Annotated in this window: 55 protein-coding genes (2 of these 55 running past the window's edge); 15 read left to right on the forward strand and 40 right to left on the reverse strand. The window is 74.6% G+C overall.

Annotated elements, in window-relative coordinates; all coding sequences use genetic code 11:
• From GD880_RS00500 to GD880_RS00560, 13 genes are all read right to left on the reverse strand, one after another.
• A protein-coding gene (locus GD880_RS00500; protein ID WP_319593238.1) for a ribonuclease HII crosses the window boundary here: on the reverse strand, window positions 1-66 show its start. 915 nt of this gene lie to the left of the window's left edge; 66 of the gene's 981 nt are visible here — the first part of the coding sequence; its start codon is at window positions 64-66; its stop codon lies beyond the left edge, outside the window.
• Window positions 63-983: a signal peptidase I gene (lepB, locus tag GD880_RS00505; RefSeq protein WP_226909269.1), complete on the reverse strand. Its 921-nt coding sequence runs from the start codon at window positions 981-983 to the stop codon at window positions 63-65. The genes GD880_RS00500 and lepB overlap by 4 nt, the downstream gene beginning before the upstream one ends.
• A 139-nt stretch (window positions 984-1,122) precedes the next feature.
• Window positions 1,123-1,473, reverse strand: a complete 351-nt coding sequence (rplS, locus tag GD880_RS00510; RefSeq protein ID WP_152230120.1) for a 50S ribosomal protein L19 — start codon at window positions 1,471-1,473, stop codon at window positions 1,123-1,125.
• A gap of 190 nt (window positions 1,474-1,663) precedes the next feature.
• The gene (gene trmD / locus GD880_RS21235; RefSeq protein WP_152229682.1) at window positions 1,664-3,157 is read right to left on the reverse strand and encodes a tRNA (guanosine(37)-N1)-methyltransferase TrmD; all 1,494 of its coding nucleotides are present in this window, start codon (window positions 3,155-3,157) and stop codon (window positions 1,664-1,666) included.
• A 1-nt stretch (window position 3,158) separates the two neighbouring features.
• Window positions 3,159-3,779, reverse strand: coding sequence for a ribosome maturation factor RimM (gene rimM / locus GD880_RS00520; RefSeq protein WP_152229683.1), 621 nt, complete (start codon window positions 3,777-3,779; stop codon window positions 3,159-3,161).
• 92 nt (window positions 3,780-3,871) lie between these two features.
• Window positions 3,872-4,111 (reverse strand): RNA-binding protein, encoded by a 240-nt coding sequence (locus GD880_RS00525; protein WP_152229684.1) that lies wholly within the window; start codon window positions 4,109-4,111, stop codon window positions 3,872-3,874.
• Between the two features lie 5 nt (window positions 4,112-4,116).
• On the reverse strand, window positions 4,117-4,566 hold the full coding sequence (gene rpsP / locus GD880_RS00530) for a 30S ribosomal protein S16 (RefSeq protein ID WP_152229685.1): 450 nt from the start codon (window positions 4,564-4,566) through the stop codon (window positions 4,117-4,119).
• Window positions 4,567-4,757: 191 nt separating this feature from the next.
• On the reverse strand, window positions 4,758-6,605 hold the full coding sequence (gene nhaA / locus GD880_RS00535) for a Na+/H+ antiporter NhaA (RefSeq protein WP_152229686.1): 1,848 nt from the start codon (window positions 6,603-6,605) through the stop codon (window positions 4,758-4,760).
• Window positions 6,606-6,720: 115 nt separating this feature from the next.
• Window positions 6,721-7,521, reverse strand: a complete 801-nt coding sequence (locus GD880_RS00540; RefSeq protein ID WP_152229687.1) for an ABC transporter permease — start codon at window positions 7,519-7,521, stop codon at window positions 6,721-6,723.
• Window positions 7,518-8,453, reverse strand: a complete 936-nt coding sequence (locus GD880_RS00545) for an ABC transporter ATP-binding protein (protein ID WP_152229688.1) — start codon at window positions 8,451-8,453, stop codon at window positions 7,518-7,520. Before GD880_RS00545 ends, GD880_RS00540 begins: the two co-directional genes overlap by 4 nt.
• A gap of 1 nt (window position 8,454) precedes the next feature.
• Complete coding sequence (locus GD880_RS00550; protein ID WP_152229689.1) at window positions 8,455-9,198, reverse strand: hypothetical protein; 744 nt, start codon at window positions 9,196-9,198, stop codon at window positions 8,455-8,457.
• Window positions 9,195-10,088: an ATP-binding cassette domain-containing protein gene (locus GD880_RS00555; RefSeq protein WP_152229690.1), complete on the reverse strand. Its 894-nt coding sequence runs from the start codon at window positions 10,086-10,088 to the stop codon at window positions 9,195-9,197. The genes GD880_RS00550 and GD880_RS00555 overlap by 4 nt, the downstream gene beginning before the upstream one ends.
• Window positions 10,085-10,456 carry a GntR family transcriptional regulator gene (locus tag GD880_RS00560; protein ID WP_152229691.1) on the reverse strand — a complete coding sequence of 124 codons (372 nt, stop codon included), beginning with the start codon at window positions 10,454-10,456 and terminating at the stop codon, window positions 10,085-10,087. The genes GD880_RS00555 and GD880_RS00560 overlap by 4 nt, the downstream gene beginning before the upstream one ends.
• Before the next feature lie 113 nt (window positions 10,457-10,569).
• Between GD880_RS00560 and GD880_RS00565 the strand changes: the two genes are divergently transcribed.
• Window positions 10,570-11,250, forward strand: a complete 681-nt coding sequence (locus tag GD880_RS00565) for a GOLPH3/VPS74 family protein (RefSeq protein WP_152229692.1) — start codon at window positions 10,570-10,572, stop codon at window positions 11,248-11,250.
• A gap of 40 nt (window positions 11,251-11,290) precedes the next feature.
• Here GD880_RS00565 and GD880_RS00570 read toward each other — a convergent pair whose 3' ends face one another.
• Both GD880_RS00570 and GD880_RS00575 read right to left on the reverse strand, forming a co-directional pair.
• Complete coding sequence (locus GD880_RS00570; RefSeq protein WP_152229693.1) at window positions 11,291-12,385, reverse strand: amidohydrolase family protein; 1,095 nt, start codon at window positions 12,383-12,385, stop codon at window positions 11,291-11,293.
• 105 nt (window positions 12,386-12,490) lie between these two features.
• On the reverse strand, window positions 12,491-12,703 hold the full coding sequence (locus GD880_RS00575) for a hypothetical protein (protein ID WP_152229694.1): 213 nt from the start codon (window positions 12,701-12,703) through the stop codon (window positions 12,491-12,493).
• A 150-nt stretch (window positions 12,704-12,853) separates the two neighbouring features.
• Here GD880_RS00575 and GD880_RS00580 point away from each other — a divergent pair, with 150 nt between their 5' ends.
• The gene (locus GD880_RS00580; protein WP_152229695.1) at window positions 12,854-13,498 is read left to right on the forward strand and encodes a GAP family protein; all 645 of its coding nucleotides are present in this window, start codon (window positions 12,854-12,856) and stop codon (window positions 13,496-13,498) included.
• Window positions 13,499-13,520: 22 nt separating this feature from the next.
• Here the strand turns inward: GD880_RS00580 and ffh are convergent, their stop codons facing one another.
• The 5 genes from ffh to ftsY all read right to left on the reverse strand — a co-directional run bounded on the left by ffh (window position 13,521) and on the right by ftsY (window position 19,992).
• Window positions 13,521-15,071 carry a signal recognition particle protein gene (gene ffh / locus GD880_RS00585; RefSeq protein WP_152229696.1) on the reverse strand — a complete coding sequence of 517 codons (1,551 nt, stop codon included), beginning with the start codon at window positions 15,069-15,071 and terminating at the stop codon, window positions 13,521-13,523.
• Window positions 15,072-15,109: 38 nt separating this feature from the next.
• Entirely contained in the window at window positions 15,110-16,909 is a 1,800-nt protein-coding gene (locus GD880_RS00590) for a [protein-PII] uridylyltransferase family protein (protein ID WP_152229697.1), read from the reverse strand.
• 37 nt (window positions 16,910-16,946) lie between these two features.
• Window positions 16,947-17,285: a P-II family nitrogen regulator gene (locus tag GD880_RS00595; RefSeq protein ID WP_152229698.1), complete on the reverse strand. Its 339-nt coding sequence runs from the start codon at window positions 17,283-17,285 to the stop codon at window positions 16,947-16,949.
• The gene (locus GD880_RS00600) at window positions 17,282-18,607 is read right to left on the reverse strand and encodes an ammonium transporter (RefSeq protein ID WP_226909270.1); all 1,326 of its coding nucleotides are present in this window, start codon (window positions 18,605-18,607) and stop codon (window positions 17,282-17,284) included. Before GD880_RS00600 ends, GD880_RS00595 begins: the two co-directional genes overlap by 4 nt.
• A gap of 215 nt (window positions 18,608-18,822) precedes the next feature.
• Window positions 18,823-19,992 (reverse strand): signal recognition particle-docking protein FtsY, encoded by a 1,170-nt coding sequence (ftsY, locus tag GD880_RS00605; RefSeq protein WP_152229699.1) that lies wholly within the window; start codon window positions 19,990-19,992, stop codon window positions 18,823-18,825.
• 169 nt (window positions 19,993-20,161) lie between these two features.
• Between ftsY and GD880_RS00610 the strand changes: the two genes are divergently transcribed.
• On the forward strand, window positions 20,162-20,449 hold the full coding sequence (locus tag GD880_RS00610; RefSeq protein WP_152229700.1) for a hypothetical protein: 288 nt from the start codon (window positions 20,162-20,164) through the stop codon (window positions 20,447-20,449).
• 147 nt (window positions 20,450-20,596) lie between these two features.
• Here the strand turns inward: GD880_RS00610 and GD880_RS00615 are convergent, their stop codons facing one another.
• Both GD880_RS00615 and smc read right to left on the reverse strand, forming a co-directional pair.
• The gene (locus GD880_RS00615) at window positions 20,597-20,902 is read right to left on the reverse strand and encodes a hypothetical protein (protein ID WP_152229701.1); all 306 of its coding nucleotides are present in this window, start codon (window positions 20,900-20,902) and stop codon (window positions 20,597-20,599) included.
• A 103-nt stretch (window positions 20,903-21,005) separates the two neighbouring features.
• Window positions 21,006-24,569, reverse strand: coding sequence for a chromosome segregation protein SMC (gene smc, locus GD880_RS00620; RefSeq protein ID WP_152229702.1), 3,564 nt, complete (start codon window positions 24,567-24,569; stop codon window positions 21,006-21,008).
• A gap of 146 nt (window positions 24,570-24,715) precedes the next feature.
• On the opposite strand from smc, the gene GD880_RS00625 reads away from it, so the two are divergent.
• A complete protein-coding gene (locus GD880_RS00625) occupies window positions 24,716-25,126 on the forward strand; it encodes a VOC family protein (RefSeq protein ID WP_319593240.1) in 411 nt (136 codons plus the stop codon).
• Between the two features lie 18 nt (window positions 25,127-25,144).
• Here the strand turns inward: GD880_RS00625 and GD880_RS00630 are convergent, their stop codons facing one another.
• From GD880_RS00630 to GD880_RS00675, 10 genes are all read right to left on the reverse strand, one after another.
• Window positions 25,145-26,119: an MsnO8 family LLM class oxidoreductase gene (locus tag GD880_RS00630; protein WP_226909271.1), complete on the reverse strand. Its 975-nt coding sequence runs from the start codon at window positions 26,117-26,119 to the stop codon at window positions 25,145-25,147.
• A gap of 197 nt (window positions 26,120-26,316) precedes the next feature.
• The gene (gene ndk, locus GD880_RS00635; protein WP_152229705.1) at window positions 26,317-26,748 is read right to left on the reverse strand and encodes a nucleoside-diphosphate kinase; all 432 of its coding nucleotides are present in this window, start codon (window positions 26,746-26,748) and stop codon (window positions 26,317-26,319) included.
• A 60-nt stretch (window positions 26,749-26,808) separates the two neighbouring features.
• A complete protein-coding gene (locus GD880_RS00640; RefSeq protein ID WP_226909272.1) occupies window positions 26,809-27,234 on the reverse strand; it encodes a DUF4233 domain-containing protein in 426 nt (141 codons plus the stop codon).
• Between the two features lie 92 nt (window positions 27,235-27,326).
• The gene (gene dhaM, locus GD880_RS00645; RefSeq protein ID WP_226909273.1) at window positions 27,327-28,091 is read right to left on the reverse strand and encodes a dihydroxyacetone kinase phosphoryl donor subunit DhaM; all 765 of its coding nucleotides are present in this window, start codon (window positions 28,089-28,091) and stop codon (window positions 27,327-27,329) included.
• Window positions 28,088-28,726: a dihydroxyacetone kinase subunit DhaL gene (gene dhaL, locus GD880_RS00650; protein WP_152229706.1), complete on the reverse strand. Its 639-nt coding sequence runs from the start codon at window positions 28,724-28,726 to the stop codon at window positions 28,088-28,090. Before dhaL ends, dhaM begins: the two co-directional genes overlap by 4 nt.
• Window positions 28,727-28,825: 99 nt before the next feature.
• Entirely contained in the window at window positions 28,826-29,827 is a 1,002-nt protein-coding gene (gene dhaK, locus GD880_RS00655; RefSeq protein ID WP_152229707.1) for a dihydroxyacetone kinase subunit DhaK, read from the reverse strand.
• A gap of 351 nt (window positions 29,828-30,178) precedes the next feature.
• A complete protein-coding gene (locus GD880_RS00660) occupies window positions 30,179-31,855 on the reverse strand; it encodes a bifunctional folylpolyglutamate synthase/dihydrofolate synthase (protein ID WP_152229708.1) in 1,677 nt (558 codons plus the stop codon).
• Window positions 31,855-35,115 carry an isoleucine--tRNA ligase gene (gene ileS / locus GD880_RS00665; RefSeq protein ID WP_152229709.1) on the reverse strand — a complete coding sequence of 1,087 codons (3,261 nt, stop codon included), beginning with the start codon at window positions 35,113-35,115 and terminating at the stop codon, window positions 31,855-31,857. The genes GD880_RS00660 and ileS overlap by 1 nt, the downstream gene beginning before the upstream one ends.
• Window positions 35,116-35,415: 300 nt before the next feature.
• On the reverse strand, window positions 35,416-36,930 hold the full coding sequence (locus tag GD880_RS00670; protein WP_152229710.1) for a N,N-dimethylformamidase beta subunit family domain-containing protein: 1,515 nt from the start codon (window positions 36,928-36,930) through the stop codon (window positions 35,416-35,418).
• 136 nt (window positions 36,931-37,066) lie between these two features.
• Complete coding sequence (locus GD880_RS00675) at window positions 37,067-37,834, reverse strand: SDR family oxidoreductase (protein ID WP_226909274.1); 768 nt, start codon at window positions 37,832-37,834, stop codon at window positions 37,067-37,069.
• Between the two features lie 79 nt (window positions 37,835-37,913).
• Here GD880_RS00675 and proC point away from each other — a divergent pair, with 79 nt between their 5' ends.
• Together proC and GD880_RS00685 are read left to right on the forward strand one after the other, a co-directional pair.
• Window positions 37,914-38,735 carry a pyrroline-5-carboxylate reductase gene (gene proC, locus GD880_RS00680; RefSeq protein ID WP_152229711.1) on the forward strand — a complete coding sequence of 274 codons (822 nt, stop codon included), beginning with the start codon at window positions 37,914-37,916 and terminating at the stop codon, window positions 38,733-38,735.
• Between the two features lie 67 nt (window positions 38,736-38,802).
• Window positions 38,803-40,056 carry an endonuclease/exonuclease/phosphatase family protein gene (locus tag GD880_RS00685; RefSeq protein WP_226909275.1) on the forward strand — a complete coding sequence of 418 codons (1,254 nt, stop codon included), beginning with the start codon at window positions 38,803-38,805 and terminating at the stop codon, window positions 40,054-40,056.
• Window positions 40,057-40,149: 93 nt separating this feature from the next.
• On the opposite strand, the gene GD880_RS00690 is transcribed toward GD880_RS00685, so the two are convergent.
• The 8 genes from GD880_RS00690 to GD880_RS00725 all read right to left on the reverse strand — a co-directional run bounded on the left by GD880_RS00690 (window position 40,150) and on the right by GD880_RS00725 (window position 48,433).
• A complete protein-coding gene (locus tag GD880_RS00690; RefSeq protein WP_152229712.1) occupies window positions 40,150-41,289 on the reverse strand; it encodes an ABC transporter substrate-binding protein in 1,140 nt (379 codons plus the stop codon).
• A 70-nt stretch (window positions 41,290-41,359) separates the two neighbouring features.
• Window positions 41,360-42,136, reverse strand: a complete 777-nt coding sequence (locus GD880_RS00695; protein WP_152229713.1) for an ABC transporter permease — start codon at window positions 42,134-42,136, stop codon at window positions 41,360-41,362.
• Entirely contained in the window at window positions 42,133-42,954 is an 822-nt protein-coding gene (locus GD880_RS00700) for an ABC transporter ATP-binding protein (protein ID WP_152229714.1), read from the reverse strand. The genes GD880_RS00695 and GD880_RS00700 overlap by 4 nt, the downstream gene beginning before the upstream one ends.
• Complete coding sequence (locus GD880_RS00705; RefSeq protein WP_152229715.1) at window positions 42,951-43,925, reverse strand: ABC transporter permease; 975 nt, start codon at window positions 43,923-43,925, stop codon at window positions 42,951-42,953. The genes GD880_RS00700 and GD880_RS00705 overlap by 4 nt, the downstream gene beginning before the upstream one ends.
• Complete coding sequence (locus GD880_RS00710) at window positions 43,922-44,953, reverse strand: TIGR03842 family LLM class F420-dependent oxidoreductase (protein WP_152229716.1); 1,032 nt, start codon at window positions 44,951-44,953, stop codon at window positions 43,922-43,924. The genes GD880_RS00705 and GD880_RS00710 overlap by 4 nt, the downstream gene beginning before the upstream one ends.
• A 16-nt stretch (window positions 44,954-44,969) precedes the next feature.
• Entirely contained in the window at window positions 44,970-46,388 is a 1,419-nt protein-coding gene (gene hydA, locus GD880_RS00715) for a dihydropyrimidinase (protein WP_152229717.1), read from the reverse strand.
• A gap of 14 nt (window positions 46,389-46,402) precedes the next feature.
• Window positions 46,403-47,251, reverse strand: coding sequence for a nitrilase-related carbon-nitrogen hydrolase (locus tag GD880_RS00720; protein WP_152229718.1), 849 nt, complete (start codon window positions 47,249-47,251; stop codon window positions 46,403-46,405).
• A gap of 117 nt (window positions 47,252-47,368) precedes the next feature.
• Window positions 47,369-48,433, reverse strand: coding sequence for a HoxN/HupN/NixA family nickel/cobalt transporter (locus tag GD880_RS00725; protein WP_152230125.1), 1,065 nt, complete (start codon window positions 48,431-48,433; stop codon window positions 47,369-47,371).
• Window positions 48,434-48,707: 274 nt separating this feature from the next.
• On the opposite strand from GD880_RS00725, the gene GD880_RS00730 reads away from it, so the two are divergent.
• The 9 genes in view from GD880_RS00730 to GD880_RS00770 are tightly spaced (at most 47 nt apart) and all read left to right on the forward strand, a layout consistent with a single transcriptional unit that may run on beyond the window.
• Window positions 48,708-49,037: a hydrogenase maturation nickel metallochaperone HypA/HybF gene (locus GD880_RS00730; RefSeq protein ID WP_152229719.1), complete on the forward strand. Its 330-nt coding sequence runs from the start codon at window positions 48,708-48,710 to the stop codon at window positions 49,035-49,037.
• Between the two features lie 3 nt (window positions 49,038-49,040).
• Window positions 49,041-49,901: a hydrogenase nickel incorporation protein HypB gene (hypB, locus tag GD880_RS00735; RefSeq protein WP_152229720.1), complete on the forward strand. Its 861-nt coding sequence runs from the start codon at window positions 49,041-49,043 to the stop codon at window positions 49,899-49,901.
• A 47-nt stretch (window positions 49,902-49,948) separates the two neighbouring features.
• Window positions 49,949-51,445 carry a hypothetical protein gene (locus GD880_RS00740; protein WP_226909277.1) on the forward strand — a complete coding sequence of 499 codons (1,497 nt, stop codon included), beginning with the start codon at window positions 49,949-49,951 and terminating at the stop codon, window positions 51,443-51,445.
• Window positions 51,442-51,960 carry a hydrogenase maturation protease gene (locus GD880_RS00745; RefSeq protein ID WP_152229721.1) on the forward strand — a complete coding sequence of 173 codons (519 nt, stop codon included), beginning with the start codon at window positions 51,442-51,444 and terminating at the stop codon, window positions 51,958-51,960. The genes GD880_RS00740 and GD880_RS00745 overlap by 4 nt, the downstream gene beginning before the upstream one ends.
• Window positions 51,961-51,971: 11 nt before the next feature.
• Window positions 51,972-53,069, forward strand: a complete 1,098-nt coding sequence (locus tag GD880_RS00750) for an NADH-quinone oxidoreductase subunit B family protein (protein ID WP_152229722.1) — start codon at window positions 51,972-51,974, stop codon at window positions 53,067-53,069.
• On the forward strand, window positions 53,066-54,865 hold the full coding sequence (locus GD880_RS00755; RefSeq protein ID WP_152229723.1) for a nickel-dependent hydrogenase large subunit: 1,800 nt from the start codon (window positions 53,066-53,068) through the stop codon (window positions 54,863-54,865). Before GD880_RS00750 ends, GD880_RS00755 begins: the two co-directional genes overlap by 4 nt.
• Window positions 54,858-55,400, forward strand: a complete 543-nt coding sequence (locus GD880_RS00760; protein ID WP_152229724.1) for a NifU family protein — start codon at window positions 54,858-54,860, stop codon at window positions 55,398-55,400. The genes GD880_RS00755 and GD880_RS00760 overlap by 8 nt, the downstream gene beginning before the upstream one ends.
• On the forward strand, window positions 55,397-55,996 hold the full coding sequence (locus tag GD880_RS00765) for a DUF5947 family protein (protein WP_152229725.1): 600 nt from the start codon (window positions 55,397-55,399) through the stop codon (window positions 55,994-55,996). The genes GD880_RS00760 and GD880_RS00765 overlap by 4 nt, the downstream gene beginning before the upstream one ends.
• A protein-coding gene (locus GD880_RS00770) for a hypothetical protein (RefSeq protein ID WP_152229726.1) crosses the window boundary here: on the forward strand, window positions 55,993-56,083 show its 5' end (the start). Its footprint extends 113 nt past the window's final position; the window shows 91 of its 204 coding nt (coding positions 1-91); its start codon is at window positions 55,993-55,995; its stop codon lies off the right edge, out of view. Before GD880_RS00765 ends, GD880_RS00770 begins: the two co-directional genes overlap by 4 nt.

Consider the following 56,083-nt stretch of genomic DNA (forward strand, 5'->3'; position numbering starts at 1 on the left):
CTCGAGCTTGCGGGTGGGCCGCCGCCGGGAGGGCGTGCGCCCGCGCGTGGTGGCGGCCGGGCTCACGACGTCGGCTCCGGCACCTTGGCGAAGGTCTGCTCGGGGTTGTTGAGCAGCGTGAACCGGTCCGCCGGCCACAGGACCACGAAGGCGCGGCCGACGATGTTGTCCATCGGCACCATGCCGCCGCCGGGCTCGCCCAGGTGGGCACGGGAGTCCTCGGAGTTGGAGCGGTTGTCGCCCATGACCCACACGCTGTCGGGCGCGACGACGACGTCGAAGGGCACGTCGCTGGGGTCGGTGCCGGGCTTGAGGTAGGGCTCCTTGATCGGCTCGCCGTTGACGGTCAGCTGCCCCTTGTCGGTGCAGCAGGCGACCCGGTCGCCGGGCAGCCCGATGAGCCGCTTGATGAGGTGGTGGCCGGCGTCCTGCGGGAGCAGCCCGACGAAGGTGAGGACCTCGGTCATGGTCTGCTGCCACTGCGGGCGGGTGTCCGGGGGCAGGTCGCCCAGCCAGTCGCCCGGGTCGACGAAGACGACGACGTCGCCGCGGTGCAGGTCGAACGGCCCGGGCGCGAGCTTGTTGACCATGACCCGGTCGCCGATCAGGAGGGTGTTCTCCATCGACCCGGAGGGGATGTAGAACGCCTGCGCCAGGAACGTCTTGATGAGGATCGACAGCACGAGCGCGAACACCATGACGGTGACGCTCTCGCGGAACCAGCCGCCCTTGGCCGGTTTCGCCGGGCGCTGGGCCGGCACCGGCTCGACCGGCGCGGGCACCTCCGGCCGGGCGGGCATGGCCCGGGTGGTCTCCGGCGGGAAGCTCGGCGGGACCCCGTCCCCGCCTTCCTGGGCGTCGATGCGGCCGGCGGCGGTACCGGCGTCAGGACCCTCGGCCGCCGCGGGGTCTTCCCGCAGATGGCGACGGTGCCTGGGGAGCGGGCTGGCGGGATCTGGCGTCCCGGCGCTGTTGCTGCTCACGCCTGGTCGGCTCCCCTCGTTCGGTCGATGCTGGTCGGGCCAGCACCGGTGCACAGGCCCCTTCGTGCAGAGTAACCGCCCCGGAGGCACCGCTGCCCGGCACACTGGCGTGTGCCGGGCAGGTGTGGGGGGCGCAGGGTCAGCGCGTCTCGCGCTTCTCCTTGATCTTGGCCTTCTTGCCGCGCAGCTCGCGCAGGTAGTACAGCTTCGCGCGGCGGACGTCACCGCGGGTGACGACCTCGATGGAGTCGATGGACGGGGAGTGCACCGGGAAGGTGCGCTCGACGCCGACGCCGAAGCTGACCTTGCGGATCTTGAAGGTCTCGCGCACGCCGGAGCCGGAGCGGGCGATCACGACGCCCTGGAAGGCCTGGATGCGGGAGCGGTTACCCTCGACGACCTTGACGTTCACCTTGAGGGTGTCGCCCGGGCGGAAGGCGGGGATGTCGTCGCGCAGCGATGCCTTGTCGACGAGGTCCAGGGTCTGCATGGTGATCTCTTCCCGCTCGTGCCACAGGTCACGCGCGCTGGTCGGGGCGGCCAGGGCCGCCACGTGGGCTGAGGGTGCTCGGCGTCCGCGGGCCCCGTAGACCCCCTGTGGCAGGTCCGACGGGCATCGTGGCGCGGCGCACGGCCGTCCTAGTCTGCCACACGGCGGGCCGCAGGCCCAACGCCGGCGGTCAGCGCGACGGTGTGGTCTCCCCCACGGGGGCGCCCGACGCCCCGTCCGCACCCGGCGCGGGGCGCAGGTCGCGCACCATGACCACGTCCTCCTCCAGGCTCTCCCCCACCCGGAACCGCCGCATGCCCGCGACGACGAAGCCGTGGCGGGAGTAGCTGCGCTGGGCGCGGCGGTTGGCCTTGTTGGTGCCGAGCCACAGCGCCGCCACCGGCCGGTCCTCGACGGCGCGGCCGGCAACCTCCGCCACGGTGGCGTCCAGCAGCGCGCCGGCCACCCCCGACCCCTGGAAGGCGGGCCGGACGTAGACCTTGCTCAGCTCCGCGGCGGGCCGGGCGGCGACGACGGCCGCGACATCGGCGGCGTAGGGCTCCTCATCGGCCGCCAGCGGCAGCACGGTCAGGGTGTACCCCACCAGGCCGGCCGGTCCCGCGTCGGCGGCGAGCACCAGGTAGCGGGCGTCGTCGGCGAGGTAGGCCGCGAAGTGCGCGGCCGTGAGGTGGGCCTCGATGAAGGCCTGGACGTCCGCCTCGGCCATGTGCGGCGGGCAGGCCAGCGGGAACGTGGCGCCGGCGAGCTCGGCCAGCGCCGCGGCGTCGGCGGCGGTGCCGCGGCGCACGCGCACGCGCGTCGGGGCCGGCGCGGCGTCGGCGGAGGGGGCGTGGACGAACCAGCCGTGCCGGGCGAGCACCGCCCGGTCGGCCCGGTCCAGGGCCTCCGGGTCGAGCCGGGCGACCATGTCCGGGCGGCGCTCGGCGGTCCGCGCCAGCGCCTGGTCGCGGCGCCAGCGGGCGACCTTGCCGTGGTCGCCCGAGGTGAGGACCTCGGGCACGGCGAGGCCGGACCACACCGGGGGCTTGGTGTACACCGGGTACTCGAGCAGCCCCGCGGCCCCGTGGGACTCCTCCACGAGCGAGGCGGGGTTGCCGATCACGCCCGGCAGCAGGCGGGCCACCGCCTCGACGACGACGAGGGCGGCCACCTCCCCGCCGTTGAGGACGTAGTCGCCCAGGGAGATCTCGTGCACCTCGAGGGCGCCGCGGTAGTGCTCGGCGACCCGGGCGTCGATGCCTTCGTAGCGCCCGCAGGCGAGCACGAGCTGGTCGGCGCCGGCGAGGTCCTCGGCCATGGCCTGGGTGAAGCGCTCCCCGGAGGGCGTGGGCACGAGCAGGACCCGCCGCGGCGACGCCGCGGCGGGCGCGGGCGGGGCGGCGTCGGAGCCGTCGGGCGCGGGCGCGGGCGGGACGGCCGGAGTCGCGGCCGTCCCGGCCGCAAGCACGTCGTCGAGGGCCTTGCCCCACACGTCGGGGCGCATGACCATGCCGGCGCCGCCACCGAACGGGGTGTCGTCGACGGTGCGGTGGCGGTCGGTGGTCCAGTCGCGCAGGTCGTGCACCCGCAGGTCGAGCAGGCCGTCGCGGCGGGCCTTGCCCACCAGGGAGAGGTCGAGGGCGTCGAGGTAGGCGGGGAAGATCGTCAGGACGTCGATCCGCACGTCAGGCGCGCCCCTCGCCGTCGGCCCCCGCGTCCGCCTCCCCCGCGCCGCCGGCGTCGCCCGGCTGGTCCTCCCTCGCGGCCCCTCCGTCGTCCGGCGCGTCCGGCACGGCCGGGTCGGCGGCGAACAGCCCGCGCGGCGGGTCGAGGGTGATGGTGCCGGCGTCGGTGTCCACCTCGGGGACGAGCTCGGCGACGAACGGCACCCGGGCCTCCGCGCCGTCGGGCTCGGTCACGACGAGGACGTCCTGGGCGGGCAGGTGCTCCAGATCGGCGACGATGCCCAGCTCGCGGCCGTCGACGTGGACCACGCGCAGGCCCACCAGCTGGTGGGGGTACCAGCCCTCGTCGTCGTCGCCCTCGTCCTCGTCGCTCTCGACGACGAGGCGCACCCCGCGCAGGGACTCCGCCCCGGTGCGGTCGTGCGCCTCCTCGAAGAGGGCGTAGGTGGCGTCCTTGGACTCCCGCGTCCGCACGACGGTGAGGGGACCGGCGTCGGCCGGGTCGGTCTCGAGGACGTTGCCGACGGCGAGGCGGCGCGCGGGGTCGTCGGTGCGCAGGTCCAGGCGCACCTCCCCCTTGAGTCCGTGGGGCGCTCCGATGATGGCGACGGTCAGCAGCACGCCGGCTCCTTCTGATGGTCGGGGGGCGCGCAGCGCCCCGGGTGCGCGCAGACCCGGCCCGCGGGTGCGGGCCGGGTCTGCGGGTGCTGTGCTCAGCGGCGGTCGGTGTCCACCACGTCGACCCGCACGGGGCCGGAGGTGGACAGCGCACCGACGACGGTGCGCAGGGCCCGGGCGGTGCGCCCGGACCGGCCGATGACACGGCCCAGGTCCTCCGGGTGCACGCGCACCTCCAGCAGCTCCCCGCGGCGCAGGGACCGGCTGGAGACGCGCACGTCGTCCGGGTGGTCGACGATGCCGCGCACGAGGTGCTCGAGAGCGTCGGCCAGCACGGGGATCAGGCGTCCTCGGAGGGCGCCTCGGCCTCCGCTGCCTCGCCCTCACCGGTGGCGCCGGCGGCCTTGGCCTCGGCGGCGCGGGCCTTGCGCTTCTCGGCGTCGTCCTCGGCGGCCTTGACGGCCGCGGCGCGCGCCTCGGCCAGGGCCTCCGCGGAGGCGTCCTTGGTGCGCAGGGTGCCCTCGGCGCCCGGCAGGCCCTTGAACTTCTGCCAGTCACCGGTGACCTTGAGCAGGGCGGCGACCTGCTCCGTGGGCTGGGCGCCCACGGAGAGCCAGTACTGCGCCCGCTCGGAGTCGATGTGGATGAGCGAGGGCTCCTCGATCGGGTGGTACTTCCCGATCTCCTCGATCGCCCGGCCGTCGCGCTTGGTGCGCGAGTCCATGACGACGACGCGGTAGTACGGCGCGCGGATCTTGCCCATGCGCTTGAGACGGATCTTGACTGCCACTAGGTGGTCACTCCTGGTTTCGTGAAGGGGTGGACCGCGCAGGACCCCGGTGGGTGTCGGCGTCTCGGTTGGTCGCAGGACGCGGCGTCGGGCGGTGAGAGGGGCCGACCGGGCCGAGTACAGCGGGTCATTCTGCCAGATCCCCGGGCGCGACCGAAACCCGTGCGGACGGGTGTGACGGGTGGGGCGCGTCACGCCCCGGGGGCGGCCCCGGCCCGCTGCTCGAGGTCCCACCGCAGCTCGGTGACCACCCGGTAGGAGTTCACCGGTCCGCGCAGACGCCGCCCGTCCAGGAAGACCACCGGGCGCGGCGGGAGCTGGGCGGCGTCGGCGTCGAGGTTGTCGTCCTCCACACGGCCGAGATGGGCGGCGGTGCGCACGTCCCGGACGAACCGGTCCACGTCCAGCCCCACCTCCGCGGCCACGCCGCGCAGCGCGTGGGCGTCGGGCCGGCCGGCGCGGGCGACCACGGCGTCGTGCATCTGCCAGAACCGCCCCTGCGCCCCGGCGGCCTCCAGCGCGAGGGCCGTGACGACGTCGGCGTCCGCAGTGGCGTGGTGGCGGAACACCACCCGCACCTGGGACCCCAGTCGCTCGCGCGTCTCGCGCAGGACCTCCGCGGTGCGGGTGCGATAGGCGGCGTCCAGCGCCGCGTAGACGACGACGGTGGTGGGGGCGTCCGCCGGCCCGCGCACGTGGTCGCGCGCGACGTCGACCGGCCGGGGCAGGACCGTCCCGGCGGGGATGGGCAGCGGGCGCAGCCGGTCGCCCAGGGCGAAGATCGCCCAGGCGACGAGCAGCGCCAGGGCCGAGGCCAGGAGCACCCCCACCCGGGCCTCGTCCTGCAGGCGGGGGTCGGTGAGGGCCAGGTCGATGACGAGCAGGGAGATGGTGAAGCCCATCCCCGACAGCGCGCCCACCCCGGCCAGGCGGGGCAGGTCGAGGCCGGCGGTGCGACTGGCGGGCACGAGCCGCTGCACGATGCCGGTGGTCCCCGCGATCCCGACGAGCTTGCCGAGGACCAGCCCGGCGACGATGCCCCACGTCAGCGCCGACGTCAGCGCGGCCGAGAGCATCTCCCCGGAGAGCTTCACCCCGGCGTTGGACAGGGCGAAGACCGGCACGACGCCGTAGTTGACGTAGGGCGCGAGCAGGTCGGAGAGGCGCTGGTTCATTGGTACGGACCGGTCGATGCTGCGCCGGGCGAGGCGGGCGGCGCGGGCGACCGGCGCCTGCCGGAAGAGGTGCACGATGTGCGAGGCGGCGTCGACGTCCTGCAGCCGGGTGGGGAAGACGGGCATGAGCAGGGCGATGAGGACGCCGGCCAGGGTGGCGTGCACGCCGGAGAAGTACACCGCCAGCCAGGTGGCCACGCCCACGAGCAGGTACGGCGTCACCCGCCACAGCCGTAGGTGCTGGAGCAGCCAGATGAGCCCGAGCCCGACGGCGGCCGCGGCCAGGGCGAGGAAGTCGAGGTCGTGGGTGTAGAAGACGGCGATGACCGTCAGCGCGCCGATGTCGTCGACGACGGCGAGGGCGAGGAGGAACACCCGCAGGCGCGGCGCGTTCGCGGGTCCCACGAGCGCGAGCATGCCCAGGGCGAAGGCGGTGTCGGTGGAGATCACCGCCCCCCAGGCGGCGCCGGCCGGGCTGCCGTGGTTGAACGCCAGGAAGATCACCGCGGGCAGGACGAGCCCGCCCACGGCCGCCAGGACCGGCAGCAGCGCGCGCGAGGAGTCGCGCAGCTCGCCGAGGGTGAACTCGCGGCGCACGTCCAGGCCGACCACGAAGAAGAACAGGGCCATGAGCCCGTCGTTGACCCACGTGGCCAGGGACAGGGACAGCCCCCAGCCGCCGAGGTGCACACCCAGCTCGGTCGACCAGAAGGCGTCGTAGGAGCCGCCGACGTTCGCCCAGACGAGGGCGACGGCCGTGGCCGCCGCGAGCACCACGGCGGCCCAGGAGTCGTTGCCCCCGCCGCTGCGCCCGCGCCGCCGAGGGCGGCGTGCCTGTCGCGCGCGGACCTGATCGCTGGACAAACCCGCTCCCGGTGGGTGATGGGGATGCACCGGGCGGCACCCGGCGGCCGGCGCGCTGTCCCGCCAGGCTAGGCCCGGGGTGGAACCGCCCGCAGGTCGGGACCGCCGGCCGTGATCAGGACCACCGGAACAGGCGGGCGGCCAGCGGGTACAGGACGGCGACGTAGCCGGCCATGACGAGCAGCTGCATCGCCGGGACCCCGCCCTCGAACCAGGCGGCGGTGAGTGCCTGGCTCGCCGCCCCGAGCGGGGTCCAGGCGGCCACCTTCGCCACCGCGTCCGGCATGATCGGGCCCGGCGTCCACATGCCGGCGAAGAAGAGCATCGGGAAGTAGACGAGCATTCCCAGGCTCCCCGCCGTGCTGGCCTTGCCCGCCCGCGCGGCGATGAGCAGGCCCACCCCGAACATCGCCGCCGCCCCGAGGACGAAGGCGAGCAGCGCGGTGGCCGGCTGGCGCGGCGCCGGGGCGTCGAAGACCAGGGCCGCGGCGGCCAGCGCGACGACCGAGGCGAGCACCAGGGCCACGACCCCGATGACCACCTGGGAGACGAGCACGCCCTGCGGGCGCATCGGGGTGGTGCACAGCCGGCGGAGCACGCCCTGCTCGCGGTAGCCGGCGAGGGCCACCGGCATCGTGCTGAGCGCGGGCGTGGCGATGGCGGTGGCCAGGGCGACGGGGGCGAAGACGTCGACGGCGCGCAGGCCGGCCCAGGGTTCGGGCTGGTCGGTGATCACGTCCCGCATGCCGGGGATGGCGAAGCCGACGCCGATCAGGAGGATGGCCGGGAAGGCGAGGGCGAAGAAGGCGCTGCCGGGGTCGCGCAGGAACAGCCGCGCCTCGGCCAGGGTCAGGGCGCGCAGGGCGCGAGCGCCGGGCGGTCGGGTGCGGATGACGGTCTGGGCGGGCGCGCTCATGGCAGGACCTCCGTGGTGTCGGGGCGGGCCCCGGTGACGTCGACGAAGACGTCCTCCAGGGAGCGGGACAGGGTGCGGATCTCGTCGGGGACGACGTCGCCCTCGGCCAGGGCGAGGATGGTGGCGGGCAGGACCCGCGCGCCGCCGGTCACCTCCAGCTCCTCGCCGACACCGACGACGGTGTCGACGTCGGGGAGCCTGGTCAGGCCGGCCGCCACGTCCGCCGGCGTCCCGGCCGGCAGGCGCATGCGGAAGGTGCGCCGCCGCTCGGTGCCGCTGACCAGCGCGGCGGGGCTGCCCTCGGCCACCACCCGGCCGCGGTCGATGATCGCGACCCGGTCGGCGAGGCGCTCCGCCTCGTCCATGAAGTGGGTGACCAGGACGATGGTGACGCCGCTGTCACGCACCCGCTCGATGAGCTCCCACGTGTCGCGGCGAGCCTGGGGGTCGAGCCCGGTCGTCAGCTCGTCGAGCACGGCCACCTCGGGGTTGCCGACCAGCGCCAGGGCGATGGACAGCCGCTGCTGCTGGCCGCCCGAGAGGTCCTTGAAGGCCGTGTCCTGCTTCTCGGTGAGGCCGAGCATCCGCACCAGCTCCATCGGGTCGGCGGGGTCGGCGTAGAAGGAGGCGTACAGCTCCAGCGCCTCACGCACCCGCAGCCGCGGGGGCAGCCGCGCCTCCTGGAGCTGGATGCCGAGCCGGGGGCGCACCGCGCCGGGGTCGTGCTGGGGGTCCACCCCCAGCACCCGCAGGGCGCCGCCGTCGGCCTGGCGCAGCCCGGCGAGGCACTCGACCACGGTGGACTTGCCGGCCCCGTTCGGACCGAGGATGCCGAAGATCTCGCCGCGCTCGACGGCGAAGGAGACATCGGTGACGGCGACGTTCGCGCCGTAGGACTTGCGCAGGTTCGTGACCTCGATGACGGGACTCATCTCAGGACGCCACCTTCCGGATCGGGACATCGCGGGCGAGCAGGTAGTAGGCGAGCGCGGCCAGCGCCAGGACGATCACGGAGACGAGGGCGGTGACCGGGGCGGACGGATCCAGCGCCGCGAGGAGCTGAAACTGCCCGGTGGTCAGGTCCGGGGACCCGACGAGGTAGATGGGCCCGAGCGTCAGCGGCAGGACGACGGTGCCCCACCAGCCGCCGAGCCGGTAGTAGGCCATCCCCACGAGCAGGCCGCTGAGCTGGCCGGCCACGAAGGACAGCACCAGCCCGGGGACGACGCCGAGGCCCGCGTCGGGGGCGAAGCCGTTCTGGTCGCCCACGCCGCCACCCGAGCCGACGTGGCTCCACCCGTTCGCGGCGTAGACCATCCCCTCCACTTCCAGGCCCAGGCCCACGAGGACGGCGTAGGCGACCCCGACGACGACGCCGACAGTGACGGTGGCCCGCACGAACGCGGCGCGGGTGAGGCCGTTGCCGACATGGGCGGCGATGCCCGCGACGCAGAAGATGATCGCCATGGCGAAGCCGGTCCACAGGGCGCCGTGCCGGCTGAACTGGAAGATCGAGACCTCGACCTCGGCGAAGCGGTCGAGGAGGGTGATCACCACCGTGCCGACGACGGCCATGGTGGCCCACAGCCATACCCCGATGACGGCCTGGCCGCGCATCAGCCATCGGGCGGCGCGCACCCACGGCGCGCGGACCGGTCTGGTGTTGGTGAGCATCATCGGGACTCCCCCGCGGTCAGGTGGATGAAGAGGTCCTGCAGGGGAACGCCGCCGAGCCGGAGGCCGGCCGCGGCGGCCCGGTCCAGGGCGCCGTCGTCGAGGTCGTCGAAGACGGTGACCTGTCGGGTGGGGCCCAGGTCGCGGGTGCCGACGACCCCGAGGCCGGCGACGGCGGCGTCGACCCGGTCGGCGGGCCCGGTGATGGTGACGCCCTTGGCGCGCAGGGCGTCGGTCTCCTCGCACAGCAGCACCCGCCCGCCGTCGAGGATCACCACCCTCTCGAGCAGGTGCTCGACCTCGCCGATGAGGTGGCTGGAGAGGATCACCGTGCGGGGGTGGGCCACGACGTCGGTCAGCAGCACGTCGTAGAAGCGCTGCCGCGACGGGGCGTCCATGCCGAGGTGGACCTCGTCGAAGATGGTCAGGGGCGCGCGGGTGGCGAGGCCGATGACGGCGCCGAGCGCCGACCGCTGCCCGCGGGACAGATGGTCCGGGGTCTTGCGGCGGTCGAGGGCGAAGGCGTCGACCAGCTCCTCCGCCCAGGCGGCGTCAAAGCCGGGGCGCATGGCGGCGGCGTACCGGAGGTTGGTGGCGACCTTCTCGTAGGCCAGCACGTCGCCGCCCTCGCGGACGAGGCCGGTGCCGGCCATGACGCGGGCGTTCTCGAACGGGTCCTCCCCGTCCACGCGCACCTCGCCCGATGCGCCGCGGCGCATCGCGGCGAGCACGGACAGCAGCGTGGTCTTGCCGGAGCCGTTGCGGCCCAGCAGCCCGTAGATGCCGCCGGCGGGCAGGTCGAAGGTGACACCGCCGAGTGCCGTGGTGCGGCCGTAGCGCACGGTCAGGTCGCGCACGGCGACACCGAACCCGGCCTCGTGCTGAGCGGTCATCGCTCGGTCCTCCTGGGGTGGGTGCGGGTGATGTGCCCGACGAGCTCGTCGACGCCGATGCCGAGCAGGTCGGCCTGGGCCAGGGCGGGGTCGAGCACCTCGGCGAAGAAGGTCTGCCGGTGCTGGTCCAGCAGGCGCTCGCGGGCGCCGGACGCGACGAACATGCCCACGCCCCGGCGCTTGTAGAGCAGCCCCTCGTCGACCAGCTCGGCGAAGGCCTTGGCCGCGGTGGCGGGGTTGATGCGGTACGTCGTGGCGTACTGGGTGGTCGACATGACCTGTCCCTCCTCGGGAAGGGTGCCGGCGAGGATCTCGGCGCGGATCTGCTGGGCGATCTGGACGTAGATGGGCTCACGTCCCTCGAACATGACCCACCTCCACGGCGCTTTGGTTCATTACTCGACTAATGAACCACAGAACCTGGACTTGGGCAAGGAGTTTCCTCCCGGGTCCGCCGCGGCCCCCTCGCTAGGGTGGCGTCATGCTGCTCGCCGAGGACCTGCTGCTTCTGCTCACCGACGACGCCAGCGGTCGCCCGACGCTCGACGGCACACGCCTCGACCTGGTCCTGGCCGGCGCGGTGGTGCTCGACCTGGCGGTGGCCGGCCGCGTCGACGTCAGCGGGCCCGGCGAGCCGGTGCGCCCCGGGCGGCTCGTGGTCCGGGCCCCCTCCCCCACCGGCGACGCCGTCCTCGACGAGGCGCTGCGCCGCGTCGCCGCGCGCCGCCCGGCCAAGCCGGAAGCGGTGCTGCCCGGGCTCGCCAAGCAGCTGCGCCCCACCCTGCTCACCCGGCTGACCGAGCGCGGCATCCTGCGCGCCGCGGAGGGCCGGGTGCTGGGCATCTTCCCCACGCGGGCCTGGCCGGCGGCGGACTCCTCCCACGAGGACGGCGTGCGCCGGGGGCTGCACGAGGTGCTCGTGGTCGGGCGGTCACCGGCGCCTCGCGAGGCCGCCCTGATCTCCCTGCTCGACGCCGCCGGTCAGGTGCCCAAGGTCCTGGCGGGCAGCGGCCTGGACCGGCGCGAGCTGCGCCGTCGCGCCCGGGACATCGCCGCCGGGGAGTTCGCCGGCGCCGCCGTGCGCCGGGCGATCGAGGCGGTCACGGCCGCCACCATGGCCGCCATCAGCGCCGGCGCCGTGGCGGCGAGCGGCGGGAGCTGAGGACGCTCGGGCACGACGGCTCCCCGGGCGGGCCCGGCGCTCAGAGCGGGCGCCCGCGCAAGATGACGGCCGTGGGCCGGGAGGTGACGGCGACGTCCTGGCGGGGGTCGGCGTCGTAGACCACGACGTCGGCGCTGGCCCCCTCGGCGATGCCGGGGACGCCGAGGTAGCGGCGCGCCCGCCAGCTGGCCGCGGCGACGACCTCGACGGCCGGCACGCCGGCGCGCGCCACCTCGGCCAGCTCGGCCGGCAGGGACCCGTGGCCGATGGTGCCGCCCGCGTCCGAGCCCATGAGGAGCGGGACCCCGGCCTCGTGCAGGGCGCGGACCTGGGCGTAGCGGCGGTCGTGCATCCGCCGCATGCGGGCGGCGTAGCGGGGGTACTTGGCCCCGGCCTGGTCGGCGATGTCGGCGAAGCGCCCGACCTGCAGGAGCGTGGGCGTGACCGGGATGCGGCGGTGGGCGGCCTCGGCGATCTGGTCGGCGTCCATGCCGGTGCCGTGCTCGATGCCGTCGATGCCGGCGTCCAGCAGCGGGTCGACCGCCTCGCGGGAGAAGGTGTGGGCGGTGACGCGGGCGCCGTTGTCGTGGGCGGCGGCGATGGCGTCGTGCAGGACGTCGGCGGGCCACAGCGGGCGCAGGTCCGCCTCGGCCCCCTCGGACCGGTCGATCCAGTCGGCGACGATCTTCACCCAGCCGTCGCCGGCCCGGGCCTGCTCGGCGACGGCGGCGGGGAGCCGGGCGACGTCGTCGAGCTCGAGACCGAAGTGGCGCAGGTACCGCTTGGGCCGGGCCAGGTGGCGGCCGGCGCGGACGAGGCGGGGCAGGTCCGCGCGGGCCTGGACCCAGCGGGTGTCCATGGGCGAGCCGGCGTCGCGGATCAGGAGCGTGCCGGCGTCGCGGTCGGCCTTGGCCTGGGTGAGGGCCTCCTCCTCGTCCACCTCCCCGCCCGGGCCGAGGCCGATGTGGCAGTGCACGTCGACCAGGCCGGGCAGCACCCAGCCGGTGAGCTGCCGGGCGCCCGCGGCCCCGGGCGGCGGGGTGCGGGTGAGGCGGCCGTCGGCCACCCAGACCTCCTCGAGCTCGGTGGCGTCGTCGACGAGCACGGTGCCGCGCAGGTGCAGGAGGTCGCTCATGGCCAGAGGCTCTCACGCCGCGCGCCGCGGGCCGTGCCGCCCCACCGGGCGAGACGTCAGCTGCGGGGGGGCGCCGGCCGCGGGAAGCGCCGGCCGCGGGAGGCGTCAGCCGCCGCGCCGGGCCAGCTCGAGCGCCCAGGCGCGCGCCGCCTCGTGGCCGGGCAGCGGCGGGCGCACCGGCCGCCCCGCGACGCCCCCGGAGCCTGTCGCTGCGTCCGGAAACCCGGTGGCGCCGGCGTCGCGCTCGTCGCGGTAGGCGTCCGCCGCCCGCCTGGCGCGCGCCGCGGCGGCGATCGCCTCGGGAGTCAGGAAGGCCATGGCGGGTCTCCAGGCCGCACCGTCGTGGCGTCGCCCGAGCGGCGCGGGTCATCCACGACGGAGGACGCCGCGGCGCGCTCGGGGCACCACGATGGCCACCGCGACGCGGCGACGGCGCGCGGGCCACGCGCCGGGATGCGCGAGGTGGTCATGACCCTGGACCTGCTCCTCATCGGACTGGCGATCACGCTCGAACCCCTTCCCATGAGCGCCTACATCCTCATCCTCTCCGGCGAGTGGGGCGCCCGCACGGGCCTGGGCTTCGTCCTGGGATGGGTGCTCACCCTCGTCGGCCTGGTGGTGCTGACGCTGGTCGTCACCGGCGGCAAGCCGCTCGCGACGGGGTCGGCGCCGTCGACGGCGTCGCTGGTCGTCAAGATCCTGCTCGGGCTGTGCCTGCTGGTCCTCGCCTGGCGCACCCGGGCGCGACGCGGACGTCCGCCCGCCCCGCCCGCCTGGATGGCGCGGCTCGACACGATGAACCTCGCGGCGGCGATGGGGCTCGGCTTCCTGCTCCAGCCGTGGTTCCTGGTCGCGGCCGGGGTCGCCACGGTCACCGCGGCGGACCTGTCGAACGGGGCGACGGTCCTGACGCTGGTGGGCTTCTGCGTGCTGGCCTCGGCCAGCTACCTGGTGATGGAGGCGTACGTCGTGCTGTCGCCCGCGGCCGCCCGGGAGAGGCTGGACCGGCTGCGCAGCTGGATCACCGTGCACCAGGACCAGATCGTCGTCGTGGTGTCCGTCGCGCTCGGGTTGTGGCTGATCGGGAAGAGCAGCTACCTGCTGGTGACGTGAGGCGGGTGGCCCCCGCGTCGCCTCACCGCAGGTACTTCTGCAGCTCCTCGAGGTCGGGCATCTCCTGGTCCTGCCGCGGCGCGCCGAGGCCGAACGCGGAGCCGGCCGGCTGCTGCGGCACGCGCGTGGCGGCCTCGCGCTCCTGCTGGGCCCGCTTCGCCGGGTTTCCCGACTTGCCCTTCTTGCCCTTCTTCGGCGGGGCCTGCATGCGGCCCTTGGCCTTCTTCCCGCCGCCGGGCAGCATGCCCATGCCGGGCACGCCGCGACCGGCGCCGCGGGCCATCTGCCGCATCATCGTCTTGGCCTGGTCGAAGCGCTCCATGAGCGCGTTGACCTCGGTCACCGTGGTGCCGGACCCGCGGGCGATGCGCTGGCGGCGCGAGCCGTTGAGGATCCTGGGGTTGGTGCGCTCGGCCGGCGTCATGGAGTTGACGATGGCCTCGACGCGGTCGACCTCGCGCTCGTCGAAGTTCTCCAGCTGCTCGCGCATCTGGCCCATGCCCGGCAGCATGCCGAGCATCTTCTTCATCGAGCCCATCTTCTTGAGCTGGTTGAGCTGGACGAGGAAGTCCTGGAGGGTGAAGTCGCCGTCGCCGGCGATCTTCGCGGCCATCTCCTCGGCCTGCTGGGCGTCGAACGCCTTCTCGGCCTGCTCGATGAGGGTGAGGATGTCGCCCATGTCGAGGATGCGGGAGGCCATCCGGTCGGCGTGGAAGCGCTCGAAGTCGGAGAGCTTCTCGCCGGTGGAGGCGAACAGCACCGGCTTGCCGGTCACCCCGCGCACCGACAGCGCCGCGCCGCCGCGGGCGTCGCCGTCGAGCTTGGTGAGCACGACGCCGCTGAAGCCCACGCCCTCGGCGAAGGCGTTGGCGGTGGTCACGGCGTCCTGACCGATCATCGCGTCGAGGACGAAGAGGGTCTCGTCGGGGTCGACGGCGTCGCGGATGTCCGCGGCCTGCTGCATCATCTCGGCGTCGATGCCCAGCCGGCCGGCGGTGTCGACGATCACCACGGAGTACTGCTTGTCGCGGGCCTGCTGGACGCCGGAGCGGGCGACGGCGACCGGGTCGCCCACGCCGTTGCCGGGCTCGGGCGCCCACACCGGCACCCCGGCCTGCTCGCCGACCACCTGCAGCTGGGTGACCGCGTTGGGTCGCTGCAGGTCGGCGGCGACGAGCATCGGGGTGTGCCCCTGCTCGCGCAGCCACCGGCCGAGCTTGGCCGCCAGCGTGGTCTTGCCGGCGCCCTGGAGGCCGGCGAGCATGATCACCGTCGGCGGGTGCTTGGCGAAGTGCAGGTCGCGGGCCTCGCCGCCGAGGATCTCGACGAGCTCGGCGTTGACGATCTTGATGACCTGCTGGGCCGGGTTGAGCGCCTGGGAGACCTCGGCGGACTTGGCCCGCTCGCGCACGCTGGCGGCGAACGCACGCACGACCGGCAGCGCGACGTCGGCGTCGAGCAGGGCGCGCCGGATCTCGGAGACCGTGGCGTCGATGTCGGCCTCGGAGAGGCGGCCCTTGCCGCGCAGCTGCTTGAAGGAGGCGGTGAGCCGGTCGGACAGGTTGGCGAACAAGGCACTACCTCAGGTCGGAAGATGACGGGAACTGAGGATCAGGGTAGTGCCAGTTCGGCCGCAACCCGAGTGAAGAGCGTCTCGACCAGGCCCGCCCGCCAGGTCGTCCACGCCTGCGGACCGGCCGCGCGGGCGTCCGCCTCGGTCAGCCGGCGCAGCAGCGCCAGGACGTCCGGGCGGCGCTCGACCGCGTCCGCGACCTCGGCGAGGACGGCCGGGTCGGCCAGGTTCCGCCGGGTGGCCACGGCCGGCAGCAGCAGGTGCCGGCGCACCAGGAGCACGACCGTGTCGCGGTCCGCCGGCTCCAGGCCCAGGCGCTCGAGCAGCGGGCGGACGACCCGGGCGCCGGTGGCGCTGTGGTCGTGCCCGCCGGGCACCTTGCCCAGGTCGTGGAAGAACGCGGCGAGCAGCAGGAGGTCCTCGCGCGGCGCCGGCCCGCCGGTGGCGGGGGCGCGGGCGGCGGTCTCGACGAGGTGGCGGTCGACGGTGTAGCGGTGCAGCGGGTTGCGCTGGGGGCGGTTGCGCACCGCCGCCCACTCCGGGAACCACCGGGTCACCACCCCGGCGAGGTCGAGGGCCTCCCACACCGGCACCTGCGCCGGGCCCGCGCCGAGCACCTCGAGCAGCAACGCCCGCGCCTGCGCCGGCCAGGGCTCGGGCACCGGGGCCGCCTGGGCCAGGCTGGTGAGGGTCACCGGCGACAGCGGCAGCCCGGTGCGGGCCGCCGTCGCCGCCGCGCGCAGCGCGAGCAGCGGGTCCGCGGCCGGGTCCGCGTCGCCGGCCAGGACGATCTCGCCGTCGTGCTCGGCCAGCCCCTTCCCCAGCGAGGGCAGGCGCGGCGGGGTCGGGCGGCCGCGCACCACCAGCGGGCGGACGAACCGCGGCCGCGCCGTCTCCCGCCGGGCGCGGCGCACGGTCGCGTCCAGGGCGGCGGAGATCACCCGCGCGGCCTGGGCCACGGAGGCGAGCAGGTCGTCGGCGGCGTCGCTGACCGCGGCCCCGGCGGCGGTCGTGGCCACCACCTCGTGGCGGCCCGGGTGCCCCAGGCCGAGGAGCCGGGCGACGTCGTCCTGCTCGGGCAGCAGCAGCCGGGTGGTGCGCCGCCCGGTGACCAGGGTGAGCGCGTCGCGCACGTCGAGCAGGTGCGCGTAGGCGTCGTCGAGGTCGCCGTGCGGGCGGTCGGTCAGCCAGCTGGCGGTCAGGGCGTGGGCGACGACGCCGTCGCGCAGGCCGCCGCGGGCCTCCTTGACGTCGGGCTCGACGAGGTAGGCGAGCTCCCCGGCCCGCGCGGCCCGGTCGCCGACCGAGGCGAGCAGCTCGGGCAGGCGCCGGCGGGCGGCGCGGCGCCAGTCGGCGAGCACCGCCCCGGCGGCCGCCTGGGCGAGGGCGCCGTCGCCGGCGACGGCGCGCACGTCGAGCAGCCCGACGGCGGCGGGCAGGTCCGCCGAGGCGACCCGCCGGCACTGCTCGAGGCTGCGCACGGCGTGGTCGAGGTCGAGCCGGGCGTCCCACAGCGGGTACCACAGGGCGTCCGCCAGCGCGGCGAGCGCGGCGCCGTCGAGGGTGCGCCCGTCGTGCACCAGGAGCAGGTCGAGGTCCGACAGCGGCCCGCCGTCGCGCCGGCCGAGGCTGCCCACCGCGGTCAGGGCGACGCCGTGGTCGAGGTCGAGCCCGGTGTCGCGCGCGGCGCCGGCCCACAGGTCCGCGAGCGCGGCGTCGGTGAGGTCGGCGAGCGCGCGGCGGTACCGGGCGCCGCCGGCGCCGGGCTCCGGGGCGGGCAGCGCGAGACGGGCCTGGCGCAGCTCCCCCACCGTGGGGGACTGCGCCAGGCCCGTCATGCGTCGCTCCTCGTGCTGGCCGGTCGCCCGGCCGGGGTCACAGCGCCTCGGCGCCCCGCTCGCCGGTGCGGACCCGGATGACGTCCTCGACCGGGACGGTCCAGACCTTCCCGTCGCCGATGCGCCCGGAGTGGGCGGCGCCCACGACGGCGTCGACGACGGCGGGGGCGTCGACGTCGTCGACGACGACCTCGATGCGCACCTTCGGGACCAGCTCGATGGTGTACTCCGCCCCGCGGTAGACCTCGGTGTGGCCGTGCTGGCGGCCGTAGCCGTTCGCCTCGGACACGGTCATGCCGTGCACGCCGGCGGCCTCGAGGGCCCTCTTCACGTCGTCGAGCCGGTGCGGCTGGACGATTGCTGTCACGAGCTTCATGCGTTCGCCTCCGTCGTGGTGCGCGCCGCCTCCGGGATGGTACGTGCCGCACCGACATTTGCCTCGGTGGCGAACCTACCGGCCGTGATGCCCTCGTACGCGGACTCGCCGTGCTCGAACTGGTCGATGCCGCCCACCTCGACCTCGTCGCGCACCCGCCAGCCCATCGCCGCCTTGAGCGCGAGCCCGATGATCGTGGTCATCACGCCGGAGAAGATCACCGCGGCGAGGGCGATGACGGCCTGGACGAGGAGCTGGGCCCCGCCGCCGCCGTAGAACAGGCCGGTGGTCGTGCTGAGGAAGCCGATGGACACGGTGCCGACGAGGCCGCCGACGAGGTGGACGCCGACGACGTCGAGGGAGTCGTCGTAGCCGAAGCGGTACTTCAGGCCCACGGCGAGGGCGCACAGGGCGCCGGCGACCAGGCCGAGGATGATCGCCCCGCCCGGGCTCAGCGCCCCGGCGGCCGGGGTGATGGCCACCAGGCCGGCCACCACGCCGGAGGCCGCGCCGAGCGAGGTGGCGTGACCGTCGCGGATCTTCTCGGTGAGCAGCCAGCCGAGCATGGCGGCGGCGGTGGCGGAGCTGGTGTTGACCCACGCGAGGCCGGCCGTGCCGTTGGCGCCGAAGGCCGAGCCGGCGTTGAACCCGAACCAGCCGAACCACAGCAGGCCGGCGCCGATCATCGTCAGCGGCAGGTTGTGCGGCTTCATCGGCACGGTGCCGAAGCCCCGGCGCTTGCCGATGATGAGGGCGAGCACGAGGCCGGCCATACCGGCGTTGATGTGGACGACCGTTCCGCCGGCGAAGTCGATGGGCGCGGCGATGCCGCCGAGGGGCCCGGCGGCGCTGAGCAGCCCGTTGTCCCAGACCATGTGGGACATCGGGAAGTACACCAGGGTCGCCCAGATCGCCGCGAAAACCATCCAGGTGGAGAACCGCGCGCGGTCCGCGATCGCGCCGGAGATCAGGGCGACGGTGATGATCGCGAACGTCACCTGGAACGCGACGTCGACGATCACCGGGAAGTTGTTGGAGGTCAGCGCGAAGTCGCCGCCGGGACCGTAGATGGCGCCATCGAGGCCGAAGTTGGTGAACGGGTTGCCGACGACGCCGCCGATGTTGGTGCCACCGAAGGACATCGACCAGCCCCACAGCACGTAGATGACGCCGACGACGCCCATGGCGCCGAAGGACATCATCATCATGTTCAGGACGGACTTCGACCGGGACATGCCGCCGTAGAAGAGCGCCAGCCCGGGGGTCATGAGGAGCACGAGCGACGATGCGGCCAGCATCCACGCGGTGGTTCCGGTGTCCATGGTTCCTCCCTCGCCAGCACGATCGGCTGGTCGGGGACAAGCGTCTCCAGCGCACGTTTCGTGCGGCGCACCCGCATGTTTCGGGCGCGTGACGAGATGCCGCGGGATGTGAAATCCGTGTTGCCGCGCCGGGCGTCGGGCGGGACGCGAACGGCCCGGCGCCGCGCGGGGCGGGCCGGGCCGGTCGGGGTGCGCCGTCGGAGAGCAGGACGCCGTCAGGACAGCAGGGCGTCGACGAACTCCTCGGGCTCGAAGGGGGCGAGGTCGTCCGGGCCCTCGCCGAGGCCGACGAACTTCACCGGGACGCCGAGCTCGCGCTGTACGGCGACGACGATGCCGCCCTTGGCGGTGCCGTCGAGCTTGGTCAGCACGATGCCGGTGATGTCCACGGCCTGGGAGAAGACCTCGGCCTGGCGCATGCCGTTCTGCCCGGTGGTCGCGTCCAGCACGAGCAGCACCTCGCGCACGGGGGCCTGCCGGGACATCACGCGCTTGATCTTGCCCAGCTCGTCCATGAGGCCGGCCTTGTTCTGCAGGCGGCCGGCGGTGTCGACGAGCACGACGTCCGCGCCCGCCCCGCGGCCCTCCTTGACGGCGTCGAAGGCGACGGCGGCGGGGTCGGCGCCCTCGCGCTCGGAGCGGACCACCGGGACACCGACGCGGGCACCCCAGGTGCTGAGCTGGTCGGCCGCGGCCGCGCGGAAGGTGTCCGCGGCGCCCAGGACGACGTCGTGGTCCTCGGCGACGAGCAGGCGGGCGAGCTTGCCCACCGTGGTGGTCTTGCCGGTGCCGTTGACCCCGACGACGAGCACGGTGGCCGGGTGGGGCTGGCCGTCGTCGCCGATGGCCGGCTCGACGTGGAGCACGCGGTCCATGGTGGGGTCGACGAGCTCGAGCAGCTCGCGGCGCAGGACGGCCCGGACCTGCTCGGCGTCGGAGGTGCCGAGCACCTTGGTCTCGGTGCGCAGCTTGTCCATGAGCTCCGTGGTCGGCCCGACGCCGACGTCCGCGAGCAGCAGGGTCTCCTCGATCTCCTCCCAGTCGTTCTCGGCGAGGTCGCCGCGGGAGAGGATCGACAGCAGGGTCTGGCCGATGGTGCCCGAGCGGGCCAGCCGGGCGCGCAGGCGTTGCATGCGCCCGGCGACGGGCTCGGGCCGCTCGAGGGTGGGCGCCGGGGTCTCCGGTGGCGCCGGCTCCTCCGGCGCGGTCACGACCGGGGCGCTCGCCCCGGCGGCGGGGGGCTGGTCCACCTCGTAGGGGCTGACGTCCTCGGGCGGGAGGGTGGTGGGGCCGCGGCGGCGTCGGCCGGTGGTCAGGGCGACGGCCCCGACGACGACCAGCACGACCACGAGGACAGCGATGAGGATCCAGGCTTGGTCGGTCACTCCCCCAGTCTGGCGCAGCGTGCGGTGCCGCGCCGAGCGCGCACGCCGGGCCGCGGGCGGTGAGCGTCGGGCCAGGCCGGGAGCGCGGCATCGTCCGAACGGTCGGCAGCCGTTGCTCCTGTGCGGTGGGGCTCGCCAGGATGGGTCGTCATCTCCCAAGGAGGACGCGATGCCGGTACGTGCGATCTTCAGGGCCGATGGGGACCCCGATGACCTGTTGCACCGCTACGACAAGACGCTGCCGACTGCGACTGCCACCGCTCCGGTTCGCCCCGACGTGCACGTCTGCGCGCGCACGGACTCGGGCATCGTGATCGTGGACGTCTGGGCGTCTCGCGAGGACCTGGTCCGCGCCGTGGTGCAGAACGAGGATTTCCGGACGAGGTGGACGGAAGCCGGCTGGCCGGACGAGGCGGTCGAGGTCTACGAGATCCACAACAGCGGCTGGCCGGTCTAGCCGACCGACGCCGCGCAAGGAAAGCCCGGCCCTGCACATCACTCGACGGCGGCCGTCCTAGCTCGCTCCTGAGCGCGAGGCACCGTTGGAATGCGCCGCGCCAGGCTCTCGCGCGGCGTGGTCGTGCCGCCGCGCGTCCCGACGGGGTCAGCGCCGCAGCAGGCGGGCCTGCTCGCGAGCGAGCTCGAAGCGCGAGCGCAGCTCCTCGGGCCGGGTGTACGCGGGCTCGGCGGTCTCGCCGAGCGTGAAGAGGTCCTCGATGGGGGTGTCGCGCGCCACGGGGGCGGTGGGGCGCAGCTTCGCCGCCGCGAGCTCGTCGGAGCGCCAGGCCTGCACGCTCCCGCGCACCCAGGCGACCCAGCCGCCCTCCGGCCGCCGCTCCACCGCCACCAGCACGAGCACCCCCACCGCGCACAACGCCGTCACGAGCATCCCGATCATCGCCCCAGTCATGCCTCCAGTATCTCCGGAACGGACGCGTCCGCACCGGCGGGCCCCGCGCGTCGGTCGGGCGGCCGGCTCCGGCTCCCGGTTCCCCGTTCTCCGTTCCCCGGGCTCAGGCGGCCGGCTCCGGCTCCCGCTCGAGGCGCTGGGAGATCACCGTGGTGACGCCGTCGCCGCGCATCGTCACGCCGTAGAGGGCGTCGGCCACCTCCATCGTGCGCTTCTGGTGGGTGATGACGATGAGCTGGGAGCTGGCGCGCAGCTCGGTGAAGATCTCGAGCAGCCGGCCCAGGTTGACGTCGTCGAGCGCGGCCTCGACCTCGTCCATGACGTAGAACGGGCTGGGCCGGGCCTTGAAGATCGACACCAGCAGCGCCACGGCGGTCAGCGAGCGCTCGCCGCCGGAGAGCAGGGAGAGCCGCTTGACCTTCTTGCCGGCGGGACGGGCCTCGATCTCGATGCCGGTGGTGAGCATGTCGTCGGGGTCGGTGAGCACCAGGCGGCCCTCCCCGCCGGGGAACAGGCGCGGGAACACCTGCTCGAACTGGGCGGCGGTGTCCGCGAACGCCTCGGCGAAGACCCGCTCGACCCGCTCGTCGACCTCCTTGACGATCTGCATGAGGTCCGCCCGGGACTTCTTGAGGTCGGCGAGCTGGTCGGTGAGGAACTTGTGCCGCTCGGCCAGGGCGGCATGCTCCTCCAGGGCCAGCGGGTTGACCTTCCCCAGCCGGGCGAGGTCACGCTCGGCCGCGCGCAACCGCTTCTCCTGCTCGGCCCGCACGTAGGGCTTCGGCGCCGGGGGCTCCTCGCCGTCGGCCACCGGGGCCGTGGACGGCACCGGCCGGTCCGGGCCGAACTCGTCCACGAGCACCTGCGGGTCCAGGCCGAGCTCGGCGACCGCGCGCTCCTCGAGCTGGGTGATGCGCAGGCGCTGCTCGGCGCGGGCGACCTCGTCGCGGTGGGCGGCGTCGGTCAGCCGGGCCAGGTCCGTGCCGATCTCCTCGAGCTCGGCGCGCACCGCGGCCAACGCGGTCTCGCGGGCGGCCCGCTCGGCCTCCGCCGCCTCGCGCTCGGCGGCCGCGGCCGCCACGGAGCCCTCGATCGCGGCCAGCGCGCGCGCCGCGCCCTCCCGCACCTCGGCGGCCACCTGGGCCTGCGCCGCCCGGCGGGCCTCGCGCTCGGCGGCCTTGCGGCGGGCCTCGCGCTCGGCCCGGGCGGCGGCGGCCAGGGACGCGGCCCGCCCGGACAGGCCCTTGACCTGCTCCTCCAGGCCGCGCAGCGCCAGGCGGGCCTCCGTCTCGGCGGCGCGGGCGGCGCGGGCGGCCTCGGTGGCCCGGTCGCGGGCCTCGGTGGCGCCGGCCAGGTCGTCCTCGGCCTGGACCGGCTCGCGCTGGGCGATCTCCAACCGGTCGGCCAGGGCCGCGAGCTCGGCGGCGTGCTCGGCGATCTCGGCCTCGACCCGCTCGATGGCCGGGCGGGCGCGCTCGGCCTCGGCCTGGGCGCCGCGCAGGGTGGAGCCGAGCCGGCCCAGCTGCTCGGCGACCGCGGCCAGGCGCGCGTCCGAGGCGTGCAGGTCCTCCAGCGTGGCGCGGGCCCGCTCGCGCGCGGCCTCGACGCGCTCGCGCGCGGGGCCGATGGCGAACCGGGCCCGCTCGACCCGGGCGGTGGCGGCCTCGACGGCGGCGGCGGCCTCCTCGTGGGCGGCGTGCAGCTCGAGGACGCTGGGGGCGCCCGGCGCCCCGCCGTGGGCCGCCGCCGCGGAGAGGACGTCGCCGGCGCGGGTGACGGCGGTGAGGGCCGGGTCGGCTTCCAGCGCGCGGCGGGCCTCGGCGAGGTCCTCGACGGCGACGACGCGGGCGAGCAGGTGCTCGACGGTGCCGCGCAGCGCGGGGTCGGCGACGGTGACGAGCTCGGTGGCCGGGCGGGCGCCGTCGACGGCGGGGGCCTCGCCGTCGGGCGCGGCGGCGCCGGCGACGAGGAGGCGGACCTGCCCGGCGTCGCCGTCTCGCGCCTGGCGCACGGCGTCGACGGCGACGTCGACGGACTCGACGACGGCCGCGTCGGCCAGCGGGCCGAGCACCGCGGCGACGGCGTTCTCCCAGCCGGGCGCCACGGCCAGGTGCTCCGGCACGGTCCCGCGCAGACCGGGCAGCCCGGAGTCGACCAGCGCGCCGGTGCCGTCCTTGCGGCGCAGCGACAGGGCCAGGGTGTCGCGGCGGGCGGACCAGGTGGCGCGGTCGGCCTCGGCGGCGCGCTCCTCCTCCACGAGCGCGGCGACCGCCTGCTCGGCCTCCTCCAGCTCGGCGGTGGCCGCCTCGTGCGCCTCGTCCAGGCCCTCCTCGCCCTCCTCGACGCCGGCCACCTGCTGCTCGAGAGCGGTGAACTCGGCCTGCGCCGTCGCCGCCCGCTCCCGCGCGGCGGTGAGGGTGGCACGCAGCCGGCCGAGCTCGGCCTCGGCCGCCTCCAGCCGGGAGCGGCGCGCGCCGACCTGCCCGGTCAGGCGCGCCAGCCCCTCGCGCCGGTCGGCGACGCCGCGGTGGACGGCCGCCAGGGCCCGCTCGGCCTCGCGCTCGGCGTCCTCGGCGGCGGCCCGCTCGGCAACGACCCGTTCCAGGCCCTGGTGGGCGTCGTCGAGCCGGGCCTGCAGGGCCTCCTCCTGCTCGCGGGCCGTGGCGGCGCGGGCCTCGAGCTCCTCGGGGTCGCGCCCCGGGGCGGCCTCGGCCGCGGGGGCGCCGAGCAGCCGGCAGCGCTCGGCGGCGACGTTGCCCAGGGAGCGCAGCCGCTCGCGCAACCCGGAGAGCTGGTACCAGACGTCGGTGGTCTGCCCCAGGCGCGGGGCGGCCGCGGCGGCCTGCTGCTCGAGGGCGGCCTGGCGGTGGCGGGCCTCCTCCTGGGCGGCCTCGACGGCGGCGCGTCGTTCGCGCAGCGCCGTCTCGTCGGCGACGTCCTGGGCGAGGGCGGCGGTGAGCTGGACGAGGTCGTCGGCGAGGAGCCGGGCGCGGGCGTCGCGCAGGTCGGCCTGGACCACCTGGGCGCGCCGGGCGACGTCGGCCTGGCGGGCGAGCGGGCCGAGCTGGCGGCGGATCTCGGCCGACAGGTCGCCGACGCGGGCGAGGTTGGCCTGCATCGCCTCGAGCTTGCGCAGCGCCTTCTCCTTGCGGCGGCGGTGCTTGAGGACCCCGGCGGCCTCCTCGATGAAGCCGCGCCGCTCCTCGGCGCTGGCCTGCAGCACCGAGTCGAGCCGGCCCTGGCCGACGATGACGTGCATCTCCTTGCCCATGCCGGTGTCGGAGAGCAGCTCCTGGATGTCGAGCAGGCGGCACGGGTTGCCGTTGATGGCGTACTCCGACCCGCCCGAGCGGAACAGCGTGCGGGAGATCGTCACCTCGCTGTACTCGATGGGCAGCACGCCGTCGGCGTTGTCGATGGTCAGGGAGACCTCGGCGCGGCCGAGCGGGGCCCGCGAGGACGTGCCGGCGAAGATGACGTCGGCCATCGACCCGCCGCGCAGGGTCTTGGCGCCCTGCTCGCCCATGACCCAGGCGAGGGCGTCGACGACGTTGGACTTGCCCGACCCGTTGGGACCGACGACGCAGGTGATGCCGGGCTCGAGGTGCAGGGTCGTCGCAGACGCGAAGGACTTGAATCCTCGCAGCGTCAGCGTTTTCAGGTGCACCCGCGCAGCATATTGCCCGCCGGGGACGGCGCCGGGCAGGAATCCCCAGGCGGCGCTGCGGGCCGGCCGGGCCGACGCCGCGACCAGGGCCAGCGGCGCGGCCGGTCGGGCGCTACGGTGCGCGTCATGGACCGCTCCTGAACTTCATCACCCTGGCGGTGCCGGACCCCTCGGCCTCCGGCCGGTTCTATGCGGACGGCCTGGGCTGGGAGCCGGTCTTCGAGGCCGAGGGCGAGGTGGTGTTCTTCCTCATGGCGCCGACGCTCGTGCTCTCGCTGTGGCGGGCTGACGACTTCGAGGCGGAGGTCGGGGCGCTGCACCGCGGGCCGGGGACGGCACCGATCGCGCTCGCGCACAACGTGCCCACCCCTGGTGAGGTGGACGCGGTCCTCGCCGAGGCCGTGGCGGCCGGCGGCACCGTCATCGGCGGCGCCCAGGACCGCGACTGGGGCGGGCGGTCCGGCTACTTCGCCGACCCCGACGGGTACCGCTGGGAGGTGGCCTACAACCCCGGCCCCATCGGGGAGCAGCTCATGCGGGCGGCCGGCCTGGTCTGAGCGCTCGCAGCGGAACGGCTAGGCCGTGGTGAACAGCTCGGCCAGCGCGGCGTCGGCCCTTGCCTGCTCCGAACGGTCGTAGGTGGACGTCGTCGCCATGATCTCGTCGACGCCCTGGCGGACGAGCCGCCCCAGGCGCTGGGCCACCTGGTCCGCGGTGCCGTAGACGGCCTGGGCCAGGAACCGCTCGACGCCGGCGCGCTGCTTGGGCGTGCGTGGCCGGTCCCGCACGGCATCGACGTCCTCGAGGGGCGGGAAGGCGCCGGTGGCCCGCGACGCGGCCATCGCCCACGCCTCCGGCAGCAGCAGGTCGCGGGCCCGCTCCTCGGTCTCGGCGATCATCACGGTGACGCTGGCGATCACATAGGGCTGCCCCCCGGCGCCGAGGACGGCCCGGCGGTAGGCGGCCAGCGGCTCGACGAGATCGGGCAGCGCGCCGCCGACCGCCACCGGCAGTCCAGCCCGCGTGGCGAGGGCGAGGCCGCGGCGGCCCGCGAGGAGGAACAGCGGCGGCGGCTCGGCGAGCCGTGGCATGGCCGTGATCGGTCCGCGGCCCGCGAGGAACGCGCGGACCGTCTCGACGTCGGCGAGGAACCGATCGGGGCCCGCGTCCGTCGCCCGCAGCGCCTGGCGCACCGGGGCGCTGAACCCGAGCGAGCGGCCCAGCCCCAGGTCCACCCGCCCGGGATGGAGGCTCTCGAGCACCGCGAACTGCTCGGCGACGACGAGCGGGGCGTGGTTGGGCAGCATCACCCCGCCGGAGCCGACGCGGATGCGGGAGGTGCGTGCCGCGACCGCCGCGGCGAGGACGGCCGGGCTGCCGCTGGCGATGCCGGGCACGCCGTGGTGCTCGGCGACCCAGAACCGGTGATAGCCGAGCTCCTCGGCGTGCCGCGCCCGCTCGATCGTCGACGCCAGGGCGCGCGCGTCCGGCTCGCCCGCACGCGTGCGCGAACGGTCCAGCAGGGACAGGGGCAGGTCGAGCGCGGCCATCGCCCATGGCAACTGCCGGGCGGCACCCGATATTTCGGCTGGTGCTCGCTCGCTGATCCGTCGCGGCGAACGCGCTGCCGCGGAGGTTGGGGTGAGGGGGCCCTCTAGCCGAAGACCCCCTACGGCATATCCGTACGGGGTCTTCGGCTAGGCGACTGGTCGTCCGGGGTGGGGGCCCTGAGCGACTCGCGAGGGGCTCAGAGAGCCGGGAACCACAGGCCGATCTCGCGGGCGGCCGACTCCGGGGAGTCCGAGCCGTGCACGAGGTTCTGGACGACGGCGGTGCCCCAGTCACGGCCGAGGTCGCCCCGGATCGTGCCGGGGGCCGCCGCGGTGGGGTCGGTGGTCCCGGCCAGGGACCGGAAGCCCTCGATGACCCGCTGCCCCTCGACGACCGCGGCGACGATCGGGCCGGACAGCATGAACTCGACGAGCGGCTCGAAGAACGGCTTGCCCTGGTGCTCGGCGTAGTGCCGGGCGAGGAGGTCGCGGTCGGCGGTGCGGAGCTCCAGCGCGACGATGCGGTAGCCCTTGGCCTCGACGCGGCGCAGCACCTCACCGGTGAGCTGGCGCGTGACGCCGTCGGGCTTGACGAGGACGAGCGTGCGTTCGGTCTCAGAAGTGGTCACGTCCCGGCACACTACCGGCCGCGATCGACCGATACCCAGGGCGGCCGGCCGTCCGCCCCGTCAGGAGTGCGTGCGGTGGTACTCCAGCTCCGCGGCGTAGCGCTCCTGGCGCTCGACGTCGATGCGGCCCCCCACGCGCAGGGCGACGACCCAGATGATCGCGAAGATCGCGCCGACGACGAACATCATCGGCAGCGCGAGACCGGACAGCAGGAGCAGCGCCTGGATCACGGACCCGAGGACGTAGCCCAGCTTGTGCCGGAGCAGGCCGGCGCAGATCGCGCACGCCACCATCGCCGCCCCGCCGACGGCCCACACCACGCCCGGCTCCGCCAGGCGCAGCCCGAAGGCGACGAGCGAGGCGAACAGCACGATGCACACCTCGCTGACCAAGACCGACATGGCGAGGGTTCTGCGGGCGGAGCCGGGCGGGCGGGGCGCTCCGGGGGCGGGGCTCGCCGGCGCGGCGGACGTCTGGCTGCTCACCGTGCCAGGTTACCTATCCGGCGCCGGCTCCCACGTCCCGGGCCACGGCCGTCGCGCAGACCGAGACGCCTGGTGCCCGGTGAGGGTGCGGGCTATTCCTCGCCGAAGCCGTCGGCGACCGCCTGGGCGACGGCGGCCATCGCCTCGTCGGCCTGGGCGCCGCGGGCGCGCACGTGCATCTCGTCACCCTTCTCCAGGCCGAGGCCCATGAGGGCCAGCACGCTCGCCGCGTCGACCTCGTTCACGGTCACCTCGGCGTCGTAGCCGGCCACCAGCCGGGCCAGCAGCGCCGCGGGGCGGGCGTGCAGCCCGACCTTGTTGTGCAGCGTGAACGTCTTGGCCAGCTCCCCGGCCCCGGGCGCCGGCGCCGCCGCCGGCACGCCGGCGGGCACGCCGTCGGCCCCGGCCGGCGCCGCCGCGCCGGGGCCCTCCGGGGCGGCGGCGAAGCTGCGGGCGGCCTCGGCCACCGCCGCGGCCACCGCGGCCGGCGCGGCGCCCGACTGGGCGGCCACCGCACCGGCGACCGCGCCCTCCACCAGGGGCCCGTCGGCCAGGACGACCCGCTCGCGCGCGTCCTCGTCGAGGAACTCCAGGACCGACTCGGCGGTCATGGTGGCCGAGCCGAGGTCGGTGAGCACCACGACCCCGCTGACGCCGGGCTCGCCGAGCAGCCCGGTCACGGCGGACTCGACCTTGTCGAAGCTCGTGCCGACCCGGTCGTCGTCGGTCCCGCCGGCCGGGCGCAGGCGGACGTCGGGGGCCATCTGGGCGGCGACCTCGACGACCCCCTCGGCCAGCCGGACCGAGTGCGAGACGACGACCAGGCCCGGGCGGCCGGTGTCGTCCCCGGCCGTCACAGCGACTCCGCGGCCTCGGCGGCCGCGGCGAGGAGCAGCGAGGACGACTCCGCGCCCGGGTCGCGGTGCCCGGCCGACCGCTCGCCGAGGTAGCTCGCCCGGCCCTTGCGGGCGACCATCGGGATGGTCGCGTCCGACCCGGCGGCGGCGGCGTCGGCGGCCGCGCGCAGCGCCTCGGCCGGGCCCTGCCCGTCCTCGGCCGCGCGGCGGGCGGCCTCGGCGGCCGGCCCCCAGGCGTCGACCATGGTCTTCTCCCCCGCCTCGGCCTTGCCGCGGGCCCGGATGCCCTCCAGGCCGGCCTCGAGCATGCTCGCCACCCCCGCGGCGTCGAGCTCGCCGTCGACCGCCTTGGCCCCGCGCAGGAACGCGGTGCCGTACAGCGGGCCGGCCGCGCCGCCCACCGTGGACATCAGCGTGGTGGCCACGGTCTTGAGGACGTCGCCGACGGTGTCCGGGCGCAGCGTGGCGAGCTTGGCGGTCACGGCGGTGAAGCCGCGGTCCATGTTCTCGCCGTGGTCGCCGTCACCGATGGCCCGGTCGAGCTCGATCAGGTCGATCCGGTGGTCGGAGACCGTCTTGGCGGCCCGGGCGACCCAGTCCAGCGCCCAGTCGGTCCCCAGGGTGGCAGCGCTCATGCATCCTCCTCGATTCTCGTGCCCGTGCGGGCGCTCACAGCGTGCGCCGCCCCGGCGCGGCGGTCAAAGCCGGCGCCGGGGCGGCGGTCCGGTCCGCGGTCAGAGCCCGCGCCGCAGGGCGGGGGTGTTGACCGGCGCGTCCCACAGGGCGGTGAGGTCCTCGTCGAGGCGCAGGACCGTGACCGACGCGCCCTGCATCTCCAGGGACGTGATGTAGTTGCCCACCAGCGACCGGCTCACCGTCAGCCCGCGGCCCTCGAGCACGTCGCGGGCGTGGTTGTAGACGAGGTAGAGCTCGGACAGCGGGGTGCCGCCCATCCCGTTGACGAAGAGCAGCACCGGCGCGCCGGCGGCGAGCTTGAGGTCCTCGAGCACCGGGGCGAGCAGCTGATCGGTGATCTCGTCCGCGCTCGCCATGGGCACGCGGTGGCGGCCGGGCTCGCCGTGGATGCCGATGCCGATCTCGATCTCGTCCTCGCCGAGCTCGAAGGACGGCTTGCCGGCGTGCGGCACGGTGCACGGGGTCAGCGCCACGCCCATGGACCGGACGTTGTCGATGACCTTCTGCGCGACGGCGGTGACGGCGTCGAGGTCGTCCCCGCGCTCGGCGGCGGCCCCGGCGATCTTCTCGACGAGGACGGTGCCGGCCACCCCGCGCCGGCCGGCGGTGTAGAGGGAGTCCTCCACGGCGACGTCGTCGTTGACGACGACGGAGCGCACCGTGATGTCCTCGGCCTCGGCCAGCTCGGCGGCGGTCTCGAAGTTGAGCACGTCGCCGGTGTAGTTCTTGACGATGTGCAGCACGCCGGCGCCGCCGTCGACGGCCTTGGTCGCCTCGAAGATCGGCTCGGGGGTGGGCGAGGTGAACACCGCGCCGGGCACGGCGGCGTCGAGCATGCCGGGGCCGACGTAGCCGGCGTGCAGCGGCTCGTGGCCCGAGCCGCCGCCGGAGACCAGCCCGACCTTGCCCTGGCGGGGGGCGTCGGCGCGGACGACGTAGATGGGGTCCTCGTTGACCCGCACGAGGTCGGCGTGGGCGCGGCCGAAGCCGCGCAGGGACTCGGCGACGACGGTCTGGGGATTGTTGATGAGCTTCTTCACCGACGTGCTCCTTCGGTAGCCGGGAGGGTCCGATACGGACCACGGGCTTATCCTCGCCCCTCCCGGCACCACCCGACCAGCAATTGGCCGTCCGTGCACGACGAGCGGACCGCGGTGAGCAGGCGTGCCCCGCCTCATGCGGCCCGGCGACGCCCGGCCGAGCGCCGAGGTGCGCGCGCCGCCCGCCGACCTCCAAGGTGCGCGCGCCGCCCGCCGCCCGCCGCCCGCCGACGAGGTCGAGGCATTCTGGTCGCGCGCACAACCAGTACCTCGACCTCGCGGCGGATCTCCGGCGGCCAGCCCGCGCCGCCCGCCAGAGTGGCAGGCCGGCTGCGGCCGGAGGCCGCGGCGTCAGGCGGAGGTCTTGCCCATCAGCGCCCGCGCCTCGGCCGCCAGCAGCACCGAGCCGGCCACGAGCACCCCGGTGGTGGTCACGACCTCCTCGGGGTCCCGCTCGGCCAGGGTCGCCGCCTTGTCGATGGCGTCGTCGAGCCGCTCGGCGACGTGGACCCGGTCCTCGCCGAAGACGTCGACGGCGATCTCCGCCAGCTCCTCGACGTCCATCGCCCGGTCGGTGGTGGCGTGGGTGACGACCACCTCGCTGAGCAGCGGCTCGAGACCGGCCAAGACGCCCTCGGCGTCCTTGTCCGCCATCACTCCCACGACCCCGACCAGGTGGGAGAAGGCGAAGGCCTCCTCCACCGCCGCGCGCAGGGCCTCGATGCCGGCCGGGTTGTGCGCGGCGTCGACCAGCACGGTGGGGCTGCGCCGGACCAGCTCGAGCCGGCCCGGGGAGTCGACGTTGGCGAAGCCCTGCTCGACCACGCCGCCGTCGAGGGCGCCGCCGCCGAAGAACGCCTCCACCGCCGCGAGCGCGAGCACGGCGTTGTGCGCCTGGTGCTCGCCGTGCAGCGGGAGGAAGACGTCCTGGTACACCCCGGCCGGGGTGCGCAGGGTGAGCAGCTGCCCGCCCACGCCCAGCTGCCGGTCCAGCACCTCCAGCTCCTGCCCGTCGCGCAGCAGCCGCGCGCCGTGCTGGGCCGCGGCGGACATGATGACGGCGTCGACCTCCTCGGCCTGGTCCGCCGAGATCACCGTTGAGCGGTCGGTGATGATGCCGACCTTCTCCCCGGCGATCTCCTCCAGGGTGTGCCCGAGCCAGCGCTCGTGGTCGCGGTCGATGCGGGTGAGCACCTCCACCGTGCCGTCGGCGACGTTGGTCGCGTCCCAGCGCCCGCCCATGCCGACCTCGACGACGGCGACGTCCACCGGGGCGTCCGCGAACGCGGCATACGCCATGACGGTGAACACCTCGAAGAAGCTCAGCCGCGGCCCGCCCGCGGCCTGCGAGCGCGCGTCGACCATCTCGACGTAGGGCGCGACGTCCTCCCAGGTGGCGATGAACTGCTCGGGGCTGATGGGCTGGCCGTCGAGGGCGATGCGCTCACGCACCGAGTGCAGGTGCGGGGAGGTGAACCGGCCCGTGCGCAGGCCCCGCTCGCGCAGCAGCCGCTCGACCATCCGCGCGGTGGAGGTCTTGCCGTTGGTGCCGGTCAGGTGGATGAGCGGGTAGGCCTTGTGCGGGTCGCCGAGCAGCTCGAGGACGTCGGCCACGCGCTGCAGGCTGGGCTGGACGTCGTGCTCGGGGGCGCGGCTGAGGATGGCCTGGTAGATCCGACGGACCGCCTCCTCCGCCTGGGCGTGCGCGACGGCGCCGGCCCGCTGCTCGGCCTCGCTGGGGCCGGCCTCCTCCTCGTGCAGGACCTCGTCGGCCACGTCCGGGTCGGGCCCGGCGAACAGCGGCGAGCTGAGCAGGGCCTTCAGGCCCGCCTCGTGCTCGTCCTCCGCCGGCTCCTCGCCGGGCGCGGCGGCGGGCGCGGCGGCGGCGTCATCGGGGGCGTCGGGGGCGTCGGCGGCCGCCATGAAGGCGGCGATCCGCTCGCGGGCCTCGCGCTCGGCCTCGGCCGGGTCGCGGGGGGACCGCTCGCCCTCGGGGGTGCGCTCGCCGTCGGGGGTGCGCTCGCTCATCAGGCCTCCATCTTCCGGACGCGGGCCTCGGGGGCCTCGACGTCGCCGGCGGTGACGGCGACCTCGAGGGCGAGGGTCTCGTGGGCGATCAGCTCCTCGTGGGCCTGGACCCACGCCAGCTTGTCCGCCGGGACGACGAGGTCCAGGTGGATCCGGTCGGCCACGTACAGGTCGGCGGCCTTGCGGGCGTCCTGGACCACGCGCACGACGTCGCGGGCGTAGCCCTCGGCGGCGAGCTCGTCGTCGACGGCGATGTCCAGCACCACGAACCCGCCGCCGGGCAGCACGGCGGCCACGTGGGCGTCACCCTCCCGGCTCTCCACCTCGGTGGTGAGGGTGAACTCCTCGGGCAGCAGCTCGATGCCGTCGGCGACGACGACGCCGTCGCCCTCGCGCTGCTCCCAGAAGCCCTCCCGGGCCGCCTTGATGGCCCGCTGCACGTCCTTGCCCAGCCGCGGCCCGGCGGCCCGGGCGTTGACGGTGAGCTTGGTGACGACGCCGAACTCCTCGGCGGCGCCGTCGGCCAGCGCCCGCGGGTCCACGTGCTTGACGTTGACCTCCGAGGCGATCAGGTCGGCGAACGGCTCGAGCGCGCCCGGGGTCTCGACGACGACGGTGAGGGTGCGCAGCGGCTGGCGCACCCGCCGGGAGTGCGCCTTGCGCAGGCCCAGGGTGGCCGAGACGACGTCGCGGACCTGGTCCATCGCGGCCACGAGCGCGTCGTCCGCAACCGTTTCCGGCAGCTCGGGCCAGTCGGTCAGGTGCACGCTGCGCCCGCCGGTCAGGCCGCGCCAGATCTCCTCGGTCACCAGCGGCGCGAGCGGCGCCATGACCCGGGTGAAGACCTCCAGCGCGGTGTAGAGGGTGTTGAACGCGCCGGAGTCCTCGGCCCAGAACCGGTCACGGGAGGTGCGCACGTACCAGTTGGTCAGCAGGTCGAGGTGGTCGCGCAGGGACTGCACCGCCCCGGGCACGTCGTAGGCCTCCAGCTGGGCCCGGACGGTGGCGGCCAGGTCGCGGGTGCGGGCCAGCAGGTATCGGTCCATGACGTGCAGGCCGGCTACCTCCTCGGCGTCGTCCAGCGCCACCGGGCGGGCGAGGTACCCCGTGCCGCCGTCGAGCGTGCCGGCGTAGAGGGCGAAGAAGTACCAGGCGTTCCACAGCGGCAGGAGCACCTGGCGGACGTTCTCCCGGATGCCCTCCTCGGTGACGATGAGGTTCCCGCCGCGCACCACCGGCGAGCCCATGAGGAACAGGCGCATGGCGTCGGACCCGTCGCGCTCGAAGACCTCGTTGACGTCGGGGTAGTTGCGCAGCGACTTGCTCATCTTCCGGCCGTCGGAGCCGAGCACGATGCCGTGGGAGACGGCGGTGCGGAAGGCGGGCCGGTCGAACACGGCGGTGGCCAGCACGTGCAGGGTGTAGAACCACCCGCGGGTCTGCCCGATGTACTCCACGATGAAGTCGCCGGGGTTGTGGTGCTCGAACCAGTCGCGGTTCTCCATCGGGTAGTGCACCTGGGCGTAGGGCATCGACCCGGAGTCGAACCAGACGTCGAGGATGTCCTCGATGCGGCGCATCGTGGACTTCCCCGTCGGGTCGTCCGGGTTGGGCCGGGTCAGCTCGTCGATGTAGGGCCGGTGCAGGTTGGGCTCGCCGTCGGGGCCGAGCGGCAGGCGGCCGAAGTCGGCCTCGAGCTCGGCGAGGGAGCCGTACACGTCGGTGCGCGGGTAGGCCGGGTCGTCGGAGACCCACACCGGGATGGGCGTGCCCCAGTAGCGGTTGCGGGAGATCGACCAGTCCCGGGCGCCGGCGAGCCAGTGGCCGAACTGCCCGTCCTTGATGTGCTCGGGCACCCAGGAGATGTCCTGGTTGAGCTCGACCATGCGGTCGCGGAACTCCGAGACCCGCACGAACCAGCTCGTCACCGCCTTGTAGATCAGCGGGGTGCGGCAGCGCCAGCAGTGCGGGTAGGAGTGGTCGTAGGTCTCCTGGCGCACCAGCACGGCGCGCTCGGCCTCGGGCCGGCGCCCCAGCGGGCCGGTGCCGCGCTTGAGGTCGGCGATGATCGCCTTGTTCGCCTCGAACACCTGCTGGCCGGCGTAGTCGGGCACCTCGGTGGTGAACCGGGCGGCGGCGTCGACCGGCACGACGGTGCCGATGCCGTGGGCCTGGCACACCGCCATGTCGTCCTCGCCGAAGGCCGGGGCCTGGTGGACCAGGCCGGTGCCGTCCTCGGTGCTGACGTAGTCGGCGGCGACCACCTGCCAGGCGTTCGGGCCCGGCGCCTGGTCGTCCGGGCGGCCCATGAAGTAGTCGAAGATCGGCGCGTACCGCCGCCCGGCCAGCTCGGTGCCCGGGAAGGCGGCGACGACGTTCGGCTCCTCGCCCAGCTCGCGGGCGTAGGCGTGCAGGCGGGACCGGGCGAGGATGACCCGCTCCCCCGCCAGCGGCCCGTCCTGCGGGGCGACGGTGACGTACTCGATGTCCGGGCCGACGGCGACGGCCAGGTTGGAGGGCAGGGTCCACGGCGTCGTCGTCCAGATGAGGGCCAGCTCGCCGGTCTCCAGGCGCACGCCGACGGTGACCGAGGGGTCCTGGCGCATCTGGTAGACGTCGTCGTCCATGCGCAGCTCGTGGTTGGACAGCGGGGTCTGGTCGTGCCAGCAGTACGGCAGCACCCGGTAGCCCTCGTAGGCCAGGCCCTTGTCGTAGAGCTGCTTGAAGGCCCAGATCACCGACTCCATGAAGGTGGGGTCGAGGGTCTTGTAGTCGTGGTCGAAGTCGACCCAGCGGGCCTGGCGGGTGACGTAGTCGCGCCACTCCTGGGTGTAGCGCAGCACCGAGTCGCGGCAGGCCTTGTTGAAGGCCTCGATGCCCATCTCGTCGATCTGGGTCTTGTCGGTGATGCCGAGGATCCGCTCGGCCTCCAGCTCGGCGGGCAGGCCGTGCGTGTCCCAGCCGAAGCGCCGCTCGACCCGGTGGCCGAGCTGGGTCTGGAAGCGGCCGACGACGTCCTTGACGTAGCCGGTGAGCAGGTGGCCGTAGTGCGGCAGGCCGTTGGCGAAGGGCGGGCCGTCGTAGAAGACGAACTCGTTCTCGCCGTTCTCGCCCGCGGTCCGGTTGTCGATCGAGGCCTGGAAGGTGCCGTCCTGCTTCCAGTACTCGAGCACCTCCTGCTCGAGCGCGGGGAAGCTCGGCGAGGCCTGCACCTCGCTGCCCGGGCGGTGGAGAGGGTAACGCTGCGGCTGGTCAGCCAATGCTGCTCCTCGGTCGGTGACGACTTGTGCTGGCTGCGAGGACGACGCCGTCCCGCGGGCCCTGGCCCGCGCGGCCGGTGCCGCGGTACCACCTCGCTTGCCCCGCCCGGCGTCCGCCGGTCGTGACCGCTCGAGAAAGGCTGTGACGGGCCTGCCCGTCCGGTTCTACTGGGGGCCGGTGGGCCCTGTTCTTCCGGAGGCTCGCCGGTGATGGCCGGGTCGACGCCTGTGGGGCCGAGTGTAGCGCCGACCGGCGGGCGGCCGCGGCCCGACGTCGCCGCCGGCGGCCCCGCCCCGCGCTCAGCCCGGCTCGGGCACGTTGTCCATCGCCGGGTGCGCCTGGCCGGCGGGGCCGGCGGCGAAGGCGTCGAGCAGGTTCGTCGTCACCTGGCTGACGATCGCCTCGTTGCTCCCGGCGTCCGCCCCGGTGCCGGCGCCGTGGTCGAGCGCCCGGACCCACATGTTGGTGCCGACGTCGAGCACGCCGGCCCCGCTGGGCGTCGAGTAGTAGGCCATGTCGGCGTAGGAGCGGCGCCCGCCGCAGGTGACGGGCGAGTGCGCGAGGACCTGGATCGGCCGGGGGGTGGGCACCGCGAGGTTGACCCGGTCGTACTCCGAGCCGACCAGGTCCGGCAGGGTCGTGCCGGGGCCGGCGCCGCTGCCGGCGAAGAGCCACGCCGGGGTGTCGGTGAGGACCATCGGCGCCATGACCGGGTTGCACTCGTAGAAGGTGCCGGTCAGGTCGGACTGCGGGCGCGGGCGGGGGCCGCGGGGCCAGTCCGCCGTCACCTCGGCGTCGTTCTTGCCGAGCAGCGGGTCGAGCCGCGGCTCCTTGTAGTCGATCTGCAGGCGCCGGTCCCCGGTGCTCGTTCCGTCGAAGCGAATGTGCCGGTAGACGGCGTTCGCGCCGAGGAAGGCGACGTTCGTGCCGGCGTCCCGGGCGGCGGTGAGCCGATCGCGCATGACGGTCGACCAGTACTCGTCGTGACCGAGGGAGATCACCGCCCGGGCGCCGCGGACGGCGGCGGGGTCGCGGTCGAGGTCGACGTCGGTGAGGTAGCCCAGGTCGACCCCGCTGCGCTCGGCCAGACGGACGGCGGGCAGCTCGTCGACCAGGAACAGCCCCGTGCCGTCGTTCTTGTCGTACGGCCGGTCGAAGCTCACCGCGTAGGAGCGGTCGCGATAGCCGTCGGGGCCGGTGTAGAGACTGCGCCCGCCCCACGTGTTGTAGGCCTGCCAGGTGGTGACGGCGTTGAGGATCATCACCCGGCCCGGCGCGTCCGGCGTGCGCAGGGTGAGCGGGACGTAGGTCTGCCCGCCGGAGTCGGCGGTCAGGCGAATGAGGTAGTCACCGGGCACCCAGCCCGCGGTCGGCACGGTGAGGGACGGGTCCCAGGGGGCGCTCGCCGTGCGGGTGTCCGCGGTGGTGACCGCCGGGGCCTGCTGCCGGCCGGCCACGTGCCGGGAGGACCAGGACCGGCGGGCCCCGACGCCGTCGTACCAGCCGACCCGGAACGCCTCGGCGCGGAACCCCGGCGCCGTGGTGGACACGAACAGGCGGACCTGCTGCCCGGGCTCGGCGCTGACGGTGTCGGCGTAGCCCTCGATCTCCCCGGGCCGGCTCGGCTGGGCGATCTGCCAGCCGGGCGTGCCCGCGTTGGCGTTCTCGGTGCGCACCCAGTCCGCCGAGGCGGCCGGACTCGCGCCCTGCTGCGGGTAGGGGCTCTCCGGGCCGGACGGGGACGGCGTGGGGGTGCAGGCGGCGACGGCGAGGACGACGGCGGCGGCCAGGAGCCGCAGGCGGCGCGATCTCACGGCGCGCTCCCTCCGGTGCGGCCTGCGGCGGGCCGGCCCGGAGGCCGGCGCTCGCGCCCGCCCGACCACGTCATCGGGCGGCAGGAAGGAGCCTACGCACGCGCCGGCCGCGCCCGCAGCCGGTGCACGCGAGGCCTCACCCCTCGCGCGCCACCACGGTGTTGGAGGCCTGCGCCCGCGGGCGGATGACGAGCTGGTCGATGTTGACGTGCGCGGGGCGGGTCAGCGTCCAGACGATGGCGTCGGCGACGTCGTCGGCCACCAGCGGCTCGGCCACCCCGGCGTAGACGCGCTCGGCGGCCTCGGCGTCGCCGTGGAGGCGGTTGAGGGAGAACTCCTCGGTCCTGACCATGCCGGGGGCGATCTCGATCACGCGCACCGGCTGGCCGACCAGCTCCAGGCGCAGCGTGGCGGGGATCATCCGCTCGGCGTGCTTGGCCGCGGCGTACCCGGCCCCGCCCGGGTAGGTGTCGTGCGCGGCGGTGGACGTCACGGTCAGCACGTCGCCGCCGCCGTCGGCCCTGAGGTGCGGCAGCAGCGCCTGGGTCAGGCGCAGGGTGGCGAGCACGTTCATCTCGAACATCCGGGCCCACTCCGCGACCTCGCCGGTGGCCACCGGGTCGGCGCCCAGCGCGCCGCCGGCGTTGTTGACCAGCGCGCGCAGCGGCCCGGCGCTCCGCACGTGCGCGGCCAGGGCGGCGACGTCGTCGGGATCGGTCAGGTCGGCGGGGAAGGTCGCGCAGCCGGTCTCCGCGGCGAGCGCCGCGAGGCGGTCCGCGCGCCGGGCCGTGGCCAGCACCTGCCAGCCCTCGGCCCGCAGCCGCCGCACGGTGGCGGCGCCGATGCCGGAGGAGGCGCCGGTGACGAGGGCGCGCGGGAGGGTGGGCTCGTTCTGCGATGGCATGGCGTCATCATGCCGCCCCCGCGCCATACTGTGCCGGACGGGTCGGGGCCGCCGGCCCCGCGCGAGCAGAGGGAGCAGCATGCGGGTCGGGTTCATCGGCGCCGGCAACATGGCCGGCGCGATCGTGCGGGGCATCGTGGCGTCCGGGTCGGTCGCCCCCGAGGACGTCGTCGTCACCAGCGCCCACGGGAGCTCCGCCCGGGCCCTGGCGCGCGAGACCGGCGTGGACGTGCTGGGCACCAACGAGGAGCTGGTGGAGCAGGTCGGCGCCGGGGGCGTGGTCGTCCTCGCCGTCAAGCCGCACGTCATCCCCGAGGTGCTGCGCCCGCTGCAGGACCTGCTCGCCGAGCACGGCTCCCTGGTCGTCTCCCTCGCGGCCGGCACCACGCTGGCCCGCCTGGAGAAGCTGCTGCCGGCGGGGCAGGCGGTGGTGCGGGTCATGCCCAACGTCAACGCCCAGATCGGCGCGGGCATGGCGGCGGTGTGCGGCAACGCCGAGGCCGGCGACGAGCAGGTGGACAGCGTCGTCGGGCTCTTCGAGGCGGTCGGCCGGGCGATCGTGCTGCCCGAGCGGGACTTCGCCGCCTACTCCGCCATCGCCGGCTGCTCCCCGGCGTTCGTCTTCACCTTCATCGACGCCCTCGCGCGCGGGGCGCTGCGCAACGGGCTGCCCAAGGCGCAGGCCGTGCGCATCGCCGCCCAGGCGGTCCTGGGCAGCGCGCAGATGGTGCTCGAGCGGGCGGCCGACGGCGCCACCCCGGCGGACCTCGTCGACATGGTCACCTCCCCCGGCGGGACGACCGTGGCCGGGTTGGTGGCCATGGAGGAGGCGGGCTTCTCCCCCGCCGTCGTCCGCGGCGTGCAGGGCGCGGTCCAGCGGGACCGCGAGCTGGACGGCTGACGACCCCACCCGTCCCCAAACGTCCCGAACCCTTTCCGTCCGATGGCCACGTTGTTACCTTGGCCACATGCGGACGCGGATGCGGGCGCTGGGCGCGCTCGGGGCACTGACGGTGGCAGCCGTCGGGGCGGCCGCGCCCGCCGGGGCCGCCCCCGCGAGCGGGCCCCGCGACCACCAGCACACCCTGCGGGTGGCCACGTTCAACGCCTCGCTCAACCGGTCCCAGCCGGGCGAGCTCGTCGCCGACCTGGCCTCGGGCGCCGACCGCCAGGCCCGCGCGGTCGCCGCGATCATCCGGACCACCGCCCCCGACGTCGTCCTGCTCAACGAGTTCGACCACGACGACGCCGGGGAGGCCGTGGACCTGTTCCGGCAGCGCTACCTCGCGGCCGGTGCCGCCGCGGGGGGCGCGTCCGCGATCGACTACCCCTATGCCTACGCCGCGCCGGTCAACACCGGGGTGCCCTCCGGCCGGGACCTCGACCACGACGGCACCGTGGGCGGGCCCGACGACGCGTGGGGCTTCGGGACCTTCCCCGGCCAGTACGGCATGGTCGTGCTCTCGCGCTACCCCATCGCCACCGACGCGGTGCGCACCTTCCAGCACTTCCGGTGGCAGGACATGCCCGGGGCCCTGCTGCCCGACGACCCGGCCACCCCCGAGCCGGCGGACTGGTACGCCCCCGAGGTGCTCGCCCAGCTGCCGCTGTCGAGCAAGTCGCACTGGGACGTGCCGATCGAGGTCGGCGCCACCACGGTGCACGTGCTCGCCGCCCACCCCACCCCGCCGACCTTCGACGGCGCCGAGGACCGCAACGGCCGGCGCAACCACGACGAGATCCGCTTCTGGGCGGACTACGTCGCCGGCGGGCGGGCGGGCGAGTACATCTACGATGACGCCGGCCGCCCCGGCGGGCTCGCGGGTGGCGAACGGTTCGTCGTCGTCGGCGACTACAACGCCGACCCGCGCGACGGCGACTCCACCGCCGGCGCGATCGACCAGCTGCTGGACTCACCGCGCCTGCGCGACCCCGAGCCGACCTCCCGCGGCGCCGTGGAGGCGGCCGCCACCCAGCGCGACGCGAACCTCGCCCACCGTGGCGACGCCGCCCTGGACACCGCGGACTTCACCGACAACCCCGGGCCGGGCAACCTGCGGGTGGACTACGTGCTGCCCTCGCGCAACCTGCCCGTGCGCGACGCCGGGGTCTACTGGCCGATGGCGGACGAGCCGGGCTCGGAGCTGACCGGCCAGCACCCCTTCCCCAGCTCCGACCACCGGCTGGTGTGGGCGGACCTGCGCGTGCCCGGTCTGCACTGATCCCGGGGGAACGCCGCCGCCCGCTCGGGCTGCGCCCCGTGGCGGGCAGGTGGGGCCGGGCCCCGCGAGCCCGGCCCCGCACCGGCCGGCCGGTCAGTTCCCGCCGGGCTTCAGCTCGACCTGGACGGGCGCGAAGTCCTGGCCCACGACGTCCACGCCCTCGTTCTTCAGCTCGTCCAGCGCCTGCTGGACGTACTCGTTGGAGTAGGCGGTCGCCGGCGGCTGCTTCGTGATGATGGTCGCGCCGGTCTCGTTGGAGGTCTCCATCGCCATCTTCACCGTCGCGTCCCACGCGGCCTGGTCGATCGTGCCGACCCCGCCGGAGGCGGAGGGCCAGATGAGCTTGTTCGTCTCGTTGACCATCCACAGCTGGTGGCTCGTGCCGAGGGTGGAGCCGGCCTCGGTGACGATCGTCGCGGCCTCCTCCGGGTGGTCCTTGGCGTAGACCCAGCCCTTGATCGAGGCCTTGATGAAGGCCACGGTCGTCTTCTGGTAGGCCTCGTCGGACGCCAGCCGGCCGGCGTCGGCCCAGATGGCGTCCTGCAGCATCGCGGTGCCGACGTCGTTCCAGTCGATGACGGTGAAGTCCTGGGGCTGGTAGAGCTCGCCCGTCGCCGGGTTCTCGGCCTCGAGCAGCTGGGCGTACTCGTTGTAGGTCATCGCCTGGGCGGCGTCGATGTCGCCGGCCAGGAAGGCGTTCATGTCGAACGCCTGGGTGACCAGGGTGAAGTCGGTGACGTGGGCGCGGTTGAGCGCCGCGAAGAGCTCCCACTCGTTGCCGAAGCCCCAGCTGCCGATCGTCTTGCCCGCGAGGTCCTCGACGGAGGAGATGCCCGAGTCGGCGAACGCCACCTGGAGGGTGCCGGAGCGCTCGAAGATCTGCGCGACGTCGGTGATGTTCGCGCCCTGCTCGATGGACCCGAGCACCTTGGGCACCCAGGCGATCGCGTAGTCCACCTCGCCGTTGGCCAGCGCGTCCTGCGGGACGATGTCCCCGCCGCCCTGGACGATCTCCACGTCGAGGCCGGCGTCCTTGTAGTACCCCTGGTCCACCGCCGCGTAGTAGCCGGCGAACTGGCCCTGGGTGAGCCACTGCAGCTGCAGCTTGACCGGGGTCAGGCCGGCGCTGCCGCTCGCGCCGGGCTTGGGCTCGTCGGTGGTGACCGAGCAGGCGGCCAGGGTCAGCGCCGCGGCGGCCGCGACCACGGCCGCCATGCGTCTCGTGATGGTCATGTCGTACCTCTTCCTGGGGGATGGTGTCCGGCGCCTGGCGCCCTCGGCGGGCCGAGCTCTGCTGCGGTGCTCATCCCCCGGCCGCCCCCAGCCCGGTCCGGCGCCGCACGACGCTCTCGAGCGCGAGGGTGACGGCGTAGAACGCCAGGCCGAGGATGATGCCGCCGACGACGAACGCCCAGGCGCGCGAGTAGTTGCTGCCCGCGGCGGCCGTCGTGATGAAGGACCCGATGCCGGTGCGCGGACCGCCGAAGTACTCGGCCACCACCGCGGAGATCACCGCGAGCGAGGAGGCGAGCCGCAGCCCGGTGAACACGAACGGCAGCGCGGTGGGGACCGTCACGGTGCGGGCCGCCTGCGCGCCGCTCACGGCGTAGACCCGCATGAGGTCGCGGTGCACCGGCCGGACCTGCCGCAGGCCCCGGAGGGTGGTGACGAACACCGGCACGAACGCCGCGATCCCGGCCACGACCCGGCGGGCCGTCTCGGTGTCGGCGCCGAGCATCGTGTACAGCACCGGGGCGAGCGCCACGATCGGGACGACCGCCAGACCCGCGACCAGCGGGGACATCATCCGGTCCACGGCCGGGACGCTGCCCGCGACGACCGCGGCCACCACCGCGCCGAGCGCCCCGACCACCAGCCCGACGAGGGCGTTGGCGCCGGTGGCGAGGAGCGCGCGGGAGACGGTCGGCCACATGGCCACGAGCTCACGACCGATCTCCGCCGGGCTGGGCAGCAGGAAGGCGGGGATGCGGGCCACCACGACGAGTCCCTGCCAGGCCAGGAGGAGCACGACGACGGCGACGAGCGGGGCCAGCACCCGCTCCAGCGGCCGGCCGCTCATCGGGTCTCGACCCCGCGCACGGGCGCCGGGCTGCCGGCGTGCAGCACCGCGCGCACCCGGCGCACGGCGTCGAAGTACGCATCCTCCTCGCGCAGCTGCTCCGCGCCGCCCCGGCGGTCCAGCGCGACGTCGACGACCTCCCGGATCCGGCCGGGCCGGGGCGACATCACGACCACCCGGTCGGAGAGGTACACGGCCTCGGGGATGGAGTGGGTGACGAAGACGACGGCGGCGCCGGTCTCGACGCAGATGCGCACCAGCTCGGTCTGCAGGCGTTCCCGGGTCATCTCGTCCAGGGCGCCGAAGGGCTCGTCCATGAGGAGCAGGCTGGGCCGCTCGGCGAGGGCCCGGCCGATGGCCACGCGCTGCTGCATGCCGCCGGAGAGCTGGTCCGGGAAGTGCTCGGCGAAGTCGGACAGCCCCACGAGCGCCAGCAGCTCCTCGGCGCGGTCCCGGCAGGCCCGCTTGTCGGTGCCGTGCAGGGCCAGCGGCAGCTCGACGTTCGCCCGCACCGTGCGCCACGGCAGCAGCCCGGCCTGCTGGAACGCGATGCCGTAGTCGTGGGCGAGCCGGGCCTGCTCGGCACCGCGACCGAAGACGCTGATGCGCCCGGTCGTGGGCCGGTCGAGGTCGGCGATGAGCCGCAGCAGGGTGCTCTTGCCGCATCCCGACGGGCCGATGAGCGAGACGAACTCGCCGGCGTGGACGGCCAGCTCGATGCCCTCCAGCGCGACGACCGCGGCCGGGCCGGTGCCGAAGACCCGGCCGACGCCGTCGACCTGGACGGCCACCGCCGTCGGGTCCCCGACCCCGTTCACGCCGGCACCTCCGTCCGTCGGAACCGGCGCAGGGCGACGCCGAGGGCCGCGACGATGCCGGCGGTGACGAGGCCGAGCAGCACCGCGCCGAGCAGCGGCGCCCAGGGCCGGGCCGGGGCGCTGGAGGCGAAGTTGGCGAACTCGACGATCATGCGGCCCACCCCGCCGGGCAGGCCGGTGGAGACCTCGGCGACGACCGTGCCGACCACCGCGTTGGCCCCGGCCAGGCGCAGCGCCGGCAGCAGGTACGGCACGCTGGCGGGCAGGCGCAGCCGGCCCAGGGTCTGCCACCAGCCGGCGCCGTAGGAGCGCATGAGGTCGGTGTGGATGGCGTCCGGGGACTGCAGACCGCGCAGCGCGCCGACGGCCACCGGGAAGAACGCGAGGTAGGCCGCGATGACCGCCACCGACATCCAGGCGTCCCACTCCCACGGGCCCACCCGGATCCTGCTGCCCCAGCTGCTCACGACCGGGGCGAGGGCGATGAGCGGCACCGTCTGGCTGAGCACCACCAGCGGCAGGAACGCGGACTCCGCGATGCGCACGCGCTGCATGGCCAGGGCGAGGAAAAAGCCGACCACCACGCCGATCGCCCAGCTCAGCAGGGCGATGGCGAAGCTCAGCCCGCACGCCCGCAGCACCGCCACGGCCAGGGCCGGCGCGCCGGTCGCCGAGCTGAGCGGGGTGCCGAGCTCGGTCGCCATTTCCCACACGTGCGGCATGGCGAGGTCGGTGGTCCGCGGCAGCACCCGCGCACCCGCCAGGCTCCAGCCGTCGGCCGGGCCGAGGAGCTTGTACAGCTCCCACACCGCCGCCAGCACGAGGACGCCGAGGAGGCCGTAGGCCACCGCCCGGACCCCGGCGCGGGTCCCGCCGGCTGCCCGGGCCGACCCGGCCGTCCCCGCGAGGGCGGTGATGGCGACGGCGTCGGCGGGGCCGGCGTCGGGGGTGCCGGCGTCGGCCGCGCTCATGCCTTGGCCAGCACGGTGGCGCGCATCGCGGGGATCACGTGCTCGCCGTAGACCCGGAGGGTCTCCTCCTTGTTGTCGTGCATGAGGTACCCGGCGAACTGGGTGACGCCGAGCTCGCGCAGCTCCCGCAGCCGGGCCACGTGCTCCGTGGGGGTGCCCAGCAGGCAGAACCGCTCGACGACCTCGTCCGGCACGAACGCGGTGTGGGTGTTCCCGGCCCGGCCGTGCTCGTTGTAGTCGTACCCCCGGCGCCCGGCGATGTAGTCGGTCAGCGCCCGCGGCAGCGTGGACCCCTCGCCGTAGCGGGCCACGAGGTCGGCGACGTGGTTGCCGACCATGCCGCCGAACCACCGGGTCTGGTCGCGCATGTGGGCCCGCACGGCCGGGTCGTCGCCGTCGCCGATGTACATCGGCGCGGCCACGCAGAACTCGAGGCTGTCCGGGTCGCGGCCGGCCCGCTCGGCGGCCTCCTTGACGGCGCCGACGGTCCAGGCGGTGACGTCCGGGTCGGCGAGCTGGAGGATGAACCCGTCCCCGACCTCGCCGGCCAGGGCGAGCGCCTTGGGGCCGTAGCCGGCCACCCACACCTCGAGGGTGGAGCCGGTGGACCACGGGAAGCGCAGCGTCGCGCCGTTGTGCTCGACGGCGCGGGAGCTGGCGAGCTCGCGGATAACGTGGACCGCCCGGCGCAGCTCCTCCAGGCTCGTGGGCCGGCCGTTGAGCACGCGCACGGCGGAGTCGCCCCGGCCGATCCCGCACACCGTGCGGTTGCCGAACATCTCGTTGAGGGTGGCGAAGGCCGACGCCGTCACGGTCACGTCCCGCGTGGCCGGGTTGGTCACCATCGGCCCGACCCGGACCTTGCGGGTGGCCGCGAGGATCTGGCTGTAGACCACGTACGGCTCCTGCCACAGCAGGTGGGAGTCGAACGTCCACACGTAGTCGAAGCCCTGCGTCTCCGCCTGCCGGGCGAGGTCGACGACCCGCGAGGCGGGCGGGTTGTTCTGCAGGACGACACCGAAGTCCATGCGCGTCTCCCCCGACTCAGACAAGGTACTGCGACAGGCCGCGGGCGAGGTAGCGGCCGTGGCCCACCCGCCCGCGGAACTCGCCGTCGTCGACGAGGACGGCGCCGCGGGAGATCACCGTGTCGACGTGGCCGTCGATCTCGAAGCCCTCCCAGGCGGAGTAGTCCATGTTCATGTGGTGGGTCTTGCCCAGCCCGATGCTCGTGTGCCCGTTCGGGTCGTAGACGACGACGTCGCCGTCGGCCCCGGGGGCGATGACGCCCTTCTGGCCGTTCAGGCCGAACATCCGCGCCGGCGTCACGCAGCACAGCTCGACCCAGCGCTCGAGGGAGATCTCGCCGGTGACCACGCCCTGGTAGAGCAGGTCCATCCGGTGCTCCACCGAGCCGATGCCGTTGGGGATCTTCGAGAAGTCCCCGCGGCCCAGCTCCTTCTGGTCCTTCATGCAGAACGGGCAGTGGTCGGTGGAGACGACCTGGAGGTCGTTGGTGCGCAGGGCCTGCCACATGTGGTGCTGGTGCCCCTCGGCCCGCGAGCGCAGCGGGGTGGAGCACACCCACTTCGCGCCCTCGAAGCCGGGCGCGCCGAGCTGTTCCTCGAGGGAGAGGTAGAGGTACTGCGGGCAGGTCTCGCCGAAGACGTTCTGGCCCCGGTCGCGGGCGGCGGCGATCTGCTCGACGGCCTGCCTGGCCGAGACGTGGACGACGTACAGCGGGGCGCCGGTGAGGTTCGCCAGCATGATCAGCCGGTGCGTGGCCTCCTCCTCGGCCTGCCAGGGGCGGGTGAGCCCGTGGTAGATCGGGGCCGTCTCGCCCCGGGCGAGGGCCTGCTGGACGAGGACGTCGATGACGGAGCCGTTCTCGGCGTGGCCCATCATCATCGCGCCGGTGGCCGCGGCCCGCTGCATCGCGGTGAGGATCTGGCCGTCGTCGGAGAGGAACACCCCCTTGTAGGCGGTGAAGACCTTGAAGCTCGTCACGCCCTCGGCCACGAGCTCGTCCATGGCGTCGAGGGAGGCGGGCTGGATGTCCGAGAGGATCTGGTGGAAGCCGTAGTCGACGGCGCAGCGGCCGGCGGCCTTCTCGTGCCACAGGGCGTACTGGTCGAGCGGGTTCTGCCCGGGGTACTGGACGACGAAGTCCACGATCGTCGTCGTCCCGCCCCAGGCGGCCGCCACGGTGCCGGTCTCGAAGGTGTCCGAGGCGAAGGTGCCACCGAAGGGCATCTCCATGTGGGTGTGGGCGTCGATGCCGCCGGGAATGACGTACTTGCCGGTGGCGTCGATGACGACGTCGACGTGCGCCGCGACGTCGAAGCCGAGCAGGGTCGAGCCGGGGGCGAGGACCGCGGCGATCGTCTCGCCGTCGATGAGCACGTCGGCCCGGGCGCGGCCGGTGGCGTTGACGACCGTCCCGCCGGTGATGAGGGTCTTCACGGGTGCGCCCCCGCTCAGCGCGCCGTGATGGCGGCGTAGGAGTCCGGGCGGCGGTCGCGGTAGAACTGCCAGCGCTCGCGCACCTCGCGGATGAGGTCGAGGTCGATCTCCCAGACCTTGACCTCCGCCTCGGTGCTCGAGGCCCAGTCGCCGACGAACATGCCGTCGGGCCCGACGACGTAGGAGCTGCCGTAGAAGGTCACGGCCTCGTCGCCGTACTCGTTGGTCTCCGCGCCCACCCGGTTGGCGGCGGCGACGAAGTAGCCGTTGGCCAGCGCGGCGGCCGGCTGCTCGAGCTCCCAGTTGCGGTTGGAGATGCCCGGGGCGGTGGCGTTGGGGTTGAAGACGATCTCGGCGCCGCCCAGGCCCAGTTCGCGCCAGCCCTCGGGGAAGTGCCGGTCGTAGCAGATGTACACGCCGACCTTGCCCACCGCGGTGTCGAAGACGGGATAGCCGAGGTTGCCCGGGCGGAAGTAGAACTTCTCCCAGAACTTGGGCAGGTGGGGCAGGTGGTGCTTGCGGTAGGTGCCGAGGACGGCGCCGTCGGCGTCGATGACCGCGGCGCTGTTGTAGTAGACGCCGGGCTGGTCCTCCTCGTAGAGGGGCAGGACGATCACGATGCCCAGCTCCTTGGCCAGCGCGCTGAACCGCTCGGTCGTGGGCCCGGGGATCGGCTCGGCGTACCGGTAGTACTTCGGGTCCTGGGTGATGCCGAAGTACGGGCCGGTGAAGAGCTCCTCGTAGCAGATCGCCTGGGCGCCCTGCGCCGCCGCCTGCCGGGTGTACTGCTCGTGGAGCGCGGTCATCGACTCCCGGTCACCGGTCCACGGCGTCTGGGTCAGCGCCACCTTCACGATCGTCATCACGGTCCTCCAGGTCGGGGCGCCGGAGCATGTGCCCGGCGGTAACTCGGGAATGCGGCAGAGCGCGGAACCAGGACTTCCCCGGCGCGTCCTTGCACCGGTTGGGGCGGGAACGTATCAGAGCTCTGGCCGCCCGGTGACCGTTTCGGTGGCGGCCAGGTCGGGCAGGCGGCCACCCCGCCGTCGGCGGTCCGGCCGCCACCGCCACAGGGCCGCGCTGACGAGCCACACGGCGAGGAGGACGCCCGCGATGACGAGGCCCGCGTGCTCGAGATCGGCCCCGGCCACCAGGGCCAGCGGCCCGTCCGCGGCCCCGGTGCGCTCGGCGACGAGCTGGAGGAGCAGGACCGTGCCGACGGTCAGCGCCGCCACGACGGACAGCACGGTCACGGTCAGCCCGTAGTACGCCCGGCGCAGCGGCACGTCGACGGCCCACCGGTAGGCCCGGGCCATGACCACCCCGTCGGCGGCGTCGAACAGGCTCATCCCGGCGGCGAAGAGCACCGGGAGCACCAGCAGGGCGTACCAGGGCAGCGTGAGCCCGGCCGTGCCCGCCGCGAGGACCAGCAGCGCGACCTGGGTGGCGGTGTCGAACCCGAGCCCCATGAGCAGCCCGACCGGGTAGAGGTGCCAGGGCTTGCCGACCCGGCGGAGCGTCCCGCCGAGCAGGCGGGCGAGGAAGCCGCGACGGGCCAGGTGCCGCTCGAGCTGCTCCTCGTCGAGCGTCCCCTCGCGCGTGCGGCGAAGCGTCCGGAGGATGCCCGAGACGGCGGCGAGGTTGGCCAGGCCGACGAGGATGAGGAAGCCGCCGGCCACGGTCGTGCCCACCACCCCGAGCGTCTGCTGCAGCGGCGAGCCGGCGTCGGCGACCGGCCCGACGAGGGCCCGCAGCCCCAGCGCCAGCAGCAGGCACAGGACGAAGACGACGCTCGAGTGCCCCAGGGAGAACCAGTACCCGGCGCTCACGGCCGGGCGCCCCTCGCCGACGAGCTTGCGGGTGCTGTTGTCGATCGCGGCGATGTGGTCGGCGTCGAAGGCGTGCCGCACCCCGAGGAAGTAGGCGGTGGCGCCGAGCCCGACGCCGAACACCCCGCCCGGGCCGACGGCGAGGCCGCGGGGCGCGACGACGAGGAGGAGGACCCCCCACCCCAGGAGGTGGAGCGCGAGCACGACCACCCCCATGCCGACGAGGGACCTCCGCTCGGCCGGGCCCCGGCCGGGGCCCGGTGCCGGGGGGTGCGGGCGCCACGCGCCCGCGGGGGCGCCACGGGGAGAGCTGCTCGTGCGCTGCATCCGACGTCCTTGTCGTCACGGACCAGGATCGCTGTGCTGCTGGCCCACAGTACCGACGCCGGCGGGCGGCGTCAGCAGCGGCGCCCGGGCGGCCTCTCCCCCCGGAAGAGGCGGTTGCACACTCGTCGACACGCGTCTACGTTGGCGCGGGACAGGTGTGCTGATGCACGAACTCTCGATCACCCAGAGCATCGTCGAGGCGGTTCTGGACCGCACCGGCGAGCGGAAGGTGACGGTCGTGAACCTGACGATCGGCCGGCTCTCGGGCGTCGTCCCCGACGCGGTGCGTTTCTGTTTCGACCTCGTCGCGGACGGCACCCCGCTCGCCGGCGCCGAGCTGCGCATCGAGGAACCGGTCGGGGCCGCGGTGTGCCGCTCGTGCGCGCTGGAGTTCGAGCTCGCCGACCCCATCCCGCTCTGCCGGTGCGGCAGCGCGGACGTCTCGATCCTGCGCGGCCGGGAGCTCTCGGTCACCTCGGTGAAGGTGCTGTGAACCATGTGTGCCACCTGCGGCTGCAACGACGAGGCTGCGACACGCGTGCTGCTCCCGCTCGACGTCCATGAGCACGGGTCCGAGCGCCACGAGCACGAGCACGAGCAGCACGACCACCCGCACGACCACGACCACCCGGGCCACGAGCCCCACGATCACGTTCACCCGCACGACGGCACCGCGCCCGGCGGCGCGACGATCACCATCGAGGAGAACCTCCTCGCCAAGAACGACCTGCTCGCCGCCCGCAACCGCGGCTGGTTCGAGGGCCGAGAAATCCTCGCCGTCAACGTCATGAGCTCGCCGGGGGCGGGCAAGACCACGCTGCTCGAGCGCACGATCCGCGAGCTGGCCGCCGACCGGGACGTCGCCGTCGTCGAGGGCGACCAGGAGACCCTCCTCGACGCCGACCGCATCCGGGCCACCGGGGCGCCCGTCGTCCAGATCAACACCGGGGCCGGCTGCCACCTCGACGCCGACATGCTGCGCCGGGGCCTGGACCGCCTGGCGCCCCGGCCGGGGTCCTGCCTGTTCGTCGAGAACGTCGGCAACCTCGTGTGCCCGGCCCTCTTCGACCTCGGCGAGGCCGCCCGGGTCGTGATCATCTCGGTCACCGAGGGCAACGACAAGCCGCTGAAGTACCCGCACATGTTCGCGGCGGCGGACCTCGTGCTCATCAACAAGGCCGACCTGCTCCCCTTCGTCGACTTCGACGTCGACCGGTGCGTCGCGCAGGCCCGCCGGCTCAACCCCCGGGTCGAGGCCCTGGTCATCTCGGCGACCACCGGGGAGGGCTTCGCCGGGTGGCTCGGGTGGCTCGCCGCCCGGGCGCCGCAGCGGGAGGCGGTGCGGGCGAGGCCCTAGACGAGACGTACTCCGCGACCGGCAACGAGGCCCAGGGAGGTGCGACGGTGCACGATCCGGTACCCGACCCGTTCGCGCGCGCCCAGGCCGTCGCCGACGCCGTCCTCTACGAGGGCTACGCGCTCTACCCCTACCGCAAGTCCTCGCCCAAGAACCAGGTGCGCTGGCAGTTCGGCGTCCTCGCGCCGCGCCGGTGGATGGAGGGCCGCGACGGCGCCGACGACGGCGTGGCGGGGTCGAGCGAGGGGTGGTGGCAGCAGAGCGAGTGCCTCCTCGAGGCCCCGCCGACGGCGACGCTGCGGGTGCGCGTGCGCTACCTCCAGCTGCAGGCCCGGGACGTCGAGCGGCGCCGGCCCGACGGCTCGTTCCAGCCGGTCGAGCGGCTCGCGACGGCCGACGGCGCCGAGCTCAGCTTCGAGGAGGCCGTCCCCCGGCACGCCGACGCCGCCGTGCCGCTCGCGCGGCTGCGCGAGGGGCCCGTCACGGTCGACCTCGCGGCCCCGGGCGGCGAGGACGCCGAGCCCGTGCGCGACGGCACGGGCCGACCGACCGGCCGGGTGGTGCGCCGCCGGCGGACGCTGACGGCACGCGTCCACCTCGCTGCCGAGCCGGCCACCACACCGTTCCCGCTCCTGCGCCTGCGCGTGCGCACCGAGAACACCGCGGCCGGCCCGGCAACGGACGCGCCCCGGCAGATCGCCCTGCGCTCCAGCCTCGTCGCCACGCACACCCTGCTGGCCACCGACGACGGCGCGTTCCTGTCGCTGCTGGACCCGCCCGCCTGGGCCGGCGAGGCGGCCGGGCAGTGCGCGAACGTCCGCACCTTCCCGGTGCTCGTCGGCGAGCCCGGCAGCCGCGACCTCGTGCTGTCCTCGCCGATCATCCTCTACGACCACCCGCAGGTCGCCCCGGAGAGCCCGGGCGACCTGTTCGACGCCGCCGAGATCGACGAGATCCTCTCCCTGCGCACCCTCACGCTCACCGACGCGGAGAAGGCGGAGGTCCGCGCCACCGACCCGCGCACGGCCGCGATCGTCGACCGCGTCGACGCCATGCCGCCGGAGGTGATGGCCCGCCTGCACGGGGCGATCCGGTCGCTGCGCCCGGTGAGGAGGCCGGCGGACCTCGCGGCCGGCGGTCCCGCAGCGGGCGGACCCGTGGCCGGCGCACCCGTGGCCGGTGCGGCCGGGGACCCGCCGCTCCCGCCCGGCGCCGAGACCGTCGTCGTCGACGGCGTGCGGCTGGCCCGGGGCAGCCGGGTGCGTCTGCGCCCGCGCCCGCGGGGCACGGACGCGCACGACATGTTCCTCGCCGGCCGCACCGCCCGGGTCGAGGGGGTGTTCCGCGACGTCGACGACGCCCGGCACGTCGCCGTCACGCTCGAGGACCCCTCGAGCGAGCCGCACCGGTGGTACGGCCGCTTCCACTACTTCGCGCCCGAGGAGGTCGAGCCGCTGGACGACACCCCGGCGGACGCCCCCGACCCCAGCGGGGCAGCCGCGACCGTGCCCCGGCCCGACGGCACCGCGGGAGGCACGCCATGACCGTGCTGGTGGCCGGCATCGGCAACGTCTTCCTCGGCGACGACGCCTTCGGCGTCGAGGTGGTCCGGCGGCTCGACCCGGCGGACGTCCCCGCCGGCGTGGACGTGGCCGACTATGGCATCCGCGGCATCCACCTCGCCTACGAGCTGCTCGACGGCCGCTACGACACCCTCGTCCTGGTCGACGCGGTGCCCCTGGGCCAGCCGCCGGGGACCCTGGCCGTCCTCGACGCCACCGGCCGGGCGGGCGCGGGCCCGGGCGCCGTCGACGCCCACGCCATGAGCCCCGACGTCGTCCTGGCGGCGCTGCACGGCCTCGGCGGCTCGATCGGCGAGGTGCTGGTCGTGGGCTGCCAGCCGCAGACCCTCGCGGAGGGGATGGGACTGTCCGCGCCGGTGCGTGCCGCCGTCGAGCGGGCCGTCCCCCTCGTCCTCGACCTGGCCCGGGAGGCGGCCGGGCCGCCGTCCCCCACCCTCGCGCAGTCCCCGGGTCCCGACCGCCGGCCCGTCCGGTGAAGGAGGCAGAGATGACCACGACCCCGCAGACCGCTCCGGGCGACCAGCGCGCCGGCTTCGACGAGATCGACATCCTGTGGATCTCGGAGGGCATGAGCTGCGACGGCGACACCGTCTCGATCACGGCGTCCAGCCAGCCCTCGATCGAGGACGTCGTCACCGGGCTCATCCCGGGCCTGCCGAAGGTGAACCTGCACAACAAGGTCCTCTCCCCCACCCTGGGCGGCGAGGAGTTCCTCGCCCCCTTCCGGGCGGCGGCGCGCGGCGAGCTCGCGCCGTTCATCCTCGTCATCGAGGGGTCCATCCCCAACGAGAACATCAACGGCGAGGGCTACTGGACCTCCTTCGGCAACGACCTCGCGACCGGGGAACCGCTGACCCTGAACTGGTGGATCGACCAGCTCGCCCCCAAGGCATGGGCCGTGGTCGCGATCGGCACCTGCGCGGCGTACGGCGGCATCCACGCCATGGCGGGCAACCCGACGGGCTCGATGGGGCTGGCGGACTACCTCGGCTGGGACTTCCGCTCCGCCGGCGAGCTGCCCATCGTCAACATCCCCGGCTGCCCGGTGCAGCCCGAGAACTTCATGGAGACCCTCGCCTGGGTGCTCTACCACGCCGCCGGCGCGGCGCCGCCGCCCCCGCTGGACGACCTGCTGCGCCCCCAGTGGCTGTTCGGCAAGACCGTCCACGAGGGCTGCGACCGGGCCGGGTACTACGAGCAGTCCGACTTCGCCTACGACTACAACTCGCCCAAGTGCCAGGTCAAGGTCGGGTGCTGGGGGCCGGTCGTCAACTGCAACGTGCCCAAGCGGGGCTGGATGCACGGCGTGGGCGGGTGCCCCAACGTCGGCGGCATCTGCATCGGCTGCACGATGCCGGGCTTCCCGGACAAGTTCATGCCGTTCATGGACGCCCCGCCGGGCGGGTACCTCTCGGCCACCCTCGGCAAGCCCTACGGCGTCTTCGTCCGCCGCATGCGCGGCATCACCAACGCCTCGCTCAACAAGGAGCCGCGGTGGCGCCACAACCGCGGCGAGCTCACCACCGGCTACGACCCGCGCTGGCGCGCCGACGTCCCCACCACCGCCGCAGGAGGCCCCCGATGACCGTCACCGACCGCCGGGGCGCCGGCCCCGGGCAGGAGCAGGAACAGCTCGTCGAGATGTCGTGGGACCCCATCACCCGCATCATCGGCAACCTCGGCATCTACACCAAGATCGACTTCGGGAACCGGCGGGTCGCCGAGTGCCACTCCACCTCCTCCCTCTTCCGCGGGTACTCGGTGTTCATGCGGGGCAAGGATCCCCGCGACGCCGGCTTCATCACCAGCCGGATCTGCGGCATCTGCGGGGACAACCACACCACCTGCTCCAACTACGCCCAGCAGATGGCCTACGGCATCAAGACGCCCAAGCTGGGCGAGTGGATCGTCAACCTCGGCGAGGCCGCGGAGTACCTGTTCGACCACACCCTGTTCCAGGACAACCTCGTCTTCGTCGACTTCTGCGAGGCGATGGTCAAGGCCACCAACCCGAGCGTGCTGGCCAAGGCCGAGAACACCCCGGCGCCGCACGCCGGCATCCACGGCTATCGCACCATCGCCGACCTCATGCGGGCGTTCAACCCGTTCGAGGGCGAGGTGTACAAGCAGGCGCTGCACATGAGCCGGGTCACCCGCGAGATGTTCTGCCTCATGGAGGGCCGCCACGTCCACCCCTCGACGATGTACCCCGGCGGGGTGGGCACGGTGCCCTCCCCGACGCTGTTCACCGACTACCTGTCCCGGCTGATGTCGATCATCGACTTCGTCAAGCAGGCCGTGGCCATGAACGACGACGTCTTCGACTTCTTCTACCAGGCGCTGCCCGGCTACGAGGAGGTCGGCCGCCGCCGGGTCCTGCTGGGCTGCTGGGGGGCCTTCCAGGACCCGGAGGTGGTCGACTACCGCTACGAGACGATGAACACCTGGGGCAACGCCATGTTCGTCACCCCCGGCGTCGTCGTCGACGGCGAGCTCGTCACCACCAACCTCGTCGACATCAACCTCGGCATCCGGATCCTGCTGGGCAGCTCGTTCTACGAGGACTGGGCCAGCGAGCCGCCGTTCGTCACCCACGACCCGTTGGGCAACCCGGTGGACCACCGCCACCCGTGGAACCAGACCACCCTGCCCGCCCCGGGCAAGCGCGACTTCGACGGCAGGTACAGCTGGGTGATGAGCCCGCGCTGGTACGACCGGCGCACCGGCGACCACCTGGCCCTGGACACCGGCGGCGGCCCGTTCGCCCGGCTGTACACCACCGCGCTGGCCAACCGGGTGAACACCCCGTACGTGCGCTCGACCGGCTCGAGCGTGCAGATCACCCTGCCGCGCAGCGCGACCCTGCCCGAGCAGACCCTGGAGTGGCGGATCCCGCCGTGGTCCAACGCCATCGAGCGCGACCGGGCCCGGGCCTACTTCATCGCCTACGCCGCCGGCATGGCGCTGTACTTCCTCGAGGAGGCCCTGACCCGGGTGCGCGGCGGGGACCAGAAGGTGTTCCAGACCTTCGAGCTGCCCGAGGAGGCCATCGGCTGCGGCTTCCACGAGGCCGTGCGCGGGGTCCTGTCCCACCACCTCGTCATCCGCGACGGCAAGATCGCCAACTACCACCCCTACCCCCCGACGCCGTGGAACGGCAGCCCGCGGGACAGCTTCGGCACGCCGGGGCCCTACGAGGACGCCGTGCAGGACATGCCGATCTTCGAGGAGAACGGCCCGGACGACTTCCGCGGGGTCGACATCATGCGCGCGGTGCGCAGCTTCGACCCGTGCCTGCCGTGCGGGGTGCACATGTACGTCGGCGGCGGCCGGACCATCCGCCAGACCCACTCGCCGATGTTCGGGGCCTCCCATGGCTGAGCCGGCACTGGACGACGCGGCGGTCGGGCAGCTGCTCGCCCGCTTCGACGAACTGCTCGACGTCGTCGAGGCCGCGCCCGGCGCCGCCGCCGAGGCGGCGGTCGAGGCGATCCGGACGCTGGCGGAGATCTACGGCGAGGCGCTGCGCCGCGTGCTCGCGCTCGCGCCCGCCCTGCACGCCGACCTCGCCCGGGACCAGCTCCTCGGGCACCTCCTGGTCGTCCACGACCTCCACCCGGGCACCGTCGAGGACCGGGTGGAGCAGGCGCTCGACGCGGTGCGCCCGTACGTCGAGTCCCACGGCGGGCGGGTCGAGCTCGTGGGCATCGACGCCGGCGTCGCTCAGGTCCAGCTCTCCGGGGCGTGCTCGAGCTGCTCGTCGTCGGCGGTCACCCTCGAGCAGACGGTGTCCGAGGCCGTGCTCGCCCTGGCCCCGGAGCTGAGCGAGGTCGCACCGGTCAAGCCCCACCGCGCGCCGGCGGTCATCCCGGTCGCGGCGCTGTTCCACCGGCCCGCCGACCTGGGCGCGCCGTGAGCAGCGGCGCGCTGGAGCGGGTGCTCCGGGGTGGCGGGCGGGCCCCGCTGCTCGCCGAGCGGTGCGACGTGTGCGGGGCCCCGCTGCCCGAGCGGCACCGGCACCTGCTCGACACCGAGCGGGCCGACGTCATGTGCGCCTGCCGCCCGTGCTCGCTGCTCTTCGTCCGGGACGTGGCCAGCCTGGGGCACTACCGCCTGGTGCCCGAGCGCCGGCTGCGGCTGGGCGCGGTGGCCACCGACGAGCTCGGCGTCCCGGTGGGCCTGGCGTACGTCGTCCGCGGGGCGGACGACGCGGTGGTGGCGCACTACCCCAGCCCGCTCGGCTCCACCCGGTGGGAGGTCGACCCGCCGGCGTGGCAGGCGGTCGTGGCCCGCCGCCCGGAGCTGGCGGGCCTGGTGCCGGAGGTGGAGGCCTTCCTCGTCAACACCGCCCGCGGGGCCCGGCAGCACTGGATCGTCCCGATCGACGACTGCTTCCGCCTGATCGCCGTCGTGCGGCGGGAGTGGCGGGGCCTGTCCGGCGGGAGCCGCGTGTGGCCGGCCGTGGAGGAGTTCTTCGCCGACCTCGAGCACCGTCGAGAGGAGGAGCCATGACCATCCGGGTGGGCAAGCCCGACGTCGCCCCCGACGTCTCCGCGCACGTCAAGGGGGTCGACCAGGGCAACGCCGGGCAGGTGCACA

It is taken from the genome of Georgenia ruanii (assembly GCF_009193175.1).
In the GTDB taxonomy this organism is placed as follows: Bacteria; Actinomycetota; Actinomycetes; order Actinomycetales; family Actinomycetaceae; genus Georgenia; species Georgenia ruanii.

Coding starts and splice junctions, on each gene's coding strand:
- rplS (WP_152230120.1), bottom strand. CDS start 1,473: ATGCAGACCCTGGACCTCGTCGACAAGGCATCGCTGCGCGACGACATC.
- GD880_RS00540 (WP_152229687.1), bottom strand. CDS start 7,521: ATGAGCGCGCCCGCCCAGACCGTCATCCGCACCCGACCGCCCGGCGCT.
- GD880_RS00545 (WP_152229688.1), bottom strand. CDS start 8,453: ATGAGTCCCGTCATCGAGGTCACGAACCTGCGCAAGTCCTACGGCGCG.
- GD880_RS00550 (WP_152229689.1), bottom strand. CDS start 9,198: ATGATGCTCACCAACACCAGACCGGTCCGCGCGCCGTGGGTGCGCGCC.
- GD880_RS00555 (WP_152229690.1), bottom strand. CDS start 10,088: ATGACCGCTCAGCACGAGGCCGGGTTCGGTGTCGCCGTGCGCGACCTG.
- GD880_RS00560 (WP_152229691.1), bottom strand. CDS start 10,456: ATGTTCGAGGGACGTGAGCCCATCTACGTCCAGATCGCCCAGCAGATC.
- GD880_RS00565 (WP_152229692.1), top strand. CDS start 10,570: ATGCTGCTCGCCGAGGACCTGCTGCTTCTGCTCACCGACGACGCCAGC.
- GD880_RS00570 (WP_152229693.1), bottom strand. CDS start 12,385: ATGAGCGACCTCCTGCACCTGCGCGGCACCGTGCTCGTCGACGACGCC.
- GD880_RS00575 (WP_152229694.1), bottom strand. CDS start 12,703: ATGGCCTTCCTGACTCCCGAGGCGATCGCCGCCGCGGCGCGCGCCAGG.
- GD880_RS00580 (WP_152229695.1), top strand. CDS start 12,854: ATGACCCTGGACCTGCTCCTCATCGGACTGGCGATCACGCTCGAACCC.
- GD880_RS00590 (WP_152229697.1), bottom strand. CDS start 16,909: ATGACGGGCCTGGCGCAGTCCCCCACGGTGGGGGAGCTGCGCCAGGCC.
- GD880_RS00595 (WP_152229698.1), bottom strand. CDS start 17,285: ATGAAGCTCGTGACAGCAATCGTCCAGCCGCACCGGCTCGACGACGTG.
- GD880_RS00600 (WP_226909270.1), bottom strand. CDS start 18,607: ATGGACACCGGAACCACCGCGTGGATGCTGGCCGCATCGTCGCTCGTG.
- GD880_RS00610 (WP_152229700.1), top strand. CDS start 20,162: ATGCCGGTACGTGCGATCTTCAGGGCCGATGGGGACCCCGATGACCTG.
- GD880_RS00615 (WP_152229701.1), bottom strand. CDS start 20,902: ATGACTGGGGCGATGATCGGGATGCTCGTGACGGCGTTGTGCGCGGTG.
- GD880_RS00630 (WP_226909271.1), bottom strand. CDS start 26,119: ATGGCCGCGCTCGACCTGCCCCTGTCCCTGCTGGACCGTTCGCGCACG.
- dhaL (WP_152229706.1), bottom strand. CDS start 28,726: ATGAGCGCTGCCACCCTGGGGACCGACTGGGCGCTGGACTGGGTCGCC.
- GD880_RS00660 (WP_152229708.1), bottom strand. CDS start 31,855: ATGAGCGAGCGCACCCCCGACGGCGAGCGCACCCCCGAGGGCGAGCGG.
- GD880_RS00675 (WP_226909274.1), bottom strand. CDS start 37,834: ATGCCATCGCAGAACGAGCCCACCCTCCCGCGCGCCCTCGTCACCGGC.
- proC (WP_152229711.1), top strand. CDS start 37,914: ATGCGGGTCGGGTTCATCGGCGCCGGCAACATGGCCGGCGCGATCGTG.
- GD880_RS00685 (WP_226909275.1), top strand. CDS start 38,803: ATGCGGACGCGGATGCGGGCGCTGGGCGCGCTCGGGGCACTGACGGTG.
- GD880_RS00690 (WP_152229712.1), bottom strand. CDS start 41,289: ATGACCATCACGAGACGCATGGCGGCCGTGGTCGCGGCCGCCGCGGCG.
- GD880_RS00695 (WP_152229713.1), bottom strand. CDS start 42,136: ATGAGCGGCCGGCCGCTGGAGCGGGTGCTGGCCCCGCTCGTCGCCGTC.
- GD880_RS00705 (WP_152229715.1), bottom strand. CDS start 43,925: ATGAGCGCGGCCGACGCCGGCACCCCCGACGCCGGCCCCGCCGACGCC.
- GD880_RS00710 (WP_152229716.1), bottom strand. CDS start 44,953: ATGGACTTCGGTGTCGTCCTGCAGAACAACCCGCCCGCCTCGCGGGTC.
- GD880_RS00720 (WP_152229718.1), bottom strand. CDS start 47,251: ATGACGATCGTGAAGGTGGCGCTGACCCAGACGCCGTGGACCGGTGAC.
- GD880_RS00725 (WP_152230125.1), bottom strand. CDS start 48,433: ATGGGGGTGGTCGTGCTCGCGCTCCACCTCCTGGGGTGGGGGGTCCTC.
- GD880_RS00730 (WP_152229719.1), top strand. CDS start 48,708: ATGCACGAACTCTCGATCACCCAGAGCATCGTCGAGGCGGTTCTGGAC.
- hypB (WP_152229720.1), top strand. CDS start 49,041: ATGTGTGCCACCTGCGGCTGCAACGACGAGGCTGCGACACGCGTGCTG.
- GD880_RS00745 (WP_152229721.1), top strand. CDS start 51,442: ATGACCGTGCTGGTGGCCGGCATCGGCAACGTCTTCCTCGGCGACGAC.
- GD880_RS00750 (WP_152229722.1), top strand. CDS start 51,972: ATGACCACGACCCCGCAGACCGCTCCGGGCGACCAGCGCGCCGGCTTC.
- GD880_RS00755 (WP_152229723.1), top strand. CDS start 53,066: ATGACCGTCACCGACCGCCGGGGCGCCGGCCCCGGGCAGGAGCAGGAA.
- GD880_RS00760 (WP_152229724.1), top strand. CDS start 54,858: ATGGCTGAGCCGGCACTGGACGACGCGGCGGTCGGGCAGCTGCTCGCC.